Annotated in this window: 52 protein-coding genes, 3 tRNA genes and 1 pseudogene (1 of these 56 cut by a window edge); 19 read left to right on the top strand and 37 right to left on the bottom strand. The window is 67.4% G+C overall.

Annotated features, from left to right (window positions below; genetic code table 11):
- Positions 1-1,058 carry the 5' portion of a glycosyltransferase gene (locus tag CA236_RS02285; RefSeq protein ID WP_125944395.1) on the bottom strand. Its footprint begins 127 nt before the window's first position, so only the first 1,058 of its 1,185 coding nucleotides appear in the window; the start codon lies at positions 1,056-1,058; the stop codon falls past the left edge of the window.
- 96 nt (positions 1,059-1,154) lie between these two features.
- Between CA236_RS02285 and CA236_RS02280 the strand changes: the two genes are divergently transcribed.
- The gene (locus tag CA236_RS02280; RefSeq protein WP_125944394.1) at positions 1,155-2,186 is read left to right on the top strand and encodes a cation diffusion facilitator family transporter; all 1,032 of its coding nucleotides are present in this window, start codon (positions 1,155-1,157) and stop codon (positions 2,184-2,186) included.
- A 36-nt stretch (positions 2,187-2,222) separates the two neighbouring features.
- Here the strand turns inward: CA236_RS02280 and CA236_RS02275 are convergent, their stop codons facing one another.
- Positions 2,223-3,233, bottom strand: coding sequence for a polyprenyl synthetase family protein (locus CA236_RS02275; RefSeq protein ID WP_125944393.1), 1,011 nt, complete (start codon positions 3,231-3,233; stop codon positions 2,223-2,225).
- Between the two features lie 65 nt (positions 3,234-3,298).
- Here CA236_RS02275 and CA236_RS02270 point away from each other — a divergent pair, with 65 nt between their 5' ends.
- The gene (locus CA236_RS02270; protein WP_046407539.1) at positions 3,299-3,577 is read left to right on the top strand and encodes a chorismate mutase; all 279 of its coding nucleotides are present in this window, start codon (positions 3,299-3,301) and stop codon (positions 3,575-3,577) included.
- Between the two features lie 18 nt (positions 3,578-3,595).
- Here CA236_RS02270 and CA236_RS02265 read toward each other — a convergent pair whose 3' ends face one another.
- The 6 genes from CA236_RS02265 to CA236_RS02240 form a co-directional block, all read right to left on the bottom strand.
- Positions 3,596-4,135, bottom strand: a complete 540-nt coding sequence (locus CA236_RS02265) for a thermonuclease family protein (RefSeq protein WP_125944392.1) — start codon at positions 4,133-4,135, stop codon at positions 3,596-3,598.
- A 103-nt stretch (positions 4,136-4,238) separates the two neighbouring features.
- A complete protein-coding gene (locus CA236_RS02260) occupies positions 4,239-5,030 on the bottom strand; it encodes an enoyl-CoA hydratase-related protein (RefSeq protein ID WP_125944391.1) in 792 nt (263 codons plus the stop codon).
- A 13-nt stretch (positions 5,031-5,043) separates the two neighbouring features.
- Complete coding sequence (locus tag CA236_RS02255) at positions 5,044-5,979, bottom strand: nitronate monooxygenase (RefSeq protein ID WP_125944390.1); 936 nt, start codon at positions 5,977-5,979, stop codon at positions 5,044-5,046.
- A 68-nt stretch (positions 5,980-6,047) separates the two neighbouring features.
- A complete protein-coding gene (locus tag CA236_RS02250; RefSeq protein ID WP_125944389.1) occupies positions 6,048-7,031 on the bottom strand; it encodes a DUF2891 domain-containing protein in 984 nt (327 codons plus the stop codon).
- Positions 7,028-7,930, bottom strand: coding sequence for a DUF979 domain-containing protein (locus CA236_RS02245; RefSeq protein ID WP_125944388.1), 903 nt, complete (start codon positions 7,928-7,930; stop codon positions 7,028-7,030). Before CA236_RS02245 ends, CA236_RS02250 begins: the two co-directional genes overlap by 4 nt.
- A complete protein-coding gene (locus CA236_RS02240; RefSeq protein WP_125944387.1) occupies positions 7,927-8,568 on the bottom strand; it encodes a DUF969 domain-containing protein in 642 nt (213 codons plus the stop codon). Before CA236_RS02240 ends, CA236_RS02245 begins: the two co-directional genes overlap by 4 nt.
- A gap of 248 nt (positions 8,569-8,816) precedes the next feature.
- Here CA236_RS02240 and CA236_RS02235 point away from each other — a divergent pair, with 248 nt between their 5' ends.
- Positions 8,817-9,485 carry an Ltp family lipoprotein gene (locus tag CA236_RS02235; protein ID WP_125944386.1) on the top strand — a complete coding sequence of 223 codons (669 nt, stop codon included), beginning with the start codon at positions 8,817-8,819 and terminating at the stop codon, positions 9,483-9,485.
- A 68-nt stretch (positions 9,486-9,553) separates the two neighbouring features.
- On the opposite strand, the pseudogene CA236_RS02230 reads toward CA236_RS02235, so the two are convergent.
- A pseudogene (locus CA236_RS02230) lies at positions 9,554-10,345 on the bottom strand (alpha/beta hydrolase).
- 169 nt (positions 10,346-10,514) lie between these two features.
- A complete protein-coding gene (locus CA236_RS02225; protein ID WP_125944385.1) occupies positions 10,515-12,038 on the bottom strand; it encodes a fumarate hydratase in 1,524 nt (507 codons plus the stop codon).
- A gap of 103 nt (positions 12,039-12,141) precedes the next feature.
- On the opposite strand from CA236_RS02225, the gene CA236_RS02220 reads away from it, so the two are divergent.
- The 4 genes from CA236_RS02220 to CA236_RS02205 all read left to right on the top strand — a co-directional run bounded on the left by CA236_RS02220 (position 12,142) and on the right by CA236_RS02205 (position 18,996).
- Positions 12,142-14,781: an EAL domain-containing protein gene (locus CA236_RS02220; RefSeq protein ID WP_125944384.1), complete on the top strand. Its 2,640-nt coding sequence runs from the start codon at positions 12,142-12,144 to the stop codon at positions 14,779-14,781.
- Positions 14,782-15,207: 426 nt separating this feature from the next.
- On the top strand, positions 15,208-17,109 hold the full coding sequence (locus tag CA236_RS02215; RefSeq protein WP_046407528.1) for a ribonucleoside-diphosphate reductase subunit alpha: 1,902 nt from the start codon (positions 15,208-15,210) through the stop codon (positions 17,107-17,109).
- 211 nt (positions 17,110-17,320) lie between these two features.
- On the top strand, positions 17,321-18,295 hold the full coding sequence (gene bsh / locus CA236_RS02210) for a choloylglycine hydrolase (protein WP_125944383.1): 975 nt from the start codon (positions 17,321-17,323) through the stop codon (positions 18,293-18,295).
- A gap of 26 nt (positions 18,296-18,321) precedes the next feature.
- Entirely contained in the window at positions 18,322-18,996 is a 675-nt protein-coding gene (locus CA236_RS02205) for a trimeric intracellular cation channel family protein (protein ID WP_241212485.1), read from the top strand.
- A gap of 8 nt (positions 18,997-19,004) precedes the next feature.
- On the opposite strand, the gene CA236_RS02200 is transcribed toward CA236_RS02205, so the two are convergent.
- Both CA236_RS02200 and ubiM read right to left on the bottom strand, forming a co-directional pair.
- On the bottom strand, positions 19,005-19,718 hold the full coding sequence (locus tag CA236_RS02200; RefSeq protein WP_241212507.1) for a sterol desaturase family protein: 714 nt from the start codon (positions 19,716-19,718) through the stop codon (positions 19,005-19,007).
- Between the two features lie 117 nt (positions 19,719-19,835).
- Positions 19,836-21,017, bottom strand: coding sequence for a 5-demethoxyubiquinol-8 5-hydroxylase UbiM (gene ubiM / locus CA236_RS02195; RefSeq protein ID WP_164518831.1), 1,182 nt, complete (start codon positions 21,015-21,017; stop codon positions 19,836-19,838).
- A 128-nt stretch (positions 21,018-21,145) separates the two neighbouring features.
- Here ubiM and CA236_RS02190 point away from each other — a divergent pair, with 128 nt between their 5' ends.
- A complete protein-coding gene (locus tag CA236_RS02190; RefSeq protein ID WP_125944381.1) occupies positions 21,146-21,691 on the top strand; it encodes a hypothetical protein in 546 nt (181 codons plus the stop codon).
- Positions 21,692-21,707: 16 nt separating this feature from the next.
- Here the strand turns inward: CA236_RS02190 and CA236_RS02185 are convergent, their stop codons facing one another.
- The 4 genes from CA236_RS02185 to CA236_RS02170 form a co-directional block, all read right to left on the bottom strand.
- A complete protein-coding gene (locus CA236_RS02185; protein ID WP_346962756.1) occupies positions 21,708-22,427 on the bottom strand; it encodes a Crp/Fnr family transcriptional regulator in 720 nt (239 codons plus the stop codon).
- An 83-nt stretch (positions 22,428-22,510) separates the two neighbouring features.
- Positions 22,511-22,633, bottom strand: coding sequence for a cytochrome bd-I oxidase subunit CydX (gene cydX / locus CA236_RS02180; protein ID WP_082102901.1), 123 nt, complete (start codon positions 22,631-22,633; stop codon positions 22,511-22,513).
- A gap of 15 nt (positions 22,634-22,648) precedes the next feature.
- Positions 22,649-23,788, bottom strand: a complete 1,140-nt coding sequence (gene cydB / locus CA236_RS02175; RefSeq protein ID WP_125944380.1) for a cytochrome d ubiquinol oxidase subunit II — start codon at positions 23,786-23,788, stop codon at positions 22,649-22,651.
- A 16-nt stretch (positions 23,789-23,804) separates the two neighbouring features.
- Positions 23,805-25,373 carry a cytochrome ubiquinol oxidase subunit I gene (locus CA236_RS02170; RefSeq protein WP_125944379.1) on the bottom strand — a complete coding sequence of 523 codons (1,569 nt, stop codon included), beginning with the start codon at positions 25,371-25,373 and terminating at the stop codon, positions 23,805-23,807.
- 150 nt (positions 25,374-25,523) lie between these two features.
- On the opposite strand from CA236_RS02170, the gene cydD reads away from it, so the two are divergent.
- Both cydD and CA236_RS02160 read left to right on the top strand, forming a co-directional pair.
- Complete coding sequence (gene cydD, locus CA236_RS02165) at positions 25,524-27,152, top strand: thiol reductant ABC exporter subunit CydD (protein ID WP_206430492.1); 1,629 nt, start codon at positions 25,524-25,526, stop codon at positions 27,150-27,152.
- On the top strand, positions 27,149-28,774 hold the full coding sequence (locus CA236_RS02160; protein ID WP_125944377.1) for an ATP-binding cassette domain-containing protein: 1,626 nt from the start codon (positions 27,149-27,151) through the stop codon (positions 28,772-28,774). The genes cydD and CA236_RS02160 overlap by 4 nt, the downstream gene beginning before the upstream one ends.
- Before the next feature lie 5 nt (positions 28,775-28,779).
- Here the strand turns inward: CA236_RS02160 and CA236_RS02155 are convergent, their stop codons facing one another.
- Both CA236_RS02155 and hemN read right to left on the bottom strand, forming a co-directional pair.
- On the bottom strand, positions 28,780-29,481 hold the full coding sequence (locus CA236_RS02155; RefSeq protein WP_125944376.1) for a helix-turn-helix domain-containing protein: 702 nt from the start codon (positions 29,479-29,481) through the stop codon (positions 28,780-28,782).
- A 5-nt stretch (positions 29,482-29,486) separates the two neighbouring features.
- Positions 29,487-30,812, bottom strand: coding sequence for an oxygen-independent coproporphyrinogen III oxidase (gene hemN, locus CA236_RS02150; protein ID WP_125944579.1), 1,326 nt, complete (start codon positions 30,810-30,812; stop codon positions 29,487-29,489).
- A gap of 129 nt (positions 30,813-30,941) precedes the next feature.
- Here hemN and CA236_RS02145 point away from each other — a divergent pair, with 129 nt between their 5' ends.
- Positions 30,942-31,637 (top strand): OmpW family outer membrane protein, encoded by a 696-nt coding sequence (locus CA236_RS02145; protein ID WP_125944375.1) that lies wholly within the window; start codon positions 30,942-30,944, stop codon positions 31,635-31,637.
- 63 nt (positions 31,638-31,700) lie between these two features.
- Here the strand turns inward: CA236_RS02145 and CA236_RS02140 are convergent, their stop codons facing one another.
- The 3 genes from CA236_RS02140 to CA236_RS02130 all read right to left on the bottom strand — a co-directional run bounded on the left by CA236_RS02140 (position 31,701) and on the right by CA236_RS02130 (position 32,502).
- Positions 31,701-32,156 (bottom strand): PaaI family thioesterase, encoded by a 456-nt coding sequence (locus tag CA236_RS02140; RefSeq protein WP_046408915.1) that lies wholly within the window; start codon positions 32,154-32,156, stop codon positions 31,701-31,703.
- Between the two features lie 170 nt (positions 32,157-32,326).
- A tRNA-Arg gene (locus CA236_RS02135) sits at positions 32,327-32,403 on the bottom strand.
- Positions 32,404-32,425: 22 nt separating this feature from the next.
- A tRNA-Arg gene (locus CA236_RS02130) sits at positions 32,426-32,502 on the bottom strand.
- A gap of 81 nt (positions 32,503-32,583) precedes the next feature.
- On the opposite strand from CA236_RS02130, the gene CA236_RS02125 reads away from it, so the two are divergent.
- A complete protein-coding gene (locus CA236_RS02125) occupies positions 32,584-33,087 on the top strand; it encodes a hypothetical protein (RefSeq protein ID WP_125944374.1) in 504 nt (167 codons plus the stop codon).
- Positions 33,088-33,118: 31 nt separating this feature from the next.
- Here CA236_RS02125 and CA236_RS02120 read toward each other — a convergent pair whose 3' ends face one another.
- From CA236_RS02120 to CA236_RS02110, 3 genes are read right to left on the bottom strand one after another with little or no spacing between them, the layout of a single operon-like run.
- Positions 33,119-33,649: a DUF2141 domain-containing protein gene (locus CA236_RS02120; protein WP_125944373.1), complete on the bottom strand. Its 531-nt coding sequence runs from the start codon at positions 33,647-33,649 to the stop codon at positions 33,119-33,121.
- 31 nt (positions 33,650-33,680) lie between these two features.
- Positions 33,681-35,111, bottom strand: coding sequence for an oligosaccharide flippase family protein (locus tag CA236_RS02115; protein WP_125944372.1), 1,431 nt, complete (start codon positions 35,109-35,111; stop codon positions 33,681-33,683).
- 34 nt (positions 35,112-35,145) lie between these two features.
- Positions 35,146-36,384, bottom strand: coding sequence for a glycosyltransferase (locus CA236_RS02110; RefSeq protein ID WP_125944371.1), 1,239 nt, complete (start codon positions 36,382-36,384; stop codon positions 35,146-35,148).
- Between the two features lie 106 nt (positions 36,385-36,490).
- Here CA236_RS02110 and CA236_RS02105 point away from each other — a divergent pair, with 106 nt between their 5' ends.
- The gene (locus CA236_RS02105; RefSeq protein WP_125944370.1) at positions 36,491-37,600 is read left to right on the top strand and encodes a phosphatidylserine/phosphatidylglycerophosphate/cardiolipin synthase family protein; all 1,110 of its coding nucleotides are present in this window, start codon (positions 36,491-36,493) and stop codon (positions 37,598-37,600) included.
- Between the two features lie 6 nt (positions 37,601-37,606).
- On the opposite strand, the gene CA236_RS02100 is transcribed toward CA236_RS02105, so the two are convergent.
- From CA236_RS02100 to CA236_RS02070, 7 genes are all read right to left on the bottom strand, one after another.
- On the bottom strand, positions 37,607-38,575 hold the full coding sequence (locus CA236_RS02100) for a radical SAM protein (protein WP_206430491.1): 969 nt from the start codon (positions 38,573-38,575) through the stop codon (positions 37,607-37,609).
- A gap of 1,273 nt (positions 38,576-39,848) precedes the next feature.
- Positions 39,849-39,924 (bottom strand) — tRNA-Val (locus tag CA236_RS02095).
- A gap of 94 nt (positions 39,925-40,018) precedes the next feature.
- Positions 40,019-40,993, bottom strand: coding sequence for a winged helix DNA-binding protein (locus CA236_RS02090; RefSeq protein WP_164518830.1), 975 nt, complete (start codon positions 40,991-40,993; stop codon positions 40,019-40,021).
- A gap of 121 nt (positions 40,994-41,114) precedes the next feature.
- Entirely contained in the window at positions 41,115-42,623 is a 1,509-nt protein-coding gene (locus tag CA236_RS02085) for an NAD(P)(+) transhydrogenase (Re/Si-specific) subunit beta (RefSeq protein ID WP_046408907.1), read from the bottom strand.
- Between the two features lie 124 nt (positions 42,624-42,747).
- The gene (locus CA236_RS02080; RefSeq protein WP_046408906.1) at positions 42,748-43,047 is read right to left on the bottom strand and encodes an NAD(P) transhydrogenase subunit alpha; all 300 of its coding nucleotides are present in this window, start codon (positions 43,045-43,047) and stop codon (positions 42,748-42,750) included.
- Between the two features lie 148 nt (positions 43,048-43,195).
- Entirely contained in the window at positions 43,196-44,332 is a 1,137-nt protein-coding gene (locus CA236_RS02075; RefSeq protein ID WP_125944367.1) for an NAD(P) transhydrogenase subunit alpha, read from the bottom strand.
- A gap of 3 nt (positions 44,333-44,335) precedes the next feature.
- Positions 44,336-44,473 carry an aa3-type cytochrome c oxidase subunit IV gene (locus tag CA236_RS02070; protein WP_082102894.1) on the bottom strand — a complete coding sequence of 46 codons (138 nt, stop codon included), beginning with the start codon at positions 44,471-44,473 and terminating at the stop codon, positions 44,336-44,338.
- Positions 44,474-44,598: 125 nt separating this feature from the next.
- On the opposite strand from CA236_RS02070, the gene CA236_RS02065 reads away from it, so the two are divergent.
- Positions 44,599-46,020, top strand: a complete 1,422-nt coding sequence (locus CA236_RS02065) for a sigma-54 dependent transcriptional regulator (protein WP_046408904.1) — start codon at positions 44,599-44,601, stop codon at positions 46,018-46,020.
- 16 nt (positions 46,021-46,036) lie between these two features.
- On the opposite strand, the gene bla is transcribed toward CA236_RS02065, so the two are convergent.
- The 3 genes from bla to CA236_RS02050 all read right to left on the bottom strand — a co-directional run bounded on the left by bla (position 46,037) and on the right by CA236_RS02050 (position 48,240).
- A complete protein-coding gene (gene bla, locus CA236_RS02060) occupies positions 46,037-46,951 on the bottom strand; it encodes a subclass B3 metallo-beta-lactamase (protein ID WP_125944366.1) in 915 nt (304 codons plus the stop codon).
- Between the two features lie 123 nt (positions 46,952-47,074).
- Positions 47,075-47,434, bottom strand: a complete 360-nt coding sequence (locus CA236_RS02055; protein ID WP_125944365.1) for a hypothetical protein — start codon at positions 47,432-47,434, stop codon at positions 47,075-47,077.
- A 113-nt stretch (positions 47,435-47,547) separates the two neighbouring features.
- The gene (locus CA236_RS02050; protein ID WP_125944364.1) at positions 47,548-48,240 is read right to left on the bottom strand and encodes an HAD family hydrolase; all 693 of its coding nucleotides are present in this window, start codon (positions 48,238-48,240) and stop codon (positions 47,548-47,550) included.
- Between the two features lie 152 nt (positions 48,241-48,392).
- Here CA236_RS02050 and CA236_RS02045 point away from each other — a divergent pair, with 152 nt between their 5' ends.
- Positions 48,393-49,190: a Coq4 family protein gene (locus CA236_RS02045; protein ID WP_046408902.1), complete on the top strand. Its 798-nt coding sequence runs from the start codon at positions 48,393-48,395 to the stop codon at positions 49,188-49,190.
- A 159-nt stretch (positions 49,191-49,349) separates the two neighbouring features.
- On the opposite strand, the gene CA236_RS02040 is transcribed toward CA236_RS02045, so the two are convergent.
- Both CA236_RS02040 and CA236_RS02035 read right to left on the bottom strand, forming a co-directional pair.
- Positions 49,350-49,553: a hypothetical protein gene (locus CA236_RS02040; protein ID WP_046408901.1), complete on the bottom strand. Its 204-nt coding sequence runs from the start codon at positions 49,551-49,553 to the stop codon at positions 49,350-49,352.
- Between the two features lie 51 nt (positions 49,554-49,604).
- A complete protein-coding gene (locus CA236_RS02035; RefSeq protein WP_046408900.1) occupies positions 49,605-49,817 on the bottom strand; it encodes a cold-shock protein in 213 nt (70 codons plus the stop codon).
- A gap of 274 nt (positions 49,818-50,091) precedes the next feature.
- On the opposite strand from CA236_RS02035, the gene CA236_RS02030 reads away from it, so the two are divergent.
- The 4 genes from CA236_RS02030 (at position 50,092) to gyrB (ending at position 55,328) form a co-directional block, all read left to right on the top strand.
- Positions 50,092-50,328: a hypothetical protein gene (locus CA236_RS02030; RefSeq protein WP_145118613.1), complete on the top strand. Its 237-nt coding sequence runs from the start codon at positions 50,092-50,094 to the stop codon at positions 50,326-50,328.
- Between the two features lie 64 nt (positions 50,329-50,392).
- The gene (recF, locus tag CA236_RS02025; protein WP_125944362.1) at positions 50,393-51,436 is read left to right on the top strand and encodes a DNA replication/repair protein RecF; all 1,044 of its coding nucleotides are present in this window, start codon (positions 50,393-50,395) and stop codon (positions 51,434-51,436) included.
- 70 nt (positions 51,437-51,506) lie between these two features.
- On the top strand, positions 51,507-52,769 hold the full coding sequence (locus CA236_RS02020) for an MFS transporter (RefSeq protein WP_125944361.1): 1,263 nt from the start codon (positions 51,507-51,509) through the stop codon (positions 52,767-52,769).
- A 51-nt stretch (positions 52,770-52,820) separates the two neighbouring features.
- Positions 52,821-55,328, top strand: a complete 2,508-nt coding sequence (gyrB, locus tag CA236_RS02015) for a DNA topoisomerase (ATP-hydrolyzing) subunit B (protein WP_125944360.1) — start codon at positions 52,821-52,823, stop codon at positions 55,326-55,328.
- A gap of 66 nt (positions 55,329-55,394) precedes the next feature.
- Here the strand turns inward: gyrB and CA236_RS02010 are convergent, their stop codons facing one another.
- Positions 55,395-55,943 carry an NAD(P)H-dependent oxidoreductase gene (locus CA236_RS02010; RefSeq protein ID WP_125944359.1) on the bottom strand — a complete coding sequence of 183 codons (549 nt, stop codon included), beginning with the start codon at positions 55,941-55,943 and terminating at the stop codon, positions 55,395-55,397.
- Positions 55,944-56,086 lie beyond the last annotated feature (143 nt).

Genomic DNA, 56,086 nt, shown 5'->3' with positions numbered 1-56,086 from the left:
AGAAGATCGTTGATCCCTTCCGCAAATGCCGCCGGCGTTCGCGCGACGACCCGCCCGGCGCTGGCGGCCGTCACCACCTCACCCGCGCCGCCGGCGGCCGTGATCACGATCGGCGTACCGCAGGCCAGCGCCTCCACCCAGGCATTGGCCAATCCTTCCGACGAAGAAGCGAGCGCCATGACGTCCGCCGCCGCGATCAGCGCGGGCAGATCGGCGTGCGGCACCGATCCCAGCAGGCGCACGCGAGCGGCAACACCCGCGTGGCGGGCGACCTCCTCGAGCGCGGCATGCTCCGGCCCCGACCCGGCGATCAACAGCGTTGCGCCCGGCACATGCTGCATCGCCTCCACGACGATGTCATGCCCCTTGCGCGGGATCAGCGCGCCGACCGAGATGATGAGCGGCCCATCGACGCCGATGCTCGCCTTCGCCGCTGCCCGGTCGACCGGCGCAAACCGTTCGAGATCAACCCCGGTATGATGCACGCGGATCCGGTCCCCCGGCATGCCGAGCGCGACCATGTCGTCGCGCATCGCGCCAGATACCGCGAGCAGCCCGTCCGCCCCCTGCCCGGCGGCCAGCACCGAAGCGCGGGTGGCAGGCTGAGTCCCCCAGAAGTGAATGTCCGCGCCGCGCGCCTTGATCGACACGGGCACGTCATACCGCCGCCCCATCGCGAGCGCGGCAGGCCCGTCGGGGAAGAAGAAGGAAGCATCGATCACGTCGAACGGGAAGTCGCGCCGCATGTCGTCGAGCAAAGGCGCCAGCGCCCGAATTAACGCCGCGACATGGAAGCGACCCTTCGTTCCCGGCCAAGTCGTGAAACGTGGCCGCACGACGTGCAGGCCCTTCCACGTCTCCGCGCGCGGAAGCGACGCCGGTGCGCGATAATGTCGATGGCGGCGCAGCGGCCACGGCGGCAGGCCGACCGGCGCGACGACCCGCACCGTCACATCCTCTGCGGCGGCCAGCCCCAGCGTCTGGCGTTCCACGAAGACGCCGAAATTGGGGCGCGTCTCATCGGGGAAGAGGCTGGACAGGGTCAGGACACGAAGCATCGCGTTGGCTGTACAGCCTATATGTTAAGGCGGCGTGGGCAATCGTGCACTGCGCCTGTTCTGGTCACGTCCGGGAGCCACTGCTAGATTGGCACCATGGGTCACGCGCATCATCACGGCCACGCACACACGCGCGGCCACGGTTCCGCCGCCGCTGGCTCTCATGATGATGGGCATGGGCATGGGCATGGGCACGGGCACGCTCATGACCACGGGCACGCTCATGGCCATGGTCACCATCATCACCCCGCCCCTCCCGCCTCCTGGGACCGGGCGTTCGCGATCGGGATCGGGCTCAACCTGGTCTATGTCGTGGCGGAGGCGGGCGCCGGGCTGTGGACGGGCTCGGTCGCGCTGCTGGCGGACGCCGGGCATAATCTGTCGGATGTTCTCGGCCTGGCCGTGGCCTGGGGGGGCGCGGCGCTGGCCCGCACCCCGCCGTCGAAGCGATTCACCTATGGCTTGAAGGGATCGACGATCCTCGCCGCCCTCGCCAACGCATTGCTGCTGCTCGTCGCGCTTGGCGCGATCGTGCTGGAGGCGGCGCAGCGCTTTGCCGATCCCGCCCCGGTGCCGGGCCTGACGGTTTCGGCGGTGGCGGCGGTCGGCATCCTGATCAATGGCCTGACCGCCTGGCTGTTTGCGCGCGGGCGCAAGGGCGACGTCAACATTCGCGGCGCCTATCTCCACATGCTCGCCGATGCGGCGGTATCGGCCGGCGTGGTGGTCGCGGGGATCGGCATCTGGCTGTCCGGCTTCGGCTGGATCGATCCGATCGTCAGCATCGTCATCGCAGCGCTGATCTTCTGGCAGACCTGGGGGCTGCTGCGCGAGACGGTGGAGATGAGCCTCGCCGCGGTGCCGCGCGCGATCGATTATGACCGGGTGCAGGCCGCGCTGGCCGAACTGCCGGGCGTGTCCCAGGTGCATGACCTGCATATCTGGCCCATGTCGACGACCGAGCCGGTCCTGACCGCGCATCTGCTGATGCCCGCCGGTCATCCGGGCGACACCTTCCTCGCGGAGGCACAGGACATGCTGCACGATCGGTTCAACATCGGCCATGCGACGTTGCAGGTCGAAACCGGGGAGAACCCCTGCGTGCTGGAGCCGCACGGGTCGGTCTGATCGCCAGCGGGGCGCTGACCCCGCCGACGCCATCGATCAATAGGCCCGCGCCACCGCGAATTCGACCGCCTCGATCATCGCGTCCTTCGCCGCGCCGGCCGGGAACGGGGCGATCGCGTCGATCGCCTGCTGCCCGTAATGGCGGGCGCGCGCCATGGTGTCGGCCACCGAGTGGCTCGACTGGACCAGCGCGATCGCCTGGGCGAAATCCTCGTCGCTGTCGCGGCGCCCCTCCACCGCGTCCTTCCAGAAGGCGCGCTGCTCCGCATCGCCGCGGGCATAGGCGAGGATGACCGGCAGGGTCATCTTGCCCTCGCGGAAATCGTCGCCCGCGTCCTTGCCCATCGTCCCCGCGTCCGACGTATAGTCGATCGCGTCGTCGACCAGCTGGAACGCGATGCCAAGGTTGCGGCCATAAGCGTCGAGCGCCGTTTCCTCCGCTTCGGGCCGATCAGCGACGACTGCGGCGATACGGCAGGCCGCGGCGAACAGCGCCGCCGTCTTGGCGTTGATGATCTCGAGATAACGGTCCTCGGCGAGATCGACGCGGCGCGCGGCGGTCAGCTGATTGACCTCACCCTCGGCAATCACGGCGCTGGCGTTGGACAGGATCTTCAGCGCGCGCAGGCTGCCCGATTCCACCATCAGCTCAAACGAGCGGGAGAACAGGAAATCGCCGACCAGCACGCTCGCCGGATTGCCCCAGATCGTGTTCGCCGTGCGCTTGCCCCGGCGAAGGTCGGACCCGTCGACGACGTCGTCGTGCAGCAGCGTCGCGGTGTGGATGAACTCCACCGCGGCGGCGAGCCCGTGATGCTTGCTTCCCGAATAGCCGACGAGCCGCGCGCTCGCGAGCGTCAGCATCGGGCGCATCCGTTTGCCCCCACCGGCGATCAAATGACCGGCGAGTTCGGGAATCAACGGAATCTCTGACGTCATCCGATTGCGGATCGCGTCATTCACGCGAAGCATGTCTTCCGCGACGAGGTGAATCATCGGGTCTAGCGACGGCTGGGTGCCGGCAAGGCGTTGGACGGTGGCGCTCATCTGCGACAGCCTCTACGGACGCGCGAGCAAGGCCGCAACTGCGGGGAACGCCATGGAGGGCGCGAATGACGGACGAGGTGCTGAGGGGCTATCGCAAGAGCATCGACAATATCGACGCGGCGCTCGTCTGCCTGCTCGCCGAGCGGTTCAAGGTGACGCAAGCGGTGGGTCGTCACAAGGCGGAGGCAGGGCTGCCCCCGGCCGATCCGGGCCGCGAGGAAGCGCAGATCGCACGACTCCGCGCACTGGCGGAGGAGGCCGAGCTGGACCCCGAGTTCAGCGAGAAGTTCCTGCGCTTCATCATCGACGAGGTGATCCGCCACCACGAGCGACTGCGCGGCTGAGCCTCTGGGCGCAGCCGATCAGCTGCACCATGGGCGGCGGCGTCCTTCCCACGGCCGCGCCAGCCCCTCGGCGATCAGCGTGTCGCCCAGCGACTGGCCATCGCGGGTGACGATCGCCAGGCGGCGGCCGTAACGATCGGTCGGGCGATCGGCGTCAGCCAGCGTGACGGGGCCGGTGTTGAGCAGTTCCTGCAATCGTCGTGTTGCCTGCTCGCCGACCGCCGCCTCCTCGGCACAGCGCGGCGGGTGCGTTTCGGGCGTGTCGATATCGGCAAGGCGCACCTTTTCGCCGCCGATCCAGATGGTGTCCCCATCCACGACGCAATGCTCGCCGCCGCCGCGATGGCAGAGCGAAAAGTGGCGAATCGCTGATGTGTTAGCGGTGGCCGGCGTGCCGGGCTCGGGAACGAACCAGACGCCGGTGGCAAGGCCAGTGGCGATCGCGAGGACAAGTGCGGCCGCAAACGGAAGCTTCCGCCGTCGGCGCGGCGCGGGCCAGAAGGAAATCGGCTTGGCGGCGCGGCGCGTGGTGCGATGGAAGGAACGATCGTGGCGCATACGGGCGCTCGTGCCCGCCGATGGTAAGCGATCGATCAATCATCATCGTTAATGCGGGCGATCGGCGCCGCGGGATGATGACCGCGGCGCCGCGCCCGGGGCGTTACTTGCCGGTGAACTTTGCCGGACGCTTTTCGAGGAAGCTTGCCATGCCCTCGCGGAAATCCTGACTCTGGAACAGCGGCAGCAGCTGCAGATATACGTGCTGCACATGGGTATCGAAGGTTTCCTCCATCCCCATGCGCATCAGTCGCTTGGCGCCCTGCACCGCCATCGGCGCGTTGGCGGCGATCTCCAGCGCCAGCTCGCGCGCGCGCGTGGCGACCTGATCGGCCGGCACGACTTCGTTGACGAGCCGCTCCTTGAGGCAATCCTCCGCCGACAGCGTGCGGCCGGTAAAGACGATCTCAGCCGCCTTGGCCCAGCCGATCATGCGCGGCAGGAACCAGGTGCCGCCCGATTCGGGGAGGACACCGCGCTTCACGAACGCCGCGGCGAGCTTTGCCTCCGACGCCATGACGCGGATGTCGCAGCCGAGCGCCAGGTCCATACCATAGCCGGCGGCCGAGCCGTTGAGCGCGGCGATCACCGGCTTGTCGAGCGCGTGGAGCACGGTCGGCGGCGTGTTGCGGAGGTCGATCGTCGCGCCGAAGGTGGCCGACGATGAACCGATCCCCTCCCCCTTCGATGCCGCGTTGAGATCGAGCCCAGCGCAGAAGGCGCGCCCCGTGCCGGTCAGCACGATCACCCGCACGTCGCGATCCTCGCCCGCCTTCACCAGCAAGCGGGTGAGTTCGTCCAGCATCGGGCCGGAGATGGTGTTCATCCGGTCCGGCCGGTTCAGCGTCAGCGTGGCGACGCCTTCGGACACTTCGTAGGTTACGTCTTCGCTCATTCTTCCTCTCCCCTCACGCGGACCGCGGCAGGCGCGCGACCGTCGCTTCATATTCCGCCATAGTCTCGTCGAAGATCTGTGCGACCGGCTTCACCTCACGGATGCGGCCGGCGACCTGCCCGGTAAGCGCGATGCCCGCCTCGAGATCGCCGCCGAAATAGACTGCCTGGGTGTCGGCGAATTCGCCGAAGATGTTGGGCGTGCCTTCCTTCTCGATCCGGGTCGTCCGGTCGGTGCGCAGCGCGCGAAGTGCGGGGCCCGGGCCGGTGCGGTTGAGGAACACGGTGTCGGTGGAATCCGCCTCGACGATCGCCGTCTTCCAATTTTCGTGCACCGGGCTTTCGGCGGAGGAGAGGATGCGCGTGCCCATCAGTACGCCCTCGGCGCCCAGCGCGAACGCGGCGGCCATGGTGCGGCCGTCCATGATTCCGCCCGCGGCAACGACCGGCACGTCGACGGCCTCCACCACTTGCGGCACCAGCACCATGGTGGAGACGTCCTTCGGGTTCTTGAACCCACCGCCCTCGCCGCCCTCGACGATCAGGCCGTCGACGCCGGCCTCGACGGCGCGGAGCGCACCGGCCAGGTTGGGCACGACGTGGAACACGGTGAGGCCCGCCGCCTTCAGCATGGCCGTATATTTCATCGGGTCACCCGCCGAGGTGGTGACGAAGCGGATGCCCTGATCGATCACGAACTGGATGATGCCCGGATCGCGCACGAAGGCCTGGGCGACGTTCACGCCGAACGGCTTGTCGGTCAGCTGCCGCATCTTGAGGATCTCGTCGCGCACAGCATCGAGCTCACCCGACGACGTCTCGATGATCCCCATGCCGCCGGCGTTCGACACGGCCGACGACAGGTGTGACCGCGCGATCCAGCCCATCGCCGCCTGGATGATCGGCTTCTCGATCCCGAGCATCTCGGTGACGCGCGTCTTCAGCGCCATTTCCCTCTCCCGCTTACAACGATTCGAAGATCGGGTTCGCACGAGCGGCGCCTTGGCGCCAGCCCCTTTCAAATAGTGAGTGCGAGAAGCGCGAATGTCGCCAACCAGTGCGTGCCCATGTAATCGTCGGCAAGGTGCGGCAGGCTGGCGGCAAGATGATCGTCCGCCGCGGCGCGCGCCACCGGCGCGATGGGATGAGCCGGCAGCGCGGCGGCGATCGAGCGCCAGCACCACGCGCGGCTGAGATTGAGCCCGTCGAGATGCGCGATCTTCCCGTCGCTGCGATCCGAAACCATGGCCGGCGTGAACAGGCTCTGCGGGCGACCGGCGACGGCATCCGGCAGGAAGACATCGAACCAGCCGGCGAAGCCGTCACCCAGCACGCGGCTCATCAGCAATGCCTCGCAAAGGGCCGAGGACAGGAACTCGTCCCCGCCCGGCTCCCATGCCTGGCAGCCGCGATCCTCGCCGAACCAGTCGCGGGCGCGCATGTCGATCAGCGTCACCAGCGCGGGATCATGGTCGAGCGCCCAATCGCGCGCGAGCGTCAGCGCGAAGGCGGTGTTGAAATGGGTACCGACGCGGATCGGGTAAGTGAGCTTGGGCAGATGCTGGTGGAAGCGCTCCGCAAAGGCGCGCGCCAGCGGCTCCAGCCCTCCGCCCCAGGCCGCGTCATGCCGCACCGCTTCGCCGTGCAGCGCCAGCGCCCAGGCCCAGCCGTACGGCCGCTCGAAACCGGCGGCGTACGGCCGCGTGAGCACCGCCAGTTCGCCGGCCACCTTGTCGGGCACCAGCATCTCCTCCGCGCGGCGGCGGATCTCCAGCGCCTCGGGCAGATCGGGGAACAGCCGTGCGATGGTCAGCAGCTGCCACCAGCCGTGGACACAGCTGTGCCAATCGAAACTGCCGTGGAAGATCGGGTGGATTTCATGCGGCTCGCGCAGGTCCTCCGGCCCGGTCAGCACCTGATCGAGCTTGAAGGGATAACGCTGCCCGACATGGCCCAGCGTGAGCCGGGCGAAGCCGGCGGCGACATCGGGCGTCAGGGTCATGCAACGATCCACCACAACAAAAGCACATTGAACACGAGCAGCGGCAGCGCCGTCGGCACCTGCGCACGGATCACGCCGTTGCGATCCTTCAACTCAAGCAGCGCGGCGGGGACGAGATTGAAGTTCGCCGCCATCGGCGTCATCAACGTGCCGCAGAAGCCCGCGAGCATGCCGACCGCCGCAACCGGTGCGGGATCGGCGCCATAGGCCTGGATCAGGAGCGGGATGCCGACCGCCGCGGCCATCACCGGGAAGGCGGCAAAGGCATTGCCCATCACCATCGTGAACAGCGCCATGCCGAGCCCGAAGGCGAGCACCGCGCCAAGCACGCTCCCGGTGGGTATGGCGACGCCGATGAGCCGGCCGACCACCTCGCCGACACCCGCCAGCGCAAACACAGCGCCGAGGCTCGCGAGCATCTGCGGCAGCACCGCGGCCCAGCCGATATCGTCCATCAAAGCACGGCCAGCGCGGAACGGCTCGCCGGGCGCCGGCCGGAGCCAGGCGTAGCAAAGTGCGAGCGCCAGCAGCACGCCCGCCGCCAGCGCCACCAAGGTCGCCTGCCGGCCGTCGAACACTGCGGGGAATTGCTTGAACACGAAGGTACCGATCAGCGCCGTCGCCGGGATCACCAATGCGGGCACGAACACCATCGCGCCGCGCGCTGCTGGCTCGCCCGTCGGCACGCGCCCCTTCATCCGCCCGCTCGCGGCGATCGCCACCAGCGCCAGAACGAGCACGCCATTGCCAATGTCGCCCAGCCAGTCGCCGACGAGGAAGCTCGTCGCCACCAGCGCGTAGAAGCCGGTATTGGCCCAGCGCCGCTCGCGGAACGAGAGGATCGCGAAGGCGAGGAACGTCAGCCCCGCAACGAGATAGACGAAGTTCAGCCCGATCATGCGCGCCGCGCCCTGCGATCAAGCAGCCACAACCGCGTGCCGTGGATGGCGAAGGCGGCAACCGCGGTGGGGATCGCCCAGACGGACATGTGCAGCGGCTCGACGAAGATGCCGTAGCCTTCCAGCACACCCTTCATCAACAGGATCGATCCGATCGCGATGAAGATGTCCTCGCCGAAGAACAGCCCGATATTGTCGGTGGCGGCGGCCATCGCCTTCACCTTTTCGGGATCATGCGCCTCGCCCGCCGCGGCCTCCGCCATCGGCGCGATCAGCGGGCGGACGGTCTGCGCGGGCCCCGCGACGGAGGTCAGGCCAAGCGCGGCAGTGATCTGGCGGAAGGCGAGATAGGCCATCAGCAGCCGCCCGGTCGTCAGCCCCTTCAGCCCGCCAACCAGCGAGCGAGCGCGTGCCTGCAAGCCGTTGCGTTCCAGCAGGCCGATGACGGGAAGCACGATATAGATGGCAGTGACGTAGCGCGTGTCGTTGAACGCCTTGCCGAACGCGGCAAGGATGGCGAGCGGATCGATCCCCGCGGCGAGCCCCGTGACGAGCGCGGAGGCAGCGATCACCAGCATCGGGTTGAAGCGCAGGAGGAAGCCGAGCGCGATGATCGCGAGGCCGGCCAGGACGAGCATCAGGCCACGCCCCGCGCGTCACTCCGCCGCCGCCCGGGGCGCCGCCATGTCATGGAAACCATCCGCCGATCTGTGCGGCAGCCGCGAGGTTGGGACAAGCCCACAAGCAAAAGTTACAACAGGTCCTTGACGGCTAACTAGATCGACGCGGATTAAGGACGCAACCTGACCCGTCCCGGACTTTATCCGCTCTGCGGTTGACTTGGCCCCGATCACAACTTCAGTTGGCGACAACAGGGGGAAGATCGATGGAAGCTGACGAGAAGAAGTGCCCACAGTGTGCTGAAACGATAAAATCTGAGGCAAAGATCTGCCGATTTTGCGGCCACTCATTTGAGAACATCGCGTCGTCTGAGCAAGGCGATTCATCGCTGCCGGACAAGAAGCCGGGACAGGGAAAGGGCTGCCTGATCGCATTAGGAACGCTTGTGGCACTTGGGATCTTCGGATCACTTTTAAGCTCAGGCTCGGACCCCACTCCATCGGCAAACATGGTAGCAAGCGAAAACGTGGGTGAAGCCACCAGTAAATTATCGAAGGCCAACTCGGATGATAACCAAGGAGCAACCGCTTCAGAAGCGTCGGAAACTCGTTCAAACGTAGGGCTATTCGGCCCGAGGGCGAACGCGGCGAGAAGCGCGCAGCAATATTTGAACATGACTGGCTTCTCACGTGAGGGACTGATCGAGCAGCTCTCATCCGGCGCGGGAGACGGCTACAGTATCGCGGATGCCACTGCAGCGGTCGACAGCCTGACGGTGGATTGGAACGAGCAGGCAGTACGCTCAGCTAAACAGTATTTGGATATGACCGGATTCTCGTGCAGCGGGCTCGTCGAACAATTATCGTCTGACGCTGGCTCCAAGTATACCAAGGCACAAGCACGCTATGGTGCCGAGCAGGCGGGAGCCTGCTGAGATCGGACAAGCAGCCAGCTGCTCACCGGCAACCGGTCGCGATCTAGGCGGGACCTCAGGAGCTAGAGTCAAACCACACGCCGCAGCGCCGCAATTCGGGACTGGTTCGCCTCGCGCGTGATCGCTGCGTCGGGGGCGCCGTCGAAGCCGTGGATGGCGCCGGGCCAGATGTGGAATTCGGTCGGCACGCCAGCGGCGAGGAGGCGCTGGGCGTAGGCGATGTTCTCGTCGCGGAAGAGATCGAGGCTGCCAATCGCGATATAGGTGGGCGGCAGGCCGGTGAGGTCCTCCGCGCGCGCCGCGGCGGCATAGGGTGAGACGCCCTCCCCGCCCGGCGCTTGGCCAAGCATCGCCTCCCAGCCAAAGCGGTTGCTCTCTCGGTTTCAGATGAACTCGCCGGTCAGCGGATCGCCTTCAGCGACCCCGGTACGGTCGTCGATCATTGGGTACAGGAGATGCTGGAAGGCGAGACGATAGGCGCCGCGGTCGCGGGCGAGCAGCGCGAGCGCGGCGGCGAGCCCGCCGCCAGCGCTTTCGCCCATCACGCCGATCCGCGCCGGGTCGATCCCGAGCCGCTCTGCATTGGCGAAGGTCCAGGCGAGGCCGGCGTAGCAATCCTCGATCGGTCCGGGGAACGGCGTCTCCGGCGCGAGGCGATAGTCGACCGAGACGATGACGCAACCGAGCGCGGCGACCATCGGGCGCAGCCGCGCGGCGCTGCCCTCCGGCGTGCCGAGCACGAAGCCGCCGCCGTGCATGTGGCAGATGCCGCCGGCGTCCTGCACCGGCTCGGCCGGGCGGAAGATGACGAGGCCGAGATCCGGAGCGCCGGCCGGGCCGGGCACGCTGATCCGCTCCATCACCACGCCGTCATCGTCGGCGGGCGGCGGCGGGGCGGGCCAGCTGCGCGCCTGCTCCAGCACCTCCGCCGACATGGTCACGGCCGGCCACAGGTCGAGCAGCGGCAGCAGTTCGGGATCGACCAGATGCCGCGTGCTCATGGCGCCGTCTCCTGAAGCAGCCGCGCCCTTATGCGGGCTGCAGCAGGCCTTCCTTGGCGATCTTGTCACGCCAGACGAGCGGGGCGAGCTGGTGGACGTTGTTACCCTCGCTGTCGACCGCGACGGTGACGGGGAAGTCCTCGACCTCGAACTCGTAGATCGCTTCCATCCCGAGATCCTCGAAGCCCACGACCTTGGATCCCTTGATCGCGCGGGCGACGAGGTACGCCGCGCCGCCGACCGCCATCAGATAGGCGCTCTTGGCGTCCTTGATCGCATCGGTCGCCGCCGGCCCGCGCTCGGCCTTGCCGACCATCGCGAGCAGGCCCTGGTCGAGCATCATGCGGGTGAACTTGTCCATCCGCGTCGCGGTGGTGGGGCCGGCCGGGCCGACCACTTCCTCGCCGACCGGATCGACCGGGCCGACGTAATAGATCACGCGGCCCTTGAACTCGACCGGCAGCTCCTCGCCGGCGTCGAGCATGTCCTTGATCCGCTTGTGCGCGGCGTCACGCCCGGTCAGCATCTTGCCGTTCAGCAGCAGGCGATCGCCCTGCTTCCACGAGCGGACCATCTCCGGCGTCAGCGTGTCGAGGTCGACCCGGATAGCGGCCTTGTCCGGCGTCCAGTTGACCTTCGGCCATTCGTCGAGTTTCGGCGTCTCGAGATACGCCGGGCCGCTGCCGTCGAGCGTGAAATGCGCGTGGCGGGTGGCGGCGCAGTTGGGGATCATCGCCACCGGCTTGCCCGCGGCGTGGCACGGCGCGTCGAGGATCTTGACGTCGAGGATGGTCGACAGGCCGCCCAGGCCCTGTGCACCGATGCCGAGCGCGTTGACCTTGTCGAAGATCTCGATGCGCAGCGCCTCAATATCGTTCTTCGGGCCCCGCGCCTTCAGCGGGCCCATATCGATCGGCTCCATCAGCGCCTTCTTGGCGAGGAGCACGCAATGCTCCGCCGTGCCGCCGATGCCGATGCCGAGCATGCCGGGCGGGCACCAGCCGGCGCCCATCTGCGGCAGCATTTCGAGCACCCAGTCGACGATCGAATCGCTGGGGTTCATCATCTTGAACTTGGACTTGTTCTCACTACCGCCGCCCTTGGCCGCGACGTCGACCGAGACCTTGCTGCCCGGCACCATCTCGACATGGAGGACGCAGGGCGTGTTGTCCCTGGTGTTGCGGCGGGTGAAGGCGGGATCGGCGAGAACCGAGGCGCGCAGCTTGTTCTCCGGGTGGAGATACGCGCGCCGGACGCCTTCATCGACGATTTCCTGCATCGAGCGCGTCGTATCGTCGATGCGGCAGTCCATGCCCCATTTGACGAATACGTTGACGATGCCGGTGTCCTGGCAGATCGGCCGGTGGCCTTCCGCGCACATGCGGCTGTTCGTCAGGATCTGCGCGATCGCGTCCTTCGCGGCAGGGCCCTGCTCCGCCTCATAGGCGTCGCCCAAGGCGCGGATGTAATCCATCGGGTGATAGTAACTGATGAACTGGAGCGCATCGGCAACGCTCTCGATCAGGTCTGCGGCGCGGATCGTCGTGGTCATGAGGCGGTGCACTATGGCGCGCCGGCGGCGAGTGCAACGGGGGCGTCGCTGTGCCCCGTAGCCATAAACGTTTTGCCAATCCTCTCCCCCTACCGTCGGCGGGATGGGATTCGTACGCCGTACACCGCGCCCGCTCGCGCCGGAGCAGCCCCGCCTCGCTGAGGCGCTGGGGCTTGTCGCCACCGGCCATGACGCGATCAACGAGGCGACCGAAAAACGGCTCAATGACGTCGCCGCCTTGTGGCCCGTCGTTGCCGCGGTGCTGCTGCTGGGTACGGCCGGGCTGGCGCTGGCGCTTGGCCTGAGCGGCACGCCCACTGCGCGCACCGTGGGGCTGCTGCCGCTGCTCGCGGTCCTGCCGCTGATGATCTGGGGATTGCTTGCCCTCCCCGCCGCCCGGGCGCTGCCGCCGCATCGCCGCGTGACGATCCTGACGACTCTGGTCGCTTTACTGTCCGCGGCGCTGTCGCTGCAGCTTGCGGTGATACAGCATCTGCCCGGCGGATCGCTTCAGGTCACCGCCTTCGTGACCTGCTTCGGCGCGATCATCATGGCGGCGATTGTGCTTCATTCTGTGCGCGTCGCCTCGCTCGCCCTGGCGCTCACGCTGGCGATGCTGGTGCCGGTGAACGCGGGACTGGGCGCAGCGTCGGCCGCCGCGATCGTGCTCGCCACCTTGTTGCTGGCCGGCGTGTTGCGCATGGCGCGGCGCGATCATCGGGCGCTGGGCACGCGCGAGCAGGAGGAGCGTGACCGAGTCCTCGCGGTCCGGCTGATCGCGGAATATGAAAGCCACAGTACGGGCTGGTTCTGGCAGACCGACCGTTATGGCTGCCTGGTTCACCTCAGCGGCAAGCTGGTCAACGAGTTGCAGACGCTTGGCTTCATGCCGCTGGGCCAGCGGCTGGTGGAGGTTTTCCGCGTCGATTCGACCATGGCGGATACCGAGCGGACGCTGACCTTTCACCTGTCGGCGCGCACCAGCTTCTCCGATTATTCGGTGCGCCCCGCGTTCGAGGCGGGCGGCGACCGGTGGTGGTCAATCTCCGGCCGGCCGCTGCTGGACGATCTTGGCCGATTTCATGGCTTCATCGGCTTCGGCTCCGACCTCACCGAAAAGCGTCGTGCCGATGCGGAGATCACGCGCCTCGCGCTGTTCGACAGCCTGACCGGCCTCGCCAATCGCCAGCGGATGCGCCTGTCGCTCGATCAGACGCTGGCACCGGTCACGGGCGCACGCAGCACCAACGCGCTGCTGCTGCTCGATCTCGACCGGTTCAAGGCGGTCAACGACACGCTCGGCCACCAGATGGGCGACGAACTGCTGAAACAGGTCGCCCATCGGCTGCAGCAGAGCGTCGGGGACGCGGGCCTCGTCGGGCGCCTCGGCGGCGACGAGTTTCAGGTCGTCCTGCCGCGCGAGGGCAATCGCGAACGTCTGGGGACGCTGGCACAGCAGATCATCGCCGCCTTGTCGCAGCCTTATTTCCTGGGCGGCTCGTCCGTGTCGATCGGCTGTTCGATCGGCATCGCGATCGCACCCGAACATGGCAATGACAGCGAGACGCTGATCCGCAATGCCGACCTCGCGCTCTACGCCGCCAAGGCGGACGGCCGCGGCGTTTCACGCTTCTTCCGCGAGGAGATGCTGGCCGGCGCGCAGAACCGCAAGCGGCTGGAGGACGACCTTCGCCAGGCGCTCGCCAACGACGAATTCCACCTTGTCTATCAGCCCGTCGTTTCGACCAGCAGCGAGCGCGTGGTCGGCTATGAAGCGCTGCTGCGTTGGGTGCATCCGATCCGCGGCGCGGTCAGCCCGGCCGACTTCATCCCGATCGCGGAGGAATGCGGGATGATTGAGGCGATCGGCGAGTGGGTCCTGCGCACCGCCTGCGCGGAAGCGGCGCAATGGCCCGACCCGGTCCGCATCGCCGTCAACGTCTCGGCGATCCAGTTCGCCAATCCCGCGCTGCCGGCGATCGTCACCAGCGCGATTGCCTCCGCCGGTCTCGCCGCCAGCCGACTGGAGCTGGAAATCACCGAAAGCGTCTTCCTGACCGACGATTCCTCCTCCAGCCACATGTTCCGGGCGCTGAAGGGGATCGGGGTTCGCCTGGCGCTCGACGATTTCGGCACCGGCTATTCCTCGCTCGGCTATCTGAAGAAGGCGCCATTCGACAAGATCAAGATCGACCAGAGCTTCGTGCGCGGTGCGATCCAGGCCGGTAATCGCAACGCGGCGATCATCCGCGCGATCGTGACGCTGGCAGAGACGCTGGGGATGGAAACCACCGCCGAGGGCGTCGAGCAGCAGGACGAGATCGCGCTGATCCGAGACCTTGGCTGCAGCCACATCCAGGGCTTCGTCTATGGCCGCCCCGGCCGCGCCGCTGAGATGCTGGCGCTGTTCCGCGAACAGGACGGCGCGGCGCTTGCGGTTGGCCATCGCGTCAGCCGCGCCGCGCGGTCTACCGTGCTGCGATCGGCGCGGCTCGAGGTCGGCGGCGACACCGGGGAGGTGCGGATCCGCAACCTGTCGGCGACCGGGGTGATGATCGACGGCGTCGACTTTCCGGAAGAGGCGGTCGGCGCCGAGGTGCGGATCGAGCTGGTCGAGGAGGAGATGTTCCCCGCCGTGATCCGCTGGGTCGACGAGGGCCGCGCCGGGCTGGAATTCGCCCGCCATTTCGACATGGAGCGCCTGTCGCCGGCGCAGCCGCGCACGCTGCGCAAGGCAGGCTGAGCGCCGCAGTTCTGCGCTGCTCGGGAGCGCGAGCGGCGCGTTAGACCCGCCCCGGCCGCATGTCCGGCGCCGCGCCACAAGCCCGGGAAAATTTTTCCCTCGCGACCTTCAGCCTTGCAATTCGCGAACCCCGCGGAAGTCCACGCGTCGCCGCATGGCGAGGCGACGGAGCGGCACTCAAATGGCCGCTTCGAGACCACCTTCCCCCTTGCCTCTTCGCGCGCTCTGCCACAATCTGTGGGGGTAGACTGCTACGGCGGGCGCTAGTGCTGGTAGAACAGATAGCGGCCGCTCTGCCGCTGAAGGGAACGGACATGCGGGCGAGGCACCCACATTGATCCCTTTTTGTTCTTAGTGAAGCGCGTTCGGGTGTAGCATGATGGCTCGCCTCCGATTCGGACGAGCTCAACTGGGGGAACGGCCGCGATGGATTTTAGAGACGCGAACGAGGCGAACATGGCAACCGACACCTTAGTAGCAAGTGCCGAGGGCACGGGCGCAGCGGAAGCGAGCGCGACCAAGGGTGCGTTGCGCAAGCCGTACCCGATCGAGGTCGATCATTCGCGCGATGCGCTGTTGACCGATTTCGGCAAGGACACGCTGCAGGATCGCTACCTGTTGCCGGGCGAATCCTATCAGGATCTCTTCGTGCGCGTCGCGAGCGCCTACGCCGATGATGCCGCGCATGCGCAGCGCATCTACGATTACATCAGCCGCCTGTGGTTCATGCCGGCGACGCCCGTGCTGTCGAACGGCGGCACCGGGCGCGGGCTGCCGATCAGCTGCTACCTCAATTCCGTGCCCGACAGCCTGAACGGCATCGTCGACACCTGGAACGAGAATGTCTGGCTCGCGTCGCGCGGCGGCGGCATCGGCACCTATTGGGGCAATGTGCGCGGCATCGGTGAGCCGGTCGGCCTCAACGGCAAGACCAGCGGCATCATCCCCTTCGTGCGCGTGATGGACAGCCTGACGCTGGCGATCAGCCAGGGTTCACTGCGCCGCGGCTCGGCCGCCTGCTATCTCGACGTGTCGCACCCGGAGATCGAGGAGTTCCTCGAGATCCGCAAGCCGTCGGGCGATTTCAACCGCAAGGCGCTGAACCTGCACCACGGCGTGCTGATCCCCGACGCGTTCATGGAAGCGGTGCGCGACGGCGGCGAATGGGAGCTGAAGTCCCCCAAGGATGGCACCGTCCGCGGCAAGGTCGATGCGCGCAGCCTGTTCCAGAAGCTGGTCGAGACTCGCTTGGCGACCGGCGAGCCGTACATCGTGTTCGCCGATCACGTGAACAAGAACATGCCCAAGCATCACCGCGACCTGGGCCTGAAGGTCTCCACCTCGAACCTGTGCAGCGAGATCACGCTGCCGACGGGCCGCGACCATCTCGGCAATGATCGCACCGCGGTCTGCTGCCTCTCCTCACTCAACCTGGAGACGTGGGACCAGTGGAAGGACGACAAGCAGTTCATCGAGGACGTGATGCGCTTCCTCGACAATGTGCTGCAGGATTATATCGACCGGCATGAGCCGGGCATGGAGCGTGCGGCTTACTCCGCGGCGCGTGAGCGCTCGGTCGGCCTTGGCGTCATGGGCTTCCACTCCTTCCTCCAGGCACGCGGCCTGCCGATGGAAGGCGCGATGGCGAAGAGCTGGAACCTGCGCATCTTCAAGCACATCAATGCGCAGGTGAACCAGGCATCGATGACGCTGGCGGCCGAGCGTGGCCCCTGCCCCGATGCGGCCGACATGGGCGTGATGGAGCGGTTCAGCTGCAAGATGGCGATCGCGCCGACCGCGTCGATCTCGATCATCTGCGGTGGCACGTCCGCCTGCATCGAGCCGATCCCGGCCAACATCTACACCCACAAGACGCTGTCCGGCAGCTTCGCGGTGAAGAACCCGTATCTGGAGAAGCTGCTCAACGAGAAGAGCAAGAACGCGGACAGCGTCTGGAACTCGATCCTCGAGCATGGCGGCAGCGTGCAGCACCTCGACTTCCTCAGCCAGGAAGAGAAGGATTGCTTCAAGACCAGCTTCGAGATCGACCAGCGCTGGCTGCTGGAACTGGCGGGCGATCGTTCGCCCTATATCGACCAGGCCCAGTCGCTAAACCTGTTCATCCCGGCGGACGTCGAGAAGTGGGATCTGCTGATGCTTCACTTCCGCGCGTGGGAACTGGGCATCAAGTCGCTCTATTATCTGCGCTCCAAGAGCGTGCAGCGCGCCGGCTTTGCTGGCGGCGTGGAGGCCGACAACACGATCGAGAAGCCCAAGTTCGATCTGGGCGAAACGACCGATTATGACGAGTGCCTCGCCTGTCAGTAAGGCGCTGCTCAAAAGCACGACCATGAACGGGGGCAGCCGGGCGACATGCTTTGGCTGCCCCTTCGCTATTGGCAAACGGAGACTAACCGGGACCGCACGCTGCGTACTTTCCCGAAGATAGACATTGCCCTGTGCGGGACCGAAGCAGTCACCGTCCCCTCCCGCGGCGCATCATCGCGCACTGTCGGCAAGTGCGGGACGGAGAACGGCAATGTGCACCGGACTGAGCTTCACCACCAAGGATCATTATTTCGGGCGCAACCTCGATTACGAAATGTCGTATGGCGAAGCCGTCACTTTCACGCCGCGCAACTTCCCGATCGCGCTTCGCAAGCTGCCACCGATCGAGGCGCATCACGCAATCATCGGCATGGCCACCGTCGCGAACAACTACCCGCTCTATTACGACGGCACCAACGAGAAGGGCCTCAGCATGGCCGGACTCGCGTTCAGCGGGAACGCCGCCTATCTGCCCGCGGCCGCCGGCAAGACGAACGTCACCTCGTTTGAATTCGTCCTCTGGGTGCTGGCCCAATTCGAAACGGTGGCCGAGGTTGAGGCCGCGCTTCCATCGGTAAACCTGTTCGATGAGGCGTTCAGCGAGGGGATGCCCACCTCCCCCCTGCACTGGATCATCGCCGATCGGGACCGCTCCATCACCGTCGAGCCGCTGCGTGACGGGCTCAAGGTCTATGACAATCCCGTCGGCGTGCTGACCAACAACCCCACCTTCGACATGCAATTGTTCAACCTGAACAATTACATGCACCTGTCGCGTTATCCGCCGACCAACAATTTCTCCAGCGCGATCACCTTCGACATCTACAGCCGCGGCATGGGTGCGCTTGGGCTGCCGGGTGACCTGTCCTCCCCCTCCCGCTTCGTGAAGGCGACCTTCACCAAGATGAACTCGGTCTGCGGAGACTCGGAATCAGAATCCATTAGCCAATTCTTCCAGATTCTGGGATCAGTCGCGCAACAACGCGGGTGTGCCAATGTCGGCGACGAAAAATATGAGATCACGATCTATTCATCATGCTGCAACACCGCCACAGGCATCTATTATTACACTACCTACGAGAACAGCCAGATTACGGCCGTCGACATGCACAAGGAGAATCTGGATGGCCATGACCTTGCGGTCTACCCGCTGGTCAAGGGTCAGCAGATAAGGATGCAGAACTAGCGGCGCGCAGCAGGAGGAACCGGCTGGTGACCGCAAGCAGCGCGATGCTGGAGCAGCAGGCCGTCCACGAATTGCTGTTCTTCATGGATCTGGTGGGCACGTTCGTGTTTGCGATCAGTGGCGCGATGCTGGGGGTACATCGGCGGCTGGACGTGTTCGGCGTCCTGGTGCTGTCATTCGCAGCGTCCAGTGCCGGCGGGATCATGCGCGACGTTCTGATCGGTGCGGTGCCGCCGACTGCGATCAGCGACTGGCGCTATCTGGCGACATCGGTCGCCGCGGGACTGGCGATCTTCTTCTGGTATTCGCCCTGGGCGCGGCTGCACACCGCCATCCAGCTGTTCGACGCCGCTGGCCTTGCCCTGTTCTCGGTCGCCGGCGCGGAAAAGGCGCTGACCTACGGACTGGACCCGCTGATGGCCGCGCTGCTCGGCATGGTCACGGGGATCGGCGGCGGGATGGCGCGCGACATCCTCGTCACCCGCACGCCAAGCGTGTTGCAGGCGGATATCTACGCGGTGGCCGCGCTCCTCGGCGCCGGGCTGGCGGTCACCGGCAGCTGGCTGCGCCTGCCGCTCGTCCCCACCGCCATCCTGTCCGCCCTCGCCTGCTTCGCGCTGCGCGTTGCGGCGATCCATTTCGGGTGGCGGCTGCCCGTTGCGCTGACCTCGCGCGATCCAAGAGACGACGCCGCCACTTGATACCTCGTTCAGCCCCGCCGCTGGCGCTGCCGCGGATGGCCCTCAGCAACGAAGCCGTTGGATCGCCGCGCCACCCAGGGATAGCGGGCCGCCATCGTGCGGGTATAGCCTAGGTTGAACACCGTGGCGCTTTTCAGCGGGCGTTCGCGGCGGGTGTAGAGCGTGCCGAACAGTCGATCCCAGGCAAAGTTGGTGATGCCGAAATTGCCGTCCTCGTCATGGAAATGATGTTCCATGTGGCGCACCTTCATCCGCGCCAGCCATCCCGCGCGCGGCTTGTACGACAGGTGCTGGATGCAGTGGAAAAACTCATAGAAGCACGTCGCCAGCAGCCCGGTGGCAAAACCGGCCGCCGCCCCGCCCACCCCGCCGATCAGATAGCCCGGCAGCGCCGACACCAGCAGCAGCGTCGGCAACGTGGTGTAGAGCGCGCCGAACAGCACCTCCAGATGGTTGGGATCCTGGTGATGGTCGTAGTGGATCCGCTTCCACGTGGCCGCCAGCCACGGCACCTTGAACATCCAGTGGCAGTGCAGCACCCAGCGGTGCAGGCAATACCATATCAATGGATAGGCCAGGACGATCAGCGCGATCGTGGCGATCGTCGGCAGCACCGGCGCCGGCTGCATGACGAACACGCCAATGGAAAGCGCGGTCAGCGCGAGGTAGCAGAGGATGGCGTAATGCTGGAAATAGGCGACCACCAGCTCGCGCAACGTCATCCGGTCGAGATGATGCGACCGGTGCCAAAAGCCCTTTGATACAATGTCCACGATACCCCCGACCTCTTGTTCGGGCGACGGGCTAGCGCCGCGGACCTGCGCGATCATTGACGGGGATCAACGCTGCATCAGCGAGCGGCTGATCAGCTGGCGGGCAAGCGGCAGGCGTGCGCCTGCCCGCAGCACCGCATGGCGTGCCACCCCGGCCAGTGGTCGATCATCGGTGTAGAGGCGCACCAGCAGATTGGTGCCGGTGTAAAGCGGGCGGGTGGCGAGCCGATGCGCCGCCTCGTAGCGGCGCAGCAGCAGCGCAGAGGCGATGTCGCGCCCCGCGCTCACCGCCTCGCGGATCAGCCGGGCCAGGGTCGCTTGCCCCTGCAATCCCAGGTTGAAGCCATGCGCCGTCACCGGATGCATCCCCACCGCGGCATCGCCGATCAGCGCCGCGCGCGTCGCGGCAAAGTGCTGGGCAAAAGTGGTGGCAAGTGGATAGACGTGCGGATCCTCCACCACCGTGCACCGCCCCAGCCGACCGGCCGACCGCATCGTCAGCTCCGCCCCCAGGGCCGCGCGATCAAGGCTGGCGATCCGCTCGATCTCCCCCGCCGGCAGCGTCAGCACGATGGACGAGGTGCGTCCCGGCAGCGGCAGCAGCGCGATGGTCTGCCCATGATCGAACCATTCGGTCGCCACGCCGCCATGGTCGCGGTCATGCGCCACGCGGCACACCATCATCGATCGGCCGAGCCGGTTGATCGACGCGGTAATGCCAAGCTGCTCGCGCACCTTCGAGAAGCGCGAATCCGCCGCCACCAGCAGGCGGCTGCGCAACTCACGCCCGTCGGCCAGTGTCACCCTTGCGGCCGCCGGCCCGGTGCGCACACGATCCACCGCAACGCCGGCGACCAGTTCCAGCCCCGCCGGTCCATCGCCGGCCTCGAACGCGGTTCGATAAAGCGCCCGGCGCAATTGATGATTGGGCACCAGCTGCCCCAGCCAGTCCTGCGCACCGCCAGCCGGATCGAACGAGAGCGCGAACGGTGAACGGCCGTTCAGCACGCGTGCCGCGCGCAGGGGCGCGATTATCGCGGGGTCGAGATGCTGACACGCACCCATCTCCTGCAGCAGGCGCACGGAGCGATGGGTCAACGCGATCTCGCGCCCGTCGCTTGGTGGGTTGGCGAGCACGTCCGCGGGCTGGCGCTCCACCACGGCGATCCGCAGGCCGGTTCCGCGCAACGAACAGGCCAGCGCCAATCCCGCCGGCCCGCCGCCGATCACCACGACATCATGATCCATCAGACATGCCCCACCATCATCATCATTCTGATGGCGGCATCGCACGGCATGGCGGCCGGGCGGTTTGACCCCGGTCAATGCCGCGTGCGGACCGTACGCTAGCCTTGCGGCACAAAGGGAGTTTGCCCGTGACGAGGCATGATCGTTCTGCCGGCCTCGTGCTGGCGTTTTCGCGTGGCTGGCAGGTGGTGCAGGAAGTCGACCTGATGCGCCTCGTCGCCTTTCACACCGGCGTCGCCGCGCTGTGCGACGCACTGGAGCAATGCGCCGACGCCCTGCCCGGATTGCCGGATCCGGCAACGTGCGCGCGGCTGTGCAGCGGACTGGAGATGGTGATCGCAACTGGTGACGATGATCGCTGCCCGGTCGCCCCGTTCCTGCGCCCGTCCGGCACTGACCCGCTCGGCACGGCACTATCCCGGCTGATCGAGACGCGGCGCGTTGCCAACACCGTTTACGCGCAGGAACTGCTCGCCGCGCTTCGGCCCGATGACGAAACGCCTACGCCTGATGCGGCGACGCTCGGCTATATGCTGCGCTGTTTCTTCACTGGCTGCCGCGCATCGATCGAGCTCGAACAGCTGGCGATCCTCGCGGCCGCGCACCAGCGGCTCACCGCAGAGGGGCGCGCATTGCTGGTCGAGGCACTTGGCCGGCGGGCCGCCGCCGGCTAGCCCGCCGCCGCTGCCCTCAGGCCGCCTGTGCGCGCAGTTCCAGCGCGTTCTGATCGGCGATGGTGATCCCCCGCCCGCCGGGCAGCGAGATGACGCCGGCGCTTTTCAGCTTCGTCATCTGCCGGCTGACGGTCTCGATCGTCAGCCCCAGCACGTCAGCGATCTGACCGCGCGTCAGCGGCAGGTCAAAGGTCAATGGCCCGTCGGGCGTCGCGCGGCATCCGGTGCTGCCCGCGCGTGACGCCATGTCGAGCAGGAAGCCGGCGATCTTCTCCTCCGCCGATTTGCGCGCCAGCGTCAGCATCCGGCCGCGCGCCTCGTTCAGCGCGCGCAGCGTGCGTTGCAGCAGCACGTGCTCCATGCGCGCATGATCCTCCAGCACCCGCTCGAACGCCTGGCGGGGGAAGACGCACAATTCGGCATCGGTCAGTGCGGTGATCGTGAAATCGGCGTGATCGGTAAAGGGCGTGCCGACGAAGTCGGAGGCATAAAGCAGACCGACGATCTGCTCGCGCCCGTCGGCGGTCGACGCCACCAGCTTCAGCACGCCGGACAGCAGATTGGCGCAGATCACGCTTTCATCGCCCGCCCACATGACGGTGGCGCCGCGCGGCACCCGGCGGCGCTGCCCGATCGAATTGAGCGCGACGAGTTCCTGATCGTCTAGGCTGCCGCACAGCGCCTGGTCGCGCACGGCGCAATCCGCACAAATATCCTTGGCCAGCATGGCTGCCATATAGGTCGGCGGCGCAGGTCTGTCGCCCCCGCCTTGTCATGCAAAACGGGGCGACGCACGCGCGTCACCCCGTGCTGCGTCGATCACCGGCGCGCCGGCGCCTCGTCGTCATCCTCGATCGGCAGATGGAATTCGTGCCAGATGCCGTTGAGGATGCCGAACAGGACGGCGAGGCCAAGGCCGAGAACCCAGGTGAAATACCACATCGTATCAGCCTCCTGTTAGTAGAAGTCAGGGTTGGTGCGGACTTCCTCCGTCGTCACCCGGCCGAACATCACCTTGTATGCCCAGGCAGTGTAGGCGAGCACGATCGGCAGGAAGACCACGGTAACGAACAGCATGATCCCCAGCGTCCGGTGCGTGGACGATGCGTTCCACACCGTCAGGCTGGAATGCGCGTCGATGCTGGACGGCAGGATGAACGGGAACATCGAACAGCCAACGGTGGCGATGATCCCGACCGCGGCGGAGGATGAGCCGGCAAAGGCCAGCACCTCGGCGCCGCGGCGAATGCCGACAAACGCCAGCACCGCACCGACGAAGCCCATCAGCGGCGCCGCCACCATCCAGGGATAAAGCGCAAAGTTGGTGAGCCAGCCGCCCGCGACCTGTTCGGCGGTGGTGCGCAGCGGGTTGGACGGGCCGGCCGGATCGACGACGCTGGTGATGCGATACCCGACGTCGCCATAAGCGACGAAGGCATAGCCGACCGCGAACAGCGCGATCGTCGCGATCCCCGCGACGCGGCTGACGGCGCGTGCGCGATCGTGCACTGGCCCACGCTCCACCTTGATCGCCAGCCATGCCGCGCCGTGCAGCACCAGCATCGCGACCGACAACAGGCCGCACAGCAGCGTGAAGGGCGTGAACAGGTCAAGGAAACTGCCCTCGTAGAAGGAGCGCAGGTCGCTATCGATGCGGAAAGGCGCGCCCTGCAGCACGTTGCCGACCGCCACACCGAACACCAGTGCCGGGACGAAGCCGCCGACGAACAATGCCCAGTCCCACCGCGTGCGCCACGCCGGGTCCGGCCGCTTGGAGCGATATTTGAACCCCACCGGCCGCAGGATCAGCGCCGATAGCACCACGAACATCGCCAGGTAGAAGCCGGAGAAGCTGACGGCATAGACGTGCGGCCAGGCCGCGAAGATCGCACCGCCACCCAGGATGAACCACACCTGGTTACCCTCCCAGGTCGGGCCCACGCTGTTGATCACCATACGCCGCTCGGCGTCGGTCTTTGCGACCCAGGGCAGCAGCGATGCCACCCCCAGGTCGTACCCATCGGTGAGGGCGAAGCCGATGAGCAGCACGCCCATCAGCGCCCACCAGATGACGCGTAGCGTCTCATAGTCGAACATGGTTCGATCCTTTCGTTCAGGCGGTAATGGGCTCGGCGGGAATCGGTCCCGGCGCCGGCTGATCAGGCTCGCGCGCATCCGGCCCGTGCTTGATCGCGGCGAGGATCAGGCGAACCTCGATCACCGCCAAGCCGCCATACAGCGCGGTGAAGCCAGCGATCGTCGTCCACAGGGCACCACGGCTCAGCGTGCTGTGCGCCAGGAACGTCGGCAGGACCCCTTCGATCGCCCATGGCTGGCGGCCCAGTTCGGCGACGATCCAGCCCATCTCGGCCGCGATCCACGGCAGCGGGATGGCCGCAACGGCCAGCTTCAGGAACCAGCGGCTCTGCAGATGCAACCGTAGTGAGCACAGGACGAATGCCGCACCGAACAGCGCGATCATCGCAAAGCCGATCAGCGCCATCACGCGGAACGTCCAGAACATCAGGCCGACGTCAGGCACCGTGTCCCACGCCGCCGCCTCGATCTGCGCCGGGGTCGCCAGGCGCGGGTCGTCCAGATGCCGCTTCAGCAGCAGGGCATAGCCAAGGTCGCGCTTGTGCGTCTCGAACCGGGCGCGCTGCTCGGCATTGGTGGGATCGGTCTTCAACCGTTCGACCGCATCATACGCGATGATGCCCGACGCGATCCGCTCCTGCGCCTTCAGCACCAGTTCCGACATGCCGGCAACGGTGCCATCCAGGCTGCGCGTCGCGATCAGGCCCAGCAGCCACGGGATCTCGACCTTGTAGCGCGTCTCGCGGGCGACGGAATCGGGATAGCCGATCAGCGTCAGGCCACTGGTGCCAGGCTCGGTGTGCCAGACCGCCTCGATCGCGGCGAGCTTCATCTTCTGGTTGTCGGTCAGCGCGTAGCCGCTCTCGTCACCCAGCACAACGACCGACAGCGAGGAGGCAAGGCCGAACGCCGCGGCGACCGTCATCGACCGACGCGCCACGGGGATGAAGCGGCCTTTCAGCAGGTAATAGGCCGATACGCCCAGCACGAGTGCGGAGGCGATGACGTAGCCGGCGCTGACGGTGTGGACGAACTTGGCCTGCGCAATCGGATTGAACAGCACCGCGCCAAAGTCGCTCACCTCCATCCGCATGGTTTCGGGATTGAAGGTCGCGCCGACCGGGTTCTGCATCCAGCCGTTGGCAATCAGGATCCACAAGGCGGACAGGTTGGTGCCCAGCGCCACCAGGAAGGTGACGATGAGGTGGCCCAGTTTCGACAGCCGGTCCCAGCCGAAGAACATGATGCCGACCATGGTCGCCTCGAGGAAGAAGGCCATCAGCCCCTCGATCGCGAGCGGCGCACCGAAGATGTCGCCGACATAATGCGAGAAATACGACCAGTTGGTGCCGAACTGGAACTCCATGGTGAGCCCGGTCGCGACACCCAGCGCGAAATTGATGCCGAAGATCTTGCCCCAGAACCGAGTCGCGACCCGCCACACCGGGCGGTTCGTCATCACATAGATCGACTCCATGATGACGAGCATGAACGACAGGCCGAGCGTCAACGGTACGAACAGGAAGTGATACAGCGCGGTCAGCGCGAATTGCAGCCGCGACAGGTCTGTGACCCCGAGGTCCATTGAAATGTCTCCCCCGTGGGGCCGCACGTCGGCCCCTGGATGGCCGCGCGGTAGGCCCGGGCCGCACGCGCAACATTGACCGTGGTCAAAGACCCGGCGCTGTTTCGCAGCGACCTCCCGTGCATGACTGCGATCCCATCGACAAAGGCCATGGCCCGTGCGCGCGGCCGGTGGCTCACCGCCGCGGCCGGCACGGGCGCGGGCGCTGCCGGCGCCGTGCTGCTGCTGGATACGCTCGCCGCCATCGGCTTTGCCGCCGGCCTTGCGGGCGGCGTGGTCGCAGTACCGGATGGCCTCGCCGCCGTCCTTCCCTGGGCGGCGCTGGTCGCGGTGACCGGCGCGGCCCGTGGGCTGTTCGCCATGGCATCGGCGCGGATCGGCGCCGCTGCAGCCGAGCGGTCGAAGGCGCAGGTGCGCCGCCGCGTGGTGGAGGCCGCGCTTCACCGCGCGCCGGGTGGCGCCACCACCATGGGCGGCTGGATCACTGCCGCGGTTGACGAGGTGGAGGCGCTCGACGGCTATGTCGCCCGCTTCCTCCCGGCGCGACGCGCGGCCGTGCTGGCGCCCCTGCTGGTACTGGCCGCCACCGCCATCGCCAGCCCGGTATCGGCGGCGATCCTGCTCGGCACGCTGATCCCCTTCGTCATCGCAATGGCGCTCGCCGGCGGCGCCGCGGCGGATGAATCGCGCCGCCAGTTCGTCGCCTTGTCGCGCCTTTCCGGCCGCTTTGCGGATCGCGTGCGCGCCCTGCCGGTGGTGCTCGCCTTCGGGGCGGAGCAGCGCGAGGCGAATGCGCTGGGCGAAGCGGCGGACGAGCTCGCCAAACGAACGATGCGTGTGCTGCGGGTCGCCTTCCTGTCCTCCGCGGCGCTCGAATTCTTCGCCGCGCTATCAGTGGCGCTGGTCGCGGTCTATTGCGGCTTCAACCTGCTCGGCCAACTCCCCTTCCCCGTGCCCGAACAGCTCGATCTCGGCCGGGCCTTCTTCGTGCTGGCGCTGGCACCCGAATTCTATGGTCCGATGCGCCGCCTCGCCGCCGCCTATCACGACAAGCAGTCGGCCGAGACCGCAGCGGAGCGGCTGATGGCGCTCCCCGCGCCGCTCACCCCGGCGCGCCCGCGGCCGATTTCCGCCCCGCCCGCACTCGCCTTCCACGATGTGACGATCCGCTATTCCGACAGCGACCGCCCTGCGATGGCCAACCTCTCGTTCACCGCCGCGCCCGGACAGACGATCGCGCTGGTCGGCCCGTCGGGCAGCGGCAAGTCGAGCCTGCTCCACCTGCTGCTCGGCCTCGCGCCGGTGGAAAGCGGCACGGTGCTGGTCGATGGCGTGCCGCTCGACAGGATGGGGACGGTCGCGCCGCTCGCCAGCTGGGCCGGGCAGCACCCGCTGCTGCTCGCCGGCTCGATCCGCGACAATCTGCTGCTCGCGAACCCGAAAGCGACGCCCCGCGATCTCGCCGCCGCGGTCGAGGGCGCGGGGCTTGGACCGATGCTGGCACGCCGCCCGGCGGGGCTGGACAGCGAAATCGATTCGCGCGGCAGCGGGCTGTCGGGCGGCGAACGACGTCGGATCGCACTCGCCCGCGCGCTGCTGAAGCCGGCGCCGTTGCTGCTGCTGGACGAGCCGACCGCGCATCTCGATCACGCCAGCGAAACCGCGCTGATCGCCACCATCGCCGGCGCATGCCGTGGACGCACCACCCTCCTCGCCACCCATAGCGAGCGCGTTGCGGCGATCGCCGACCATGTCGTCCGCCTCGGAGACAGCCAGTGACCCTCGCCACACTGATCGCCGCCGAACGTCGCGCCCAGCATCGCCTGCTGCTGCGCGCATCGCTCTTTGCCGCGCTGGTCGCCGCGGCCTCGGTCGTTCTCCTGGGCCTGTCGGGCTGGTTCATCACCGCCGCCGCGATTGCCGGCGCAGCGGGGCCGGCGGTGGCGCTGGCCTTCAACTACATGCTGCCATCCGCCGGCATCCGCCTGCTGGCGATCGTCAGGACCGGCGCGCGCTATGGTGAGCGGCTGGCCAGCCACGAGGCGGCGTTCGGCGCGCTCGCACGCATCCGGCCCGCCTTGTACCGTGCGCTGGCCGCCGCGCCGGTCCACCGCGCGATGGCGCTCGGGACCGGAGAAGCAACCGCACGCCTCGTCGATGATGTCGGCGCGATCGAGAGCCGCTTCGTCCGCCTGTCAGCACCCTGGGGCATTGCCGCCGCTGTCGGCGCCGGCGGCTGTTTGGTAATCCTCGGCGGTATCCCCGCCGCGCTGGCGACACTGGCTTGCGCCGGGGCGACCCTGGTGATCGGCACGCTATTGTCCCGCCGCATGGATGCGCCGGGTCGCGCGGTTCAGCAGGCGGCCGGCGCGCTGCGCGAGGAAGTCGCCCGGCTGGTCGATGCCGCGCCGGAGCTTCGCTGCTTCGGGCTGGAGGATTGGGCCGCAGACCGGATCACCGTGGAGGCGCGCGCGCTCGGTCAAGCGCAGCGGCGGCATACCGAAGCGGCAGGCTGGTTCGAATGGCTTCACGCCGGCGGGATCGGCCTGGCCGCCGCCAGCTCGCTGTTCCTCGCTGCCCCCGCCGGCGCGCCGATCGCCGCGATGGCGGCCTTGGCCGCAGCGATGACGATCGATGGCCTGGGGCCGTTGCTGCGCGCCCTGGTAGAGCAGGGACGCGTGCGTGAGGCAGAGGTCCGGCTCGACGCCATCCTGGACGGTGCTTCCGCGCAGATCGCCCCCGCCCCAACCGCTGCGCTTGCCGCCACGCCGACACTCACACTCGCCAGCCCCTGCAGCGCCGTCCTTCGTTCCGGCGAGCGTGTCGCGTTGATCGGCCCGTCGGGCGCCGGCAAGACGACGCTGCTCGAAACGCTGCTCGGCCTGCGAGATCCCGCGCCGGGCAGCATGGCGCTCCATGGGCATGACGCGGCACAGATCGATCCCGTCATTCGCCGCCGCTGCTTCGGCTGGGCGCCGCAAGATGCCGCCCTGCTCTCGGGCACTGTGCGCGACAATCTGCTGCTCGCCGATCCGGCGCTGTCCGACGACGCGCTGTGGCAGGCGCTGCACGATGCCGCGATCGACGATCGCGTGCGCGCGCTCGGCGGGCTCGACGGATGGGTCGGCGAGAATGGCGCGCGGCTATCCGGCGGTGAGCGCCGGCGGCTCGCCCTCGCCCGCGCTTATGCGAGCGCGGCGCCCTGGCTGTTGCTCGACGAACCGAGCGAAGGGCTGGACGCGGCGACCGAACAGCTGGTGGCCGCGCGGCTGGCGCAGCGGCTGAATCGCACCGGTCAGGGGCTCCTGCTGGTCAGCCATCGGCCCGCGATGGTCGCCACCTGCCAGCGCCGGATCGATCTTCTCGCCGGCGATCACCCGCTGCCGCAACTCGCTGCCTGATCCGGTCACCCAGCGATACGGGCGAGCGCCGCGCGGTCGAGCAGCCGCACCTGCCGCCCGCCCGGCAGCGCGATGAGCCCGGCGGCCTTCAGCGCCGTCATCTGCCGGCTAACCGTCTCGATCGTCAGGCCCAGCACCTCACCCACCGCGCCGCGCCCCATCGGCAGGTCCACGCGGTCACCCACGCCCAACCGGCGATGCATGTCGAGCAGGAAGGCGACGACCTTCTCCGGCGCGTGCCTTCGCCCCAGCATCAGCATCCAGCGCCGCGCCTCGGCCAGCGTCCCCAGCGCGCGGCGCAGCAACAGCCCCTCGGCACCCGGCTGGGCCGCCAGTACCGGCTCCAGCGCACGGCGCGAGTAAAGGCACAGATCGGCATCGACCAGCGCCACCACCGTCTCGCGCGCCTGTTCGACGAACAATTCGCCGACGAAATCGCCGGGAAACAACAGGCCGACGATCTGCGCCCGCCCGTCCGGATCCTCGCGCACGACCTTCAGCACGCCGGAGACCAGATTGGCGCAGACCGCCGCCGGATCACCCGCCCAGATCAGCACCTGGCCGGCCTTCAGCATGCGCCGGCGGCCGATGCCGTGCAACGCAGTCAGCTCCCGATCGGCAAAGCTCGCGCACACCGACGTGTCGCGCGCGGCACAGGCGGCGCAGCGTGGCGGGGCGCAGCCGGGATCGTTGGCGGCGATCGGCATGGGGCTCAGACGGCGCTGCTGAAGCGCGCGGGCTCCTCACCGCGATAGGCGTCCAGCGTCGCCGCGATCACCCGCGCAAAGGGGCGCGCCTCATCCTGCAGCAGCAGGCGCTCGCCGTTCCAGCGGACAAGCCCGTGCTCGACGAACGGCGCCAGCCGCGAATGAACCGTTCCCAGTTGCGGCACCCCCGACAGGTCGGCTTCGCCACGCGTCAGGATCGCTTCGATCGCCCGTCCGCGGAGCCGGTCCTCGGCGCTGCGCCGCAGCCCGCGTGTGACCGCGAAGCGCCCGCTGCCGATCGCCATGTGATAGCGGCCGGTGTTCTTTTCATTCTGCAGCAGACGATCGGGAAATTCGCTGATCGCGCTCGCGCCCAGCCCAACCAGCGTTTCCGCCGGATCCTCGGTAAAGCCCTGGAAATTGCGCCGCAGTGTGCCCGCGGCCGCCGCCTGCGCCAGCGCGTCGTCCGGCCGCGCGAAATGATCGAAACCGACCGCGCGATACCCCGCCCCGGTCAGTGTCTCATGCGCCAGTGCCGCATGCCGAAACCGTGCCGCCGCGTCGGGCAGCAACGTGGCGTCGATCCGCCGCTGCCGCGCGATCATGTGCGGCACATGGGCGTAGCCGAATACCGCCAGCCGATCCGGCGCCATCGTCAGCGCCGTGGCCAGCGTCGCGCGCAAACTGTCATCGTCTTGTGCCGGCAGGCCGTACATCAGGTCGAAGTTGATCGATGACACGCCGGCCGCGCGCAGGATCGCGACGGCCTCGCGGATCTCCGCTTCGGGCTGCACCCGGCCGATCGCGGCCTGAATCGCGGGGTCGAACGTCTGCACGCCCAGGCTCGCCCGCGTGACCTGCGCGCCGCGTAGCACCCGTGCCCATCCCGCGCCGAAGCCGCGCGGATCGATTTCGACCGAGACGATCGTGTCGTCATCGCACTGAAAGGCGTCACGGACCTGCGCGACCAGGTCAGCAAAGGCGTCGGCCGGTATGGCGTTGGGGCTGCCCCCGCCGAAGGCGATGCGCCCCACGCGGCCGCGTCCGTCCAGCCGGCGCGCGACCAGCGCAATCTCTTCGCCCAGCCGCGCCAGATAGTTGGACAGCCGCGCGCTGCGGTTCGCCGCGCCCGTGTTGCACCCGCAATACCAGCAGATTTCCCGGCAATATGGGATGTGGAGATAAAGCGAGATCGCCTCGTCCGGCGCGACCCGGTCAAGCGCGACGGCCATGTCCTCGCTACCCACCGTGTCGCCGAATTCGGCCGCCGTCGGATAGCTGGTATAGCGCGGCACCGCGCGGGCGAGCAGGTCGGGATGGTAGGTCCACATGGCAACCGCGTGGGGCATGGCCAGTGACGCATCCTTGATCGCGGTCAAAAACTTGCTTGGCGCCGATCAACGCCGCCCCCCGCCGGCGCGCCTACCCCGGACTCATTCCGAACAAAGATGCAAAGGGGAATGACGATGAAGAAGCGGTTGGTCGCGGCGCTGGGTGTCATGGTTGCCGGCGTGGCTGCCATGCCCGCCGCGGCGCAGGACGATGCGGCGCGGGTCGGAACGCGCGCCGGCGACGTGCTGCTGCGCGCCCGCGCCATCACGGTTGCGCCCAATGAGCGCTCCGGCAGCATCCTGCCCGCCTTCCCGGGGGAGAAGGTGCGGATCGACAACAGCGTCATGCCCGAAATCGACCTCACCTATATGGCGACCGACAATATCGGTTTCGAACTGATCGCTTCCACGACGAAGCATCATGCCGACGGTCGCACCGGCACCACCGGCGGTATCGGCCGCCTGGCCTCCACCTGGGTGCTGCCGCCGACGCTGACCATGCAATATCACTTCATGCCGCGCTCCACCGTGCGGCCCTATGTCGGCGCGGGGATCAACTACACGATCTTCTGGAACGAAAAGGCCTCGCCCGCGCTGGAGGCAGCAGTCGGGCGCACCCGCGTGCACATGAAGGACAGCGTCGGCTGGGCCGCCCAGGCTGGCATCGACATCGACCTGTCGCGCAAGGTGTTCCTGAACCTCGACGTCAAATATATCGACATTGATACGACCGCCCGGCTGGATACCGCAGCCGCCGGTACGCAGCGCGTGCGGTTGAACGTGGATCCTTTGGTCTTCGGCGTCGGCCTCGGCCTCCGCCTCTGATCCTCGTCTCTCCCGCCGCCGCCGCGGTCGCCCTCCGGGACAGCCGCGGCGGCTTCGCGTCGGTCATCCTGACGGCAGCGTATAACCCACGGTCGCCTGCGCCACGATCCCGGCCTCGCTTCCCTGCCAGATCCTGACATCGACAGTGACCAGCCGGCGCCCCATCTTCAGGATGGTGGCATCCGCGACGATCCGCTCGAACCGGCACGCGCGCAGGAAGCTCATGGTCAGGGTGTGCGTAACCGCCATCAGCATCGGTCCGGTGTGCGCCAGGATCACCGCATAGGCGACATGATCGGCCAGCGTCATCAGCGTCGGGCCGGAGACGATGTTGCCCGGCCGCGCCATCGCCGGCAGCGGATCCAGGATCATGCGCGCGGTTCCGGGGCCAAGCACCTCGACCGTCCCGCCCTCGCCTGCCCGCCCCGGGAAAGCACCGGCCAGCAGCGTGCGCAATTCCTCCACGCTCAGGATCGGGCCGCCATCTGTCCTGCCGCGTCCCACGCCATCCGCACTCATCCTCGCCGCTCTCCCTTTCTGTTGCCGCCACGCGGGCGCCCGAAGCGGCTTTGGCAAAGCGGCAGCGCGACGAGAAGAGGCATGGCGCCCCTCAGCAGGTAAACAGCGACGGGAAAGGTGGCGCAGCGGCGCGGTCAGCGTGTTTCCATCCAAACTCCCCATCAGGGAAGTGGCGCGCCCGGAACGATTCGAACGTCCGACCCTCAGATTCGTAGTCTGATGCTCTATCCAGCTGAGCTACGGGCGCGTGGAACTTGTGCTGTAAATAATGGCGCGCCCGGAACGATTCGAACGTCCGACCCTCAGATTCGTAGTCTGATGCTCTATCCAGCTGAGCTACGGGCGCGTTGGAGTGGCGCTGATAGAAGCGACTTTTGGATTAGGCAAGAGCGTTGCGCATAACTTTCTCGCTACCTAACACATTCTCATGCTGCTCCGTGCCCTTCCCGCCCCGCTCGCCCTCCTCCTGATCGCTGCCGGGTGCACCGCGCAGGGCGATTATCCCTCGCTGCTTCCCCGGCCCGCCGAAACGCAGAACCTCGATGAACCGCCACCCGCCGCGCCCGAGCCGCCGCAGACGGACCCCGCGCTCGACGCACAGATCGCCACCGTCATGGCCACGCTGACAGAACGGGTGAGCGCGTTCGACGCGGCCGCGACGCGCGCCGCCCGGCTGGTCAGCAGCGCGCGTGGTGCCGCCGCGGGCACCGATCGCTGGCTCGATGCGCAGGTGGCGCTGGCGGAACTGGATTCGCTGCGCTCATCGACTGGCGACCTGGCGATCCAGCTCGGCGACATGGCGCAGGAGCGCGCCGTGACGGTGGGCTCCGAATATCCGGCGCTGACCGCCGCCTCAGCGCAGGTCCGCGACGCCGTCACCGCGCAGGTCGCGCGAATTACGGCGCTTCAGGGGCAGCTCGCCCCCGCCTGAGCATGATCGCGGCGGGGACGAGCGTTGCCGCTCAGCGCGCCATGCCCTCGATCGGGCGAAGCGCCCCATTGCGCAGGTACATGGCGGTCACGGTAATCTCGGTCACGCCATTGCCGACATGCACCGCCGTCACCTTGGGCGATGGCTTGCGGCCCAGGATGAAGTCCAGCAGCGTCACCTTGGGATCGCCCGACGCGCCGCCGCCGTCCGACTTGTCGGTCTCGCCATTGCCGTTCATGTCGTGCCGCAGGTCGACGGCGTAAGTGCCGGGTGCCGACACCGGTAGGCAGATCCGCACGGGCCCGGAACTTGGCGCCGGCACTTCGACGCGCGTGATCCAGCCCTTCTTCTCGAACCAGGTGGAGGTCGCCCCGCCAAAGGTGCGGGCGCGCAGCGCCCCGTTGCGGTTCTTCAGCCCCACCACATTCACCAGGATCGACGGCTCATTCCCCGCCGCGCAGCGCGCGGCATAGGGGCCAAGGATGGTGCCCTTGCCCTGCGCTGCCACCGAGGGGGCAAGCAGCAGGAGAGCGGCCGAAGCAATGATACGCACAGTGTTCATGCACCCCCTTTGACAGCATCTCGTGGCGCAATCAGGGCGATTCGTCGACGAAACCGGTCGGCAGGAAGGTGATCCCGCTCGCCCGCCGCCACGCCAAGAGGAATATCGCGTAGGTACCCAGCCCTGCGACTAGCGCGGCGGGCGGCAGGCGGTGCAGCGCCAGCACGACGCCCATCGCCGCCGCGCCGATCGCCAGCGGAATGGCGGCGACGCCCGGGGTCGCGACGATCCCGAAGACGCGACGCAGCACGATCCGTCGCGCCAGCGCGCGCGCGGCATAGCCGCCCAGCACTGCCCCGGCCGCGCCTGCCATCCCGAACACCGGGATCAGCACGCTTGCCAGCAACCCGGCCACCGCCACCCCAAGCAGCGTGACGCGAAGGCCGAGCCGCGGCCGGCGATAGGCGAAGATCAGGTCCGCCACGCCAAAGCTGCCTTGCACGATCTCCGCACCCGTCAGCAGCAGCAGCGCCCCCGCCCCGGCGCCAAAGCCCGCGCCGAACAGCTCCAGCAGCGGTGCACCCACGACGGCGAGGGCGATCAGCAGCGGCAATTGGATCACCAGCAACAGGCGGATTGCGCTGCCGATCGCCCGCCCCGCGCCAATCTCCCCGGCCTGCGCGAGCGTGTTGGAGACGAGCGGCACCAGCATTCCGTCGATGCTCTGGCGTACCTGGCGGGGCACGATGGCGATCTGCTTGACCACGCCATAGATGCCCGCCGCCGCCTGCCCCAGCAAAGCGCCGACCAGCCACAGGTCGATCCGCGCGACCAGCCCGTCGCTCACCTCGCTGATCATCGTCGGCAGGCCCTGCGATGCCATCCGACGCAGCCGCTGACGGCTCGGACGGTAGGGCGCGTCGCTCCTCGGGACCACCCGCCGCACGGCGAGCACCGCGTACGCCAGCACCACCAGCGAGGCGACCAGATAGGACAGCGGCAGGCCGATGGTCCGCGCCCCTGCGGCCCAAGCGAGCAGCGCGACCACGATGCCGATCCAGGGCTGGATCACGCTCTTTCCGATCACGTCATAGCGTATCTCCCGTCTCCAGCGCGTCGCGGCGAGCAGCACTTCGATCAGCACCTGGATCAGGATGGTCGGCGCCAGCCACAGCAGCGCCGTCGCCGTATGCGGCGCCAGCGTAGTGGCAGGCACGAGCAGCGCAGCCGCCGCCACCGCGATCCAGAGGATCGTCGACGCGCCCCCCGCCAGCAGCACCGCATCCATCACCACGTGCCGCGGCGCACGGCCCGGGCCGCGCTCGTCGATCCACTGGAAAATCAGCCAGCGTGCGCCGATGCCGCCCGCCATCACCCCCAGTTCGACCACCGCCAGGGCAATGGCATAGGCGCCCAGCAGCGAAGCGCCGTACAATTGCGCGCCCGCAAACAGAAAACCGAAGCGCGCGCCGAAGCGGATCAGAAAGCCGAGCGCATTGGCCCCGCCACCGCGCAGGATCAATTGTCCCGCCCGGTCGCTTGTCGGTGGTCCAGTCTCAGGCGGCGACGAGGGCACCGGGGCCGAGCGCCGCCTGCTCGATGAACAGCGCCTGATAGGCCGCGATCATCGCCGCCATGCTGAACGCCTCGACGCGCGCCGGCCCCGCGGCGCCGAGCCGCGCGGCGAGCGCCCGGTCCTCGATCAGGCGATCGATCCCGTCGCTGATCGCATCGGCATCCGGCGTCACGCACCAGCCCGCCACATCATGGCCGACCAGCTCGCGCGATCCGAAGCGGCAATCGGTGACCAGTGTCGGTCGCCCCAGCGACAGCGCCTCGCCGGCGGTCGTCGGAAAGCCTTCCCATCGCGACGGCAGCACCACCAAGTCGGCCCGCGCCATCCACGCCCAGGGATTGTCGTCGAACCCGACGAAGCTGACGCTCCCATCAATGCCAAGCGCTGCCGCCTGTTGCCGCAGTTGCGCCTCGCGCGATCCACGGCCGACAATCACCAGGTCATGCGTGCCCCGCGCGCTACTGGCGGCATAGGCCGTCAGCAGCATGTCATGGCCCTTCTGATATTCCAGCCGGCCGACCGACAGGATGAACGGCCGCGCCTCCGACGCGCGCGCGATCGGCGCGTCCGACTCCCGGCGCGCGCGCGCGGCATCGATCGGGTTGCGGATCATCCGCATGCGTGCGGGGTCCAGCGCCAGATCGTCTATCAGGCCGTCCGCCATATGCTGCGAATTGGCCAGCAACACGTCGGCCGCGCGATAGGTCCGCGCCGTATACCAGGTAACCAGCCGCTGCGCTGCCGGTGAGCGAAGCTCGTCACCGATCACCGCCAGCGTATTGTTTCCTTCGCGCGCGATCCAGCGCGGCCGCGCCGCGCCAAGCCCCGCCAGTGCCAGCTGCGTGATCAGCGTCGTCCCCTTCAGGAAGCTCATCACCACGTCGGGCCGCCATTCCTGGATCATGCGCCGAAACGCGATCGGCGCCTGCATCGCCCCCGCGATCAGCCGATCCGGCCGGTAGAAGCCCGCGTTCGGCCCCTCGAACACGAACCGCCGCTCGCCTTCCGGCGCCACCATCAACCGCGCTGGGTCGACGTCCTTCACGAACGGCCCGGCTGCGCGAAGCAATCCGATCCGCACGTCGACCAAGGCGGGATCGCAGCGATTGGCCAGATGGACCGCGACGCGCTCGGCCCCGCCCCCATGAAGCGATGTCAGCAGCAACAGAACGCGTGCCGGAGGGATCCGTCGCCTGTCATCCTCCTCGCCGCGCCCCATCGTGTTTCCTTGTCTTCCCCCTCACGCTACAACCAACCGGCCCGCGTGAGCCAAGCTCCGGAAAAAATGCCGGAACCGTCGCGCTTTGTTGGGGGGTGGTCCGGGGTTGGTCAAGCATCAGCTGCTCGTCGGCGCGGCCGAATTCTGGACCGCTGCGGCGGACGACATCGCGGCGGCGCGCGATCGCGTGCTGGTCCAGGCGATGACGTTCGAGGCGGACGCCGCCGGCACCAGCGTCTTCGATGCCCTTGCCGCCAGCACCGCCACGGATCGCCGCATCCTGGTCGACAGCTATTCGCGCATGGTGGTGAACGACCGTTTCGTGCTGTCCCCGCAACGCCTGTCCAATGCCGCCTTCCGCCAGGAGGTGCGCGCGACACGCGAGATGTTCCGCGATGCCGGGCGCCACGGCATCGCCGTGCGGCGGACCAATCCGATCGGCCGCAACCCGCTGCGTTATGGCGTGCGCAACCACAAGAAGCTGCTGATCACCGACGACGTCGCCTATCTCGGCGGGCTGAACTTCAGCGACCACAATTTCGCCTGGCACGACATGATGGTGCGGATTGACGACGCAGAGGCAGCCGCCTTCCTCGCGCAGGATTTCGAAGCGACTTGGGCCGGAACGCCGCACCATGCGCGCCGCGACGCGCCCGGCCTCACCCTCGTCGCGCTCGACGGGCGAACGAACGATCAGGGCTATGCCCCGCTCGCCGACGCGATCGGCGCAGCGCAGCGCGACATTGTCGTGATCAGCCCCTATCCCAGCTTTCCGTTTCTCGACTGGCTGGAGGCAACCGCCCGCCGCGGTGTCGCGGTCGAAATCCTCACCCCGCGCGACAGCAACAAGCCGATCGTGCGCGACGCACTGCTCGCCAGGCCGCCCGTGTCCAACCTCACCATCCGCCTGACGCCGGGCATGAGCCACCTGAAAGCAATGCTGATCGATGGCAAAACGCTGGTGACCGGATCGACCAACTTCGATTTCGCCAGTCATGTCGCGAATGAGGAATATCTCGCGCTCGTCGGCGATGCGACGCTGGTGGCTGATTTTTGCGCGCGCGTCCTCGATCCTGTGCGCGCCGCGAGCATCGACGCCGCGCCTTCGCGACCGTCCCGTCTGCGCGGCATGGCCGCCACCGCCGGCCTGCGCATTGCCGCCGCCGCGATCGCCCCACTGGCCCGCGCGCGCCGCACCGTCACCGACTGGCGCTGAACCGGCTCAGGCGACCAGCTGCGCCGGCCCGTCCTGCCGCGGCTGCGCGCGCCAATTGTCGGCAAAGCTCGCCTGATGAACGCAGCTCACCGTGCAGAACGGCGCGCATGCCTTCACCGTCGCATATTCCCGCGCGACGTCGTCCCGCGAATAGATCTCCAGCGGGATCGCCGGGGCACCGCGCCGCTGCGAGCAATAATGCACCAGCCCGTCCTCGCAGATGTATAGATACCGCCCGCCCGCGCGGCAGCGCCAGCGGTTCGGCCGCCCGTCCATCAAATTGCGCTGGAACGTCCAGTAATTGAACCGGTGCGGGATCCCGCCCTCGTGCATCAGCCGCGCGTACACCGCGCGCTGCGTCGGCGACAGCGGCGCCAGCGATCCGCTGTCATCATGCATGACGCCGACGGTATGGGAAAAGCCGTGCCCGCGCGCGACCTCCGCCACCTCGATCGCATCCTGCGTGCGCTCCTCGCTGATCCCCAGCACCGAATTGATGTTCACCGCGAACTCGGCATGGTCCGCCAAAAGCTGCAGCTTCCCGCGCAGCGACTTCAGCGTCTTCTTCGACACCTCGTCCGGCTCCACCCCATCGATCGAGATCTGCAGCGCATTGAGACCCGCAGCGTTCATCGCCTCGATCCGCTCACGCGTCATCAGGAAGCCGTTGGTGATGGTGGTGACAATCATGCCGCGCGACCGGGCATGCGCAATGACCGCCTCGTGCGCCGGATTGGTCAGCGGTTCGCCCCCCGTCAGCGTCAGCACGCGTGTGCCCAGCTCGGCGAGCCGGTCCACCCGCGCCAGCAGCACCTCCGCCGCGATCGGCTTCGATACCTTGTCGAATTCGTTGCAATAGGTGCAGTCGAGATTGCAGTATCGCGTGACGACGAGATGCGCGAGCAAGGGACGGTGCGGCTCCAGCAGCGCGGTCGCCACATAGCGCGCCATGTCGCTAAACTGCGCCCTAGCCATGCACGGGCCTGCCGCTGCCATCGCAATGCTGGTCGCTCATCACTCCCCCTATCGCCTCCGGCGCTCTCCGTCGGTTATCGTGTTCGCGCCTGTGCACCGTAATAGAATCGTGACTGTGCCCGGCATGTGCAAGAGAGGAAAGGCCACCTCCCCGAAACGATTGATTTACTCGGGCGGATAGGGAGCGTGCGGTCTCCACAACAAGATCAGCCACAATCGCGGCGGGTGGCGAATTGCGCCGTCCCATCAAAGATACTGATCCGGATCAAAGGCGAGGCAGCCTTTTGCAGTGCAGATCCATGCTAAGCTGCCTCGGGCGTTTGCGCAGAGGATCGTCGCAGCTAGGCCAAGCGCTGTCCGCAGGAGCGCCAGCGCATTCACTCGTGACACGAGCATATCTGCGCAAAAGCTCCGAGAACCGCGGCAACAACTGAAAGCCGCGGAGCGCATGAGGTCGACCAAAACGCGATTCACGGCGCGGCTTTGCTCCCGACGTTTTCGCAGCATCCGTTTCAACGAAGGGCGCGCCGGCGATCCCGAACGTTATCCCTTCCCATTCATCGCTTTCTTCATGCCAGACCAACTGACCTGCCTCACGGCTTCTGCGGAGCACCCCTTTCGCAGCCCGCCGGGCAACAGGTGGCTTCCGCACCCCGGCGCGACATTGCCTCGAACCCGATCCGCACGAACACGGGAACAAAGCTGACGGCTGTGTGTTCTAAGCCGCGCTCCACCCCGCCCATTTTGTCCGTCCGTAATCCGGGGTGGGGCAATCAATTTATACGCGTGATCTTCCCGTCGCCCGACGCGCGATCCGGGAACGCATTTCGACCGTTGTAACGCTGGGTTGGCCAACGGCTTTCCGCCACGTGCGACAGCGTTGGCCTGCTCCTGAGTGCAGGCCAGGTACCGCTATCCTCACGCGTCGCGATACCATCCGTCGTGACGCCACCGGACCAAAGCCTTCCGCTTGCATGCAAGCACATCGAAGCGCGCCGACTGGAGTCTGACGTCGATCAGCCAAGATCCAAATTCACAAACGATCCGTCACCCTGTGCAGCGCATGGACCGAAGGAAGCGAGGAAGGCTTTGGCGCACTAGTCCCATTGTGCAGTGCTCGGATCCTCGCACCGTGGGAGAATCCGTCACCATCTCGATATCCGGGACAGAGCACAACAAAACTGCGCGCGGCGCATTTCCCAGGCTGTCTGTGAAAAATCGAGCGGTGAGAGTCCGCGCCGATCACCACATAGGAATACTGCGGCTTTGCAGGTGGTGGGCGCTGACGGGTTCGAACCGCCGACCTACTCGGTGTAAACGAGCCGCTCTACCAGCTGAGCTAAGCGCCCCCTTGCGGGAGGATGCTCCTTTAGCGTCCCGCGCCGATCGCACAAGGCTCCTTGAGACGCCAACGCCACCTCCGCACGCTGACCCGGGGGCGCGTCAGATGATCGGCAGTCCCAAGGTGCGCGCCATGGCGACATAGCGGCGCATCGCGTCCAGACCGCTTTCGGTCAGCGACATGAAGGCACGGCGTCGATCGAACGGGTCCGGGCGGCGTTCGAACAATCCCGCCTCGGTCAGGCGGGAGATCCAGCGCAACGCCGTCGTCGGCGCCACCGCCGCCGCGATGCACAGGCTGGACACCGAAACATGCGCGCGCTTCAGATGCGCGGCATACAGGTCCAGCATCATGTCCCAGGCGGGATCCTCGAACAGCCCAGGCCCGACATAGCGATCGCGCAGCCGGCGCGAGCGGACGATCTGGCGGATATCGGCCGCGGTGATCGAATCGGTGCGCTGCTCGGCTGCATAGTCGAAGCTGGGTTCAGCCACGATCGCGGTGCGCATCGGCTCGTCATGCTTGGACAATTTCGCCAGCACGTCGGCGATCCGCGCCACTTCCGCGTTCAGCTTCGCCAGCCGCGCCGCCTCGCCCTCGTTGATCCGATCATGCAGGACCAGCCGGTCTGCCCCCCGAGCGCCGGCCATGGCGGCGATCCAGTCCGCCGGCTGCGGATCGCACAGGATCTGGTGGCGCGACAGGACGAGGCCAGCGGCCACCACATCGATCTGCGCCGGGGTGATGGCGGCGACCATCGCCAGGTCGCGCCCGGCCGCCATGCCGTCCAGCCGGGACAGGCCGGCACTGATCGCCTCATCCTCGACCTGCCGCAGATCGAGCAGGATCAGCGGCCGCGTCGCCAGTGTCGCGAGGCGGGCGGGCGCATCGCTCAGCGTGCCGCTACCGACCACCCGGCCGCCACACATCTCCAGCGCGGCAGCTGCGTCCTCGCCCCCGCCCTCATCCTCACCCCAGCCCTTATCCCCGCCAGGGTGCCGATCGCCACCGATGATCAGGGCGTCAAAGCCCGACGAATCCCCCCCGGCGTGATAATCACGATGGATCAAATGCATCTTCTGACTCCGAACGGCGATTTCCGACATTCCTGTAATGTTTTACGCCATTCGACAATCCATCATCCGAAATGGATGACAATTGATGGTCGGTTTTGCATCCAATCCGGACCGGATCAGGTTAGTCCAGCGCCTTGACGATCTCCTCGACCATCTTCTTGGCGTCGGCCAGCAGCATCATCGTGTTGTCGCGATAGAATACTTCATTGTCGACGCCGGCATAGCCGACCCCGCCCATCGATCGCTTCACGAACAATACCGTCTTGGCCTTTTCCACATCCAGCACCGGCATGCCGTAGATTGGTGAGGTCTTGTCGGTCTTTGCCGCGGGATTGGTCACGTCATTCGCGCCAATGACGAACGCTACGTCGGTCTGCGCGAACTCGGAATTGATATCCTCCAGCTCGAACACCTCGTCATACGGCACGTTGGCCTCGGCGAGCAGGACGTTCATATGCCCGGGCATGCGGCCGGCAACTGGGTGGATTGCGTATTTCACGCGCACGCCCTGCTCCTTCAGCTTGTCGGCCATCTCGCGCAGCACGTGCTGCGCCTGGGCGACCGCCATGCCGTAGCCGGGGACGATGATGACCTGCTCGGCCTGACTCATCAGGAACGCCGCGTCCTCGGCCGAGCCGCGCTTCCACGGCCGGTCGATCTGCGCCCCGCCGCCGCCGCCCGACGACGCTTCCGCGCCGAAGCCGCCGGCGATCACGCTGATGAAGCTGCGGTTCATCGCGCGGCACATGATGTAGCTCAGGATCGCGCCCGAGCTGCCGACCAGCGCGCCGGTGATGATCATCGCGGTGTTGTGCAGCGTGAAGCCCATCGCCGCTGCGGCCCAGCCCGAATAGCTGTTCAGCATCGACACCACGACCGGCATGTCGGCGCCGCCGATCGGGATGATCAGGAGGAAACCGATCGCGAACGACAGGGCGACGACGATCCAGAAATCGAACGGCGACTGCGTCAGCCAGAAGGAGAAGGAGAACCACAGGATCATCAACGCCACGCCCAGATTGATCGCGTGGCGGGCCGGCAGCATGATCGGCGCGCCGCCCATGTTGCCGTTCAGCTTCAGGAAGGCGATGACCGAGCCCGAGAAGGTAATCGCGCCGATCGCGACGCCCAGGATCATCTCGATCCGGCTGACGCCATGGATCGCGGCAAAGGGCGCACCGATCAGCGGCGTGACGACGTCGGCGATGCCGAAGGCGACCGGGTTGAGGAAGGCGGCGATCGCCACCAGCACCGCGGCAAGGCCGACGAGGCTGTGGAACGCCGCGACCAGCTGCGGCATCGCCGTCATCGCGATCCGCCGCGCGGTCACCACGCCGATCACCGCACCCAGGCCAATCGCCAGCAGGATCTCGATCACCGACAGCGTGTCGACCCGCCGCAGGATCGTCGCATAATCATAGCCGGCGACTTCGCCCACCGCGAGCACCGGCATGGTCGGCACGTGCGTCACCAGCGTCGTCACGACGGCGATGGCCATGCCGATCATGCCATAGCGATTACCGCGACGGCTGCTTTCCGGGCTCGACAGGCCGCGCAGCGCCATGATGAAGCACACGCCCGATATCAGGTAGGCAAGCGCCACCCAGGGATTGTCCGCGACGTGATCCACTATCCTCTACCCCCTGTTCGTCGTCCCGGCGTTCGTCGTTCCTGCCGAAGCCGGAACCGCCCTGCCCGAGCGCGACGTTGTTGGACGTGGCCCCGTCTCGTTGGATCGGAGCCGCTTGTTGTCGTCAGTGCTTGGCGGCCGCCGGCCGCTCCTTCTTCTTGTACATCGCCAGCATCCGCTGGGTGACGGCAAAGCCGCCGAAGATGTTGACGCTGGCCAGCACCACGCCCAGCAGCCCCAGCCACTTGGCGGTGGGCGATCCGCTCGCCGCGGCCGCGATCAGCGCGCCGACGATGATGACGGAGGAAATCGCGTTGGTCACCGCCATCAGCGGCGTGTGCAGCGCCGGCGTGACCGACCAGACCACGAAATAGCCGACGAAGCACGCCAGCACGAAGATCGACAGGATCGCTATGAAAGACATGATCTACTCCTGATCCTTCCGCGCGCAGAAGGGCTGACCCCCGGCGGCGTGCCGGTGGTGGAGATGCGCCGCGACGGGCGCCGACAGTTCCGAAACATTGCCACGGCGCCCCGCGCCGCGGTCCCCTCCCCGATGTGGGGAGGAAGGATCACGACAGCAGCCTCTGACTGACGATCTGGCCGTCGCGGGTCAGCCGCACGGCGTCTCCGATTTCCTCGTCCAGCACCGGCCGGCCGAGATCCTTGTCCCAGAAGGCGGACAGGAAGTTGAACAGGTTGCGCGAAAACAGCGCTGAGGCATCCGTCGCCAGCCGCGAGGGCACGTTGCGATGCCCGACGATCTTGACGCCGTGCCGCTCGACGATTTCGCCCGCGACGGCGCCCTCGACATTGCCGCCCTGCTCCACTGCCAGGTCGACGATGACGCTGCCCGGCCGCATGGTCGCGATCTGCGCGTCGCTGACCAGGCGCGGCGCGGGCCGTCCCGGGATCAGCGCGGTGGTGATCACGATATCCTGCTTGGCGATATGGCTGGAAACCAGCTCGGCCTGCGCCTTCTGATATTCCTCGCTCATCTCGGTCGCGTACCCGCCCGAGCCTTCGCCCTCGATCCCCTTCACATTCTCGACGAAGATCGGCTTGGCGCCGAGCGAGAGGATCTGTTCCTTGGTCGCGGAGCGCACGTCGGTGGCGGACACCTGCGCGCCGAGGCGGCGCGCGGTGGCGATCGCCTGGAGGCCCGCGACGCCGACACCCATCACGAATACCTTGGCGGCCGATACCGTGCCCGCCGCGGTCATCATCATCGGGAAGGCGCGGTCATATTCCGCCGCGGCATCCAGCACCGCCTTGTAGCCCGAGAGATTCGACTGCGACGATAGGATGTCCATCGATTGCGCGCGAGTGATTCGCGGCATGAACTCCATCGCCAGCGCCTCGAGCCCGGCGGCGGCATAGGCGTCCACCCGTGCCCGTCCGCCCTGTTCGCCCGTGCCGAACGGGTTCAGCCCCGCAACCAGCCAGGCGCCCCTTTTGGCATTGGTGATCGAGGCGGGATCGGGGCCCTGGACACCCAGGATGATGTCCGCCCCGTCGACCACCCCTGCCCGGTCCGCGACCGTGGCGCCCGCATCGCGGTACGCCTGGTCGGCGATCGAGGCGCTGGCGCCTGCGCCAGCCTCCACGGCCAGATCAGCGCCTAGCTGAATGAACTTCTTCACCGTCTCCGGTGTCGCCGCCACTCGCCGTTCGCCGTCCGCCCCCTCCTTGAGGACAGCGATCTTCATGGCTCAGGCGATCAGCCAGACGACGAACGCAACCAGCGCCACGCAGACGATCGTTCCCCACTTCAACATGCCCATGACTCTGCCATAGGTTGCTTCATGCGCCTTCATGTCGCCATGGTGATTTGCGCTGTGCTGGGCCATTGTAATCCTCTTTCCACTGCTTTGAAGTTCGTCTTAGTCCGGTCGGCGCCTTCGCCTCAAGCCTGCTTAAGCGAGCTTTTACTTGCATGCCATAAAGTGGGGCACTGGATGAAACGGGACGAATCATGACGCGAAACGGCCAGCGCATGCTGATGCTGATCGATGACGAGCCCGCGCAGCGCCGGCTGGTGGCGGCGCTCGCCTCTCGCGGTGGATGGCGCACCTTGTTCGCCAGCGATGCCGAAACGGCGATCGCCATGCTCGGCACGCAGGAGGGGATGCAGCTCGACGCCATCCTGTTCGATCATTGGGGGGAGGATGCCGATGCCTCCGCGTTGATCGCGGAACTGCGCGCCCGCCGGCCCGCGCTGCCGGTGCTGGTGGTGACCGCCAATGGCTCGGTCGCCCATGCGGTGAACGCGATGCGTGCCGGGGCGACGGACTTCCTCGTAAAGCCGCTCGCGCCCGAACGGCTGCTCCAGGCGCTCGACGCGGCGGTGGCGGATACGGCGGCCGGAGAGCTTCGCCCGCTGACCGAAAAGATCCCGGCGATGCTTGGCTTCGACGAGATCGTCGGCTCCGCCCCGCAATTCCGCGCCGCGCTCGCGGTCGCGGCCAAGGCGGCCCGCGCCCGTGTCGCCGTCCTGATCGAGGGCGAAAGCGGCGTCGGCAAGGAAGTGGTGGCAGAGGCGGTGCACGCCGCCAGCCCGCGCGCCAAGAAGCCCATGCTGTCGGTGAATTGCAGCGCTTTGCCCGCCAATCAGCTCGACAGTGAATTGTTCGGCCACGAGACCGGTGCCTTCGCCGGCGCCTTTGATCGCAAGATCGGAAAGTTCGTGGAGGCCGATGGCGGTACCCTGTTCATCGACGATATCGGCGAAATGCCGCTGGAAACGCAGGCGCGCCTCCTCGACACGATCCAGACCGGGCTGGTTCACCCGCTCGGCGGCCGCCACCCGCGCGAGGTGGACGTGCGCGTCATCGTCGCCACCAGCAAGCGGCTGGTGGATGAGGTGGAGGCCGGCAATTTCCGCGAGGACCTGTACTTCCGCCTCAACATCGTGCCGGTCACCATCCCGCCGCTGCGCGAACGCGCGCAGGATATCCCCGCGCTCGCCCGCCACCTGCTCGCCCGCATCGCACTTCAGCCCGGACTGCGTCAGCTGGGCATCACCGACGACGCGCTCGCGCTCCTGATGGACTATGACTGGCCCGGCAACGTGCGCCAGCTTCAGAACGCCCTGTTCCGCGCCGCAGTGCTGTGTGAGGGCGATGCGCTGACCCGCACCGATTTCCCGCAGATCGCGACGCTCAACACCCGCCGCGTCCGCACGCCCCAGCCGCAGCAGATGGCGACCTCAGGCGGCGTGGAGCTGTTCCGCCCGGACGGCAATCTGCGCATGCTGGAGGAGATCGAGGCAGACGTCATCCGCCTCGCCATCGGCCATTATCGCGGCCGAATGACGGAGGTTGCACGCCGGCTCGGCATCGGTCGCTCGACGCTCTACCGCAAGCTGGGCGAGCTGGGCATCGACAACGCCGCCTGATTGGCGTCGACCGCCCCTATTCGGCCGTCCCCGCCGCCTCCTTGCGCAGCCGTGCCGCCAGTGCGCGCTCCGACGCCTCGGCCAGCGCGCGGCAGGCGCCCGGCTCGGTCAGATAGCGCCCTGTCGCCCCGCCCTGATCGGCATGGGCGGTGATCAGGATGTCGCACGGCATCGCCTTCATCGTGGCATAGGTCTGCGCAAAGGCATCACGAATCCCCGCACTCGTCGGCGCACTGTAACGATACCCCTCGGCCGACACCGGGTTGAGGCTCGAGGCAAACACGATCGTCCGGCATGTCGCGCCCTCGCACGCAGGCCAGCTCCAGCTCATGCTCCCGGTCGTATGCCCCGCGGTGCGATGCCCCGTCACCGTCACCTTGCCCAGCGTCAGCCGCTCGCCGTCCGCCAGCGTGCGCACCTTGGCCACCGGCGGAAAGCTGTGGTCATAGGCGAGTTGCGGATCGTCCTTGCCCAGCCGCCCCGTGCGCAGCTCCTCGGCGGCGCGATCGCTCGCCACCACCGTTGCACCGGTATCGCGCACCAGCGCGGCGAGCCCGCCGGCATGGTCGAAATGCGGCTCGGTGCTCAGAATGTATTTGATGTCGCCGGGCTTGAACCCGAGCTTGCGAACATTGTCCAGGATTCGCGGCGCCGCCTGCGGCAGCGCGCCGTCGACCAGGATCAGCCCCGCGCCCGTATCGATCAATGCGACGCTCAGCCCGCCGAACCCGACCAGATAGGTGGTACCGAAGATCTTCTCCGGCGCGCGCGGTGCCAGCCACGTCGATTCGCGCTCAACGGCCAGCGGCCGGGTCAGCGGATCGCTCGCTTGCTGCCCGGCACCTGTACCCGGTCCGGTCGCCACGACGGGCCCAGCGGCGCTACCGCCAATCAGCAGCGCGGCAACAACAATGCCGGTTCGGCACACCATGTAATGATCTCCCTTTCCCCGCCTTGTCGCCGCACGCCAGCGCGGCGACAAGAGGAGACGGGAGGGATGCGATGAGCGCTGCGCCGCCCGCGGCCAGTGACGCGCGGGCGGCGCTACGCAGACTTACTGGTTCGCGTCGCCGCTCGCCTCGATCCGCGCCCAGCGCGCTTTGCGTTCGGCTCGCTGATATTCCTTGTTACGCCGCAGTTGATCGAAACCGGCGATCTTCTTCTTCGACAGCTTGGCGCCCAGTTCCGGGAACATCTCGTCCACCATCTGCGCGCGTTCCAGACGCTCGCGATACATGACCGGCGTTGTGGCAGTCGGGATCAGCACGGTGGAACTGAACGCCGGATCATTCAGGCCGCCGAAGGTGCCGAGCGGCGTCGGGGAGCCTGGCGCGGTGCCTGGCACGGAGAACGTGCTCTGCGCACTCGCGCTTCCACCAGCGACCAGCAATGCTGCGGCTAGGACAACCTTCATCCGACCTCTCCTGCTACGATGTCTCGCCCCGTATCAGACGTCTGTCGGCCGAAGCTGTTCCAGTTTTGCTGCAGGGTCAACAGCTTGGCGACGATTTCGGGCGCCGGCCGCCGCTATCCTTCCTCGATCGCCCGCACCCAGTCGGGCAGCTCCGCCAGGTTCGCCAGCTCGCGAAATCGCGCCGCGTCGGTTGGCGGCGGCGCCACCTCATGCGCCCAGGCGCCCGCCTGCGGCACATATGCCGCCCATGCCCCGGCGGCGAGCGCCGGCAGGACGTCCGAGCGCATCGAATCGCCCGCCATCAGGGCATGGGCGGGCGGCACGCCGTAGCGTTCGAACAGCCGCGCAAAGGTTTCCTCCTTCTTGTCGCTGACGATCTCGACGCCGTGGAACATCTCGCCCAGTCCCGATGCGGCCAGCTTCATTTCCTGATGCAAAAGGTCGCCCTTGGTGACGAGGACGAGCCGCGCACGCTCCGCGAGGGCAGCCAGCGTGTCCTCGATGTCATCCAACAGCTCGACCGGATGCGCCAGCAGCGCGCGCCCTGCCTCCAGCACGTCGCCGATCGCCCGCGCGTCCGCGCCGAATTCCAGCGCCGTCTCGATCATCGACAGGGTGAAGCTCTTGGCGCCATAGCCGTACAGCGGCAGATTGCGCACCTCGACCGCCGCCAGCCGGTCGCGTGCGATCCCCGCCTCGGCAAAGGGTGCCAGCATCGCCACAAAGGCGTCCTCCGCCGCGGCGAAGAAGCGCATGTTGTGCCACAGGGTATCGTCGGCATCGAGGCATATAAGATCGATTGGCATTGCGGCCCCTTTAACAGCGGCGCCGGCCGCGTCGCCAGCCGGGCTCATCTTTGGAACCATCGCGTAACGAATTGTGTCAGCAGTCGCCGGGAACAATTGACGCCCCTCGTGCGATGATTTATTGACATGCCTGTCAGTAAGGAGCCGAACACATGGCCGCTAAGCTACCTCCCTTCCCCGGCAGCACCGGCCGGCGTGACTGGAACACTGCCTTCGACGCAATCAAGAAGCTGCTGAACAACGGCGACGACACGGTGCAGGTGTTCCGCATCATGCGCGCATTGAACGTCGGCAGTACCGAATGGGGCTATGCCAAGCTGCTCGGCACCGAAGAGGGTGGCCGCATCGCCCGCGAGCAGGCCGAACTGTCGGAGCGCTTTTCCGATCGTGCCTGGGTCGACAGCTTCGCGCCCGGCACCGTCGGCGCCGCCTATCGCGATTTCCTCGACAGCACCGGCTATTCGGCCGACGGCCTCGTCGCCGTCAGCCGCGAAGGCAATGACAATGTCGAGATCAACCATCCCTACGCCTGGTTTGGTCGCCGCACCCGCGACATCCATGACATCTGGCACGTGCTGACCGGCTACAAGGCCGACGAAAGCCTGGGCGAGGCGGCACTGGTCGCGTTCAGCTACGCCCAGGTCGGCGGTGCAGGCTGGGCCTTCATCGGCTCGGCCGCCGCGCTCAAGAGCCTGCGCATTACCAAGGGCACGCTGTTCGCCCGCGCCGTGCTCGAGGGATATCAGCGTGGCAAGGCTGCGAAATGGCTCGCCGGCGAGGATTATCTGAAGCTGATGCACGAGCCGCTCGGCGCCGCGCGCAAGCGCCTCGGCCTGACCGAGCCAGTGCTCTATCGCCGCGCGCAGGCGGAACTGGGTGAGGAAATGGCATCCTATCTCAGCCAGCGCCGCGAAGAGGCACAGCAGAAGGACATGCCGCTCGCCGCCTGACCCGCAGCATGGACGCAGGGCCGCCGGCAGCGGCGGTCCGCGACTGCATCAAACGCGACGCCTTTTAAAGGCAGCGCCTTTGACCGCAGCGTCATCAAGAAAGGAAAAAAGCGCCAGCGCCCGGCTGTTCTCAGCCGGGCGCTGATCGCTGTTGCTGGGTCAGCCCTCGGCGGTCCGCTGGGCGGCGGTGGCCGCCTCGCGCTCCATCCGCTGGGTGCTCACCCGTTCGGCGCGGTCGGCCATGACGCCCCACGCCCGCGCTGCCCGCTCACATCGCTCGCGCACATTGTCGAGCGTTGCGGCGTTCGCATTGGCCGTTTCGGCGGCCGCGCGAGCGCGATAGGTGACGGCATCATCGGCCATGGTTTCGCTCCTGAAAAAAAACGGGCCGGCGATCGGCCGACCCGCATGTCCTTACTCCGCGGCTTCAAGCGCCACGGCGCTCGAACGGCCACGACGATCGGTCTCCATTTCATAGCTGACGCGCTGGTTCTGCTGCAGCGTGGCGAAGCCCGCGCGCTCGACGGCGGAGATGTGCACGAACGCGTCCGCGCCGCCATTGTCCGGCGCGATGAAGCCGAAGCCCTTGTCCATGTTGAAAAACTTTACGGTGCCGATCTGGGCCATGTGCTTATTCCTTCATTTTTGGCTGGCCGATCCAAAGAGCGGATCGTCCGGTGCCGCGGCAGCAGGGAAAGAAGGAAGAAGGTGCCACAAAGCGCCAAAGACCGTTCGATTTGCGACTGTAGCCCCGCCGATATAGACAATATTCCTGAAAATAGCCAGCCCCGGCCCAGGCCGATATATTTTGGCGCGACCGTTGCGGAAATTACCCCGTTCCCCATGTAGATTTCATCGGTGGCAGTTCTGATCTGTAGGCGTCATCGGCTGAGAGACCGACGTGCTTTCGCTTACCCCTTCTGAAGGCACGATGATGGACCTCAACGAACTGTATTTCCGCCACCAGCTATCGGTCGTGCGCGCCACGTCCGCGCCGACATTCGAGGCGCGCCATGCGCATCGCGGCCTCGCCGCCGGCTATGCTCGCCGCATCGCCGCTCTCCAGTCGGGCGACGCCATCGTTGCACTGGCGAGTGCGACGCTCCTGCGCCGCGATCGCCCGCGCCTCCGCCACTAGGCGCGCGCCGGCGCGCACAACACGGCGCTTTCGCCTTTTCCCAAGCCACAGTAGAGCGGCGGCGATGATCCGCCGGCTCGTGCTGACCGACGTGCGCAGCCATTCCGCGCTGGCGCTGTCCCCCGGGGCGGGGTTCGTGCTGCTCACCGGCCCCAATGGCGCGGGCAAGACCAATGTGCTGGAGGCGGTCTCGCTGCTCGCGCCCGGTCGCGGCCTGCGCCGCGCCAGCCTCGGCGATATCGCGCGCCGCGACGGGCCAGGCGGCTTCGGCATCGCCGCCACGCTGGACGATACGACGGAGATCGCGACCGGCACGCTGGCGAGCGCGCCCGAGCGCCGCGTCATCCGCATCAACGGCGCCGCCGCCCCTGGCAATGCGCTGGCGGAATGGCTGTCGGTGCTGTGGCTCACCCCCGCGATGGACCGGTTGTTCGTCGAACCCGCGAGCGAGCGCCGCCGCTTCCTCGATCGGCTGACGCTCGCGCTGGTGCCCGGTCACGCCACCGAATCGACCCGCTACGACGCCGCGATGCGCGCCCGCAACAAGCTGCTGGCGGAGCCATTTCCCGACCGCGAGTGGCTCTCAGCGCTGGAGGCGCAAATGGCGCAGCATGGCGCGGCGATCGACGCCGCCCGGCGGGAGGCGGTAAGCGCGGTTTCCGCCCAACTTGCCGGCACCTCGGATACCGACTTCCCCCGCGCCACATTGGCCCTGGAGGGGTGGAGCGGCGACGCCGACGCGCTGCTTGCCGCGCTTGCCGCCGGCCGCGCGCGCGATGCCGCCGCCGGTCGCACCCTCGTCGGGCCGCACCGTGCCGATCTCCACGTCACCCACCGCGACAAGCAGATCGCCGCCGCCCAGGCCTCGACCGGCGAGCAGAAGGCGTTGCTCCTGTCGATCGTCCTCGCCCATGCCGCGCTCGTGGGTGAGCGCCGCGGCCAGCCGCCGATCCTGCTGCTCGATGAGGTTGCCGCGCATCTCGACCCCGCCCGCCGCGCCGCGCTGTTCGACCGGCTCAGCGGCCATGCGCAGGTCTGGATGACCGGTACCGAGCCTGCGCTGTTCGCCGCGATCGGCGAGGATGCGACCCGCATCGCGCTCGGTTAGGCGCGCGACCCCACGCCCGACCCCGCCATAATCGCTGGACGCGCCCGCCCCGCGCGCTACCATCACCGTCATGGAGAGGAACACGCACCGCCCGGCCCGCGCCGGCGAGTGGCGTCTCGGCTGGCCTGTGGTCGTCGCGGCGATGATCGGCATCGGCACCGGACCCGGGCTGTTCCAGAATCTGTCCAGCCTGTTCATCGCCGGCCCGGTGGGCGAATTCGGCTGGACGCGCGGCGACATCGCCACTGCCGCCGGCCTCGGGCTGCTCGGCGGCCTCACCGTCCCGTTCCTCGGCCGCCTCGCCGACCGCATCGGGGTGAAGGCGATCATCATCCTCGCCATGCTGCTGCTCGGCCTCGTCTATGCCGGCATGGCATCGCTCTCGGGGCCGCTGTGGCAATATCAGGTGCTGATCTTCGGCCTCGCGCTCACCGTCCCGGGCACCAGCGCGATCGTCTATGGCAAGCTGATCGCCCAGCGGTTCGAGGCGCGGCGCGGCATTGCGCTCGGCGTCGCCACCTCCGGCATTTCGATCTCGTCGCTGGCGCTCGCCCCGGTGCTCGGCATCATCATCGCCGCTTATGGCTGGCGCGCCGGCTTCGTCGCACTCGGCCTCATCGTCGCGCTGCTCGCGCTTCCCGCCGTCCTTTACCTCCTGCGGCACGAACGGACTGCCCCCACCCGCCCCGATCCCGATGATCCCGCCGCAGCGCTGCCGGTCGAGGGCATGACCGGCGCGGAAACCCGGCGCGACACCCGCTACTGGCGGCTCGGCGCCACCGCGGCGCTGATCAACATCGCGAGCGTCGGCCTCGTCACCTCGCTCGTCCCGCTCGGCACCGATCGCGGCCTGACGCCCGCCGCCGCCGCCTTGCTCGTCACTGCCTTCGCCGCCAGCCAGGTCGTCGGCCGGCTCGTCATGGGTGCGCTGGTCGACCGCTACCGGCCGCAAGCGACCGCCGCCGCCTTCGCCACCGTGTCGGCGCTCGCCTTTGTCGGACTGCAACTCCCCGCGCCTGGCCTGCCGCTGATGCTGATGCTGGTGTTCCTTGCCGGGCTGATGAACGGCGCGGAGCATGATCTGCTGCCCTATCTCGCCACCCGCCTGTTCGGCCTGCGCGCCTTTGGGGAGCTTTACGGCCTGCTGGTGATGATCGGCCTGTTCGGCACCGCCACCGGCATCACTGCCTTCGGGCGGCTGTACGATGCCACCGGCAGCTATGGCGCCGCGCTCACCATGGCGGCGATCGCGCTGGCGCTGGCGGCGGTTTTGTTCCTTACCCTGCGCGAACGGCCGCTCCCGCACGTCCAGGCGCACGCGCAACCGGCCTGAACGCGCGCCATTTCGCTTTCGTTGCAGCGCCGCCATGCCTATATGATTGGCATGGCAGATCAGCAGAATTCGAACGACTACGGCGCCTCCTCGATCAAGGTGCTGAAGGGCCTGGACGCGGTGCGCAAGCGGCCGGGCATGTACATCGGCGATACCGACGACGGATCGGGCCTCCATCACATGGTGTTCGAGGTTTCGGACAATGCGATCGACGAGGCGCTGGCCGGCCATTGCGACCGGATCGACATCACGCTGAACCCGGACGGCTCGGTCAGCGTCACCGACAACGGCCGCGGGATCCCCACCGGCATCCACCCGGAGGAAGGCGTCTCGGCGGCCGAGGTCATCATGACCCAGCTTCACGCCGGCGGTAAGTTCGAAAACACCTCGAACGACAATGCCTACAAGGTCTCCGGCGGCCTCCACGGCGTCGGCGTCTCGGTCGTCAACGCGCTGTCCGAATATCTCGATCTCACCATCTGGCGCGATGGGGAGGAGCATTACATGCGCTTCACCCATGGCGACGCCGTCGCTCCGCTGAAGGTCGTCGGCAAGGCGCCTGAGGGGAAGAAGGGCACCCGCGTCACCTTCCTCCCCTCGCCCGCCACCTTCAAGATCACCGAGTTCGACTTCGAGAAGCTGGAGCACCGCTATCGCGAGCTCGCCTTCCTCAACTCGGGCGTCCGCCTGTTCCTCACCGACGCACGTCACGAGGAGCCCAAGACGGTCGAGCTCTATTACGAGGGCGGCATTGCCGCGTTCGTGAAGTGGCTGGATCGCACCAAGGCCGCGCTGTTCCCGGAGCCGATCGCCATTTCCGGCCAGCGTGATGACATCGGCATCGACGTCGCGCTGCAGTGGAATGATTCCTACTACGAAAACGTCCTGTGCTTCACCAACAACATCCCGCAGCGTGACGGCGGCACCCACCTCGCCGCCTTCCGCTCGGCACTGACGCGTACGCTCAATGCCTATGCCGACAAGTCGGGGATGCTGAAGAAGGAGAAGGTCTCGCTCACCGGCGACGACATGCGTGAGGGGCTGACCGCAATCGTCTCGGTCAAGCTGCCGGACCCGAAATTCTCCTCGCAGACCAAGGACAAGCTGGTCAGCTCCGAGGTGCGCCAGCCGCTCGAAAGCCTGCTCGCCGACAAGATGGCCGACTGGCTGGAGGAAAACCCCCAGAACGCGCGCCAGATCATCCAGAAGGTGATCGACGCCGCCGCCGCGCGCGAGGCGGCGCGCAAGGCACGCGACGCCAGCCGCAAGACGGTGATGGGATCGATGGGCGGCCTCCCCGGCAAGCTGCACGATTGCCGCGAGAAGGATCCGGCCAAGTCCGAACTGTTCATCGTGGAGGGCGATTCGGCCGGCGGCTCTGCCAAGTCGGGCCGCAACAGCGAGTTCCAGGCGATCCTGCCGATCCGCGGCAAGATCCTCAACGTCGAGCGCGTGCGCGAGGATCGCATGCTCTCGTCGAAGGAGATCATCTCGCTGATCCAGGCGATGGGCACCGGCATCGGCCGCGACGAGTTCAACCTCGAGAAGCTGCGCTACCACAAGATCGTCATCATGACCGACGCAGACGTTGACGGCGCGCACATCCGCACGCTGCTGCTGACGTTCTTCTATCGCCAGATGCCCGATCTGATCAGCGCGGGGCACCTCTATATCGCCCAGCCGCCGCTCTATAAGGCGACGCGCGGCAAGGCCGTCGAGTACCTCAAGGACGAGGCGGCGCTCGACGATTACCTCGTCCGCAACGGTACGCAGGCGACGACGCTCGATGGCGTCGGCACCGGTGCGCCGCTGTTTAACCTCGTCGATCACGCGCGCCGCATGCGCACGCTGATGCGCTACGTGCCGCGCCGCTACGATCCGGTGATCATCGAGACGCTGGCGCTGGGCGGCGCGCTCGATCCGCAGATCGACCCTGCCGAACGCGCCACCCGCCTCGCGCAGGTGACCCGCCGGCTCGACCAGGGCGATCCCGAGGCCCGCTGGACGGCGCAGATGACGCCGGAGGGCGGCTTCCACTTCCAGCGCTTCTGGCGCGGCGTGACCGATCACCACATCGTCGAGGCCGCGTTCGTCGCGTCGGCCGAGGCGCGCAAGCTGCACGGCCTCGCTGCCGAACATGCCGACCTGTACGACAGCGCGCGCAAGCTCGTCTCGCTCAAGGCCGGTGACCGCACCGAGGAGCCGGCGCCGGACGCGACGCTCGACGGCGCGATCGTCGATGAGGGCGAGGCGGATGAGGCGCTGGTGATCGGCAAGGGCGAAACGCTCGTCGCCCGCCCGTCGCAGCTCCTGGAAGCGATCCTCGCCGCCGGGCGCAAGGGCCTTGCGATCCAGCGCTACAAGGGTCTTGGCGAAATGAACGCCGAGCAATTGTGGGAAACGACGCTCGATCCCAACAACCGCTCGATGCTGAAGGTCGCGATCGACCAGGCGGATGTCGCGGACGAGATCTTCACGCGCCTGATGGGCGACGTGGTCGAGCCGCGCCGCGAGTTCATCCAGGAAAACGCGCTCAGCGTCGCCAACCTCGACGTCTGATCGCGCATCGCGAACCAAGGGGGCGCCGGCGCGGCCGGTGCCCCTTCCCCGCGCACGCCGCGTCGCTCAGCCCGCGTGCCGCCGCACCCAGCCGGCAAAGCGGTCCATCCAGCCCTGCAGGAACGCACGACTGCCAGCGCCGATCGTGCCGTCCGCATCCAGCATCGCGTCGCTCCACTGGATGAACGCCTCCGGCTGCCCCAGCGTCGGCATGTCGAGATAGGCCAGGATGTTGCGCAGGTGCTGCTGCGCCAGCGCCGTGCCGATCTTGCCCTGCGACACCCCGATGATGCCGGCCGGCCGCCCCGCCCACACGCTTTCCCCCGGCGGGCGCGATCCATGGTCGAGCGCGTTCTTCAGAACCCCGGGGATCGATCGATTATATTCGGGCGTGACGAACAGCACGCCGTCGGCCTCCGCAATCGCGCGTTTCAGCCGCCGTACCGGCTCGGCCGGGTCTGCCTCCTCGTCCGGGTTGTAGAGTGGCAGGTCGCCGATGGGCACGTCGTGAAAGGAAAGGTCGGCCGGTACCAGGCGAAGCAGCGCGTCATGCAGTCGCCGGTTGAGCGAATCGCGCCGCAGGCTGCCGACGATCGAGGCGATGCGCAAAGCCATGACATACTCCTGTTGGCCGCCACCCCGGCATGAAAGACGCGGCCACGGCTACGGTCCCCGATCCAGCCCCGCCCCAGCGGAACGATTGCCGCCCCCGCCAGTCGTAGCGGGATGACCGACGATCCTTCCGATCCGTTCCTTCC

Origin of the sequence: Sphingomonas sp. ABOLG (assembly GCF_003950435.1) — a bacterium.
Lineage (GTDB): Bacteria > Pseudomonadota > Alphaproteobacteria > Sphingomonadales > Sphingomonadaceae > Sphingomonas > Sphingomonas panaciterrae.
Note: the sequence above shows the minus strand (reverse complement) of the source record. Positions and strands in the feature narration are given on the sequence as shown.

Excerpts from the sequence above, each read along its gene's own strand:
- CA236_RS02215 (WP_046407528.1), top strand. The coding sequence starts at position 15,208 with ATGGATTTTAGAGACGCGAACGAGGCGAACATGGCAACCGACACCTTA.
- CA236_RS02140 (WP_046408915.1), bottom strand. The coding sequence starts at position 32,156 with ATGAGTGCGGATGGCGTGGGACGCGGCAGGACAGATGGCGGCCCGATC.
- CA236_RS02240 (WP_125944387.1), bottom strand. The coding sequence starts at position 8,568 with ATGCTCGTCCTGGCCGGCCTCGCGATCATCGCGCTCGGCTTCCTCCTG.
- CA236_RS02270 (WP_046407539.1), top strand. The coding sequence starts at position 3,299 with ATGACGGACGAGGTGCTGAGGGGCTATCGCAAGAGCATCGACAATATC.
- CA236_RS02255 (WP_125944390.1), bottom strand. The coding sequence starts at position 5,979 with ATGGCGCTGAAGACGCGCGTCACCGAGATGCTCGGGATCGAGAAGCCG.
- CA236_RS02075 (WP_125944367.1), bottom strand. The coding sequence starts at position 44,332 with ATGAAGATCGCTGTCCTCAAGGAGGGGGCGGACGGCGAACGGCGAGTG.
- CA236_RS02050 (WP_125944364.1), bottom strand. The coding sequence starts at position 48,240 with ATGCCAATCGATCTTATATGCCTCGATGCCGACGATACCCTGTGGCAC.
- CA236_RS02260 (WP_125944391.1), bottom strand. The coding sequence starts at position 5,030 with ATGAGCGAAGACGTAACCTACGAAGTGTCCGAAGGCGTCGCCACGCTG.
- bla (WP_125944366.1), bottom strand. The coding sequence starts at position 46,951 with ATGGTGTGCCGAACCGGCATTGTTGTTGCCGCGCTGCTGATTGGCGGT.
- CA236_RS02280 (WP_125944394.1), top strand. The coding sequence starts at position 1,155 with ATGGGTCACGCGCATCATCACGGCCACGCACACACGCGCGGCCACGGT.
- CA236_RS02220 (WP_125944384.1), top strand. The coding sequence starts at position 12,142 with ATGGGATTCGTACGCCGTACACCGCGCCCGCTCGCGCCGGAGCAGCCC.
- CA236_RS02090 (WP_164518830.1), bottom strand. The coding sequence starts at position 40,993 with ATGCATTTGATCCATCGTGATTATCACGCCGGGGGGGATTCGTCGGGC.
- CA236_RS02070 (WP_082102894.1), bottom strand. The coding sequence starts at position 44,473 with ATGGCCCAGCACAGCGCAAATCACCATGGCGACATGAAGGCGCATGAA.
- cydB (WP_125944380.1), bottom strand. The coding sequence starts at position 23,788 with ATGTTCGACTATGAGACGCTACGCGTCATCTGGTGGGCGCTGATGGGC.
- CA236_RS02045 (WP_046408902.1), top strand. The coding sequence starts at position 48,393 with ATGGCCGCTAAGCTACCTCCCTTCCCCGGCAGCACCGGCCGGCGTGAC.
- CA236_RS02200 (WP_241212507.1), bottom strand. The coding sequence starts at position 19,718 with ATGACGTTGCGCGAGCTGGTGGTCGCCTATTTCCAGCATTACGCCATC.
- CA236_RS02155 (WP_125944376.1), bottom strand. The coding sequence starts at position 29,481 with ATGCCGATCGCCGCCAACGATCCCGGCTGCGCCCCGCCACGCTGCGCC.
- CA236_RS02035 (WP_046408900.1), bottom strand. The coding sequence starts at position 49,817 with ATGGCCCAGATCGGCACCGTAAAGTTTTTCAACATGGACAAGGGCTTC.
- CA236_RS02275 (WP_125944393.1), bottom strand. The coding sequence starts at position 3,233 with ATGAGCGCCACCGTCCAACGCCTTGCCGGCACCCAGCCGTCGCTAGAC.
- cydX (WP_082102901.1), bottom strand. The coding sequence starts at position 22,633 with ATGTGGTATTTCACCTGGGTTCTCGGCCTTGGCCTCGCCGTCCTGTTC.
- CA236_RS02055 (WP_125944365.1), bottom strand. The coding sequence starts at position 47,434 with ATGAAGGTTGTCCTAGCCGCAGCATTGCTGGTCGCTGGTGGAAGCGCG.
- CA236_RS02265 (WP_125944392.1), bottom strand. The coding sequence starts at position 4,135 with ATGCGCCACGATCGTTCCTTCCATCGCACCACGCGCCGCGCCGCCAAG.
- recF (WP_125944362.1), top strand. The coding sequence starts at position 50,393 with ATGATCCGCCGGCTCGTGCTGACCGACGTGCGCAGCCATTCCGCGCTG.
- CA236_RS02020 (WP_125944361.1), top strand. The coding sequence starts at position 51,507 with ATGGAGAGGAACACGCACCGCCCGGCCCGCGCCGGCGAGTGGCGTCTC.
- CA236_RS02010 (WP_125944359.1), bottom strand. The coding sequence starts at position 55,943 with ATGGCTTTGCGCATCGCCTCGATCGTCGGCAGCCTGCGGCGCGATTCG.
- CA236_RS02170 (WP_125944379.1), bottom strand. The coding sequence starts at position 25,373 with ATGGACCTCGGGGTCACAGACCTGTCGCGGCTGCAATTCGCGCTGACC.
- CA236_RS02235 (WP_125944386.1), top strand. The coding sequence starts at position 8,817 with ATGGAAGCTGACGAGAAGAAGTGCCCACAGTGTGCTGAAACGATAAAA.
- CA236_RS02040 (WP_046408901.1), bottom strand. The coding sequence starts at position 49,553 with ATGGCCGATGATGCCGTCACCTATCGCGCTCGCGCGGCCGCCGAAACG.
- CA236_RS02225 (WP_125944385.1), bottom strand. The coding sequence starts at position 12,038 with ATGACCACGACGATCCGCGCCGCAGACCTGATCGAGAGCGTTGCCGAT.
- CA236_RS02080 (WP_046408906.1), bottom strand. The coding sequence starts at position 43,047 with ATGTCTTTCATAGCGATCCTGTCGATCTTCGTGCTGGCGTGCTTCGTC.
- CA236_RS02120 (WP_125944373.1), bottom strand. The coding sequence starts at position 33,649 with ATGAACACTGTGCGTATCATTGCTTCGGCCGCTCTCCTGCTGCTTGCC.
- CA236_RS02250 (WP_125944389.1), bottom strand. The coding sequence starts at position 7,031 with ATGACCCTGACGCCCGATGTCGCCGCCGGCTTCGCCCGGCTCACGCTG.
- CA236_RS02065 (WP_046408904.1), top strand. The coding sequence starts at position 44,599 with ATGACGCGAAACGGCCAGCGCATGCTGATGCTGATCGATGACGAGCCC.
- hemN (WP_125944579.1), bottom strand. The coding sequence starts at position 30,812 with ATGTGGACCTACCATCCCGACCTGCTCGCCCGCGCGGTGCCGCGCTAT.
- CA236_RS02110 (WP_125944371.1), bottom strand. The coding sequence starts at position 36,384 with ATGGGGCGCGGCGAGGAGGATGACAGGCGACGGATCCCTCCGGCACGC.
- ubiM (WP_164518831.1), bottom strand. The coding sequence starts at position 21,017 with ATGGATCATGATGTCGTGGTGATCGGCGGCGGGCCGGCGGGATTGGCG.
- gyrB (WP_125944360.1), top strand. The coding sequence starts at position 52,821 with ATGGCAGATCAGCAGAATTCGAACGACTACGGCGCCTCCTCGATCAAG.
- CA236_RS02125 (WP_125944374.1), top strand. The coding sequence starts at position 32,584 with ATGCTGCTCCGTGCCCTTCCCGCCCCGCTCGCCCTCCTCCTGATCGCT.
- cydD (WP_206430492.1), top strand. The coding sequence starts at position 25,524 with ATGGCCCGTGCGCGCGGCCGGTGGCTCACCGCCGCGGCCGGCACGGGC.
- CA236_RS02100 (WP_206430491.1), bottom strand. The coding sequence starts at position 38,575 with ATGGCTAGGGCGCAGTTTAGCGACATGGCGCGCTATGTGGCGACCGCG.
- bsh (WP_125944383.1), top strand. The coding sequence starts at position 17,321 with ATGTGCACCGGACTGAGCTTCACCACCAAGGATCATTATTTCGGGCGC.
- CA236_RS02145 (WP_125944375.1), top strand. The coding sequence starts at position 30,942 with ATGACGATGAAGAAGCGGTTGGTCGCGGCGCTGGGTGTCATGGTTGCC.
- CA236_RS02185 (WP_346962756.1), bottom strand. The coding sequence starts at position 22,427 with ATGGCAGCCATGCTGGCCAAGGATATTTGTGCGGATTGCGCCGTGCGC.
- CA236_RS02245 (WP_125944388.1), bottom strand. The coding sequence starts at position 7,930 with ATGATCGGGCTGAACTTCGTCTATCTCGTTGCGGGGCTGACGTTCCTC.